Source organism: Dietzia sp. 2505 (genome assembly GCF_040546785.1).
Taxonomy (GTDB): Bacteria; Actinomycetota; Actinomycetes; order Mycobacteriales; family Mycobacteriaceae; genus Dietzia.
This window is the reverse complement of sequence record NZ_JBEPON010000007.1, coordinates 1-57310: the sequence shown is the minus strand read 5'-3', so window position 1 is coordinate 57310 and position 57310 is coordinate 1. Positions and strand designations below refer to the sequence as shown.

The following is a 57310-nucleotide window of genomic DNA, read 5'->3' as shown; positions in this document are numbered from 1 at the left end:
CGCCACGCGCAGGTCGGGGGCCACCGACTTGGACGACGTTCCCACGTACGCCACGTGATCGGCCGCGGCGGGCAGGGTGACGAGCGCCGGCAGCGGGGCGACGCCGTAGCGGAACTCGCCGTCGTAGTCGTCCTCGATCACCAGCGACCCCGTGCGCCGGGCCCAGTCGACCAGCGCCACCCGCCGGTCCACGCTCATGCGGTGCCCCAGCGGGAACTGATGCGCGGGGGTGGTGAAGACGATCGCCCGCTCAGAGCCCAGCCGCGCCGAGTCGAGGCCGCCGGGCTCCGCGGGGTGGAACCGCACCTCGAGGTTCTGTTCGCGGGCCATCAGCAGTGCCCCCCGGTAGCCGGGGTCCTCCGCGTGGAACGCGACCGGGCCGTGTGCCGCGGCGAACGCCGAACACAGGGCCGCGATCGCCGAGCGTGAGCTGTCGAACAGCAGCGGGTCCGCTGCGGCGATGCCCCGGTGCCGGCGCAGGTGGTCGGCCAGCGCGGCACGCAACGTGGGACTCGGCTCCTCCCACGGGTTGAGGCCCGCCAGCCCCTGCGCGGCCGCCGCCCGCACCGCGGAGCGCCAGGCCCGCTCGTCCACCAGCGCGACGTCCGGGATCCCGGGACGCAGATCGCGCGCCGACCTGCCCCGACGGGGCTCTGGAACCGGCGACGACCCCGTGGCGGAGGACCGCGGCGACAACGACCGTGACGTGGAGGATCGTGACGTGGAGGATCGTGACGACGACGAGGTGTCGCCCCCTCCGCGCGTCCGCGCCCCGGCGCGTGCCGCCTGACCCGCCCCGGCGGCGACCCGGGTGCCCGACCCCTGGACGGAGTCGACGAATCCGGCCGCCGAGAGTTCATCGAACGCCCGGACCACGGTGCCGCGGGAGAGCCCGGTCTGCTCGGCGAGCGCGCGCGTGGAGGGCAGCCTGTCGCCGTCGGCCAGCGAACCGTCGGAGATCAGGTCGATCATCGTGTCCACCAGATCCGCGGCGCCCGAGACCTCACCCAGGACCAGGGATCCGAGACGGGAGGTTTGGGCCATGCGCCCAGCCTAGGCCCGCGGGCCGGAAAGTGGTCCCTCGACTGTGCGAGAAGTGGACCTTCTCGCCGGTCCACTTTCACGGTGGGATGGTCCACATGCAGATCTACCGCCAATCCCGACGCCTCCGCGACGTGCGCTACGACGTCCGCGGTCCCATCCTCACCGAGGCCATGCGGCTCGAATCCGAGGGCCACGACATCCTGCGACTGAACCTGGGGAACATGCACCCGTTCGGTCTCGAGGCCCGGCCCGAGATCGTCGATGCCGTGGCCCGTGAACTCGGCACGGGCCAGGCCTACTCGGACTCGCGAGGCATCCCGCAGGCACGGGCGGCGGTGGCCGACCACTACCGGCGCTGGGGCGTGCCCGGGATCCGCGCCGAGGACGTGTTCCTCGGCAACGGGGTGAGCGAGCTCATCACGCTGGTCCTGCAGGCGATGGTCGATCCGGGCGACGAGATCCTGGTCCCGGCGCCGGACTACCCCACGTGGACCGGCGCGGTGAACCTCACCGGTGGCGTGCCCGTGCACTATCTGGCGGACGAAGCCGATGGCTGGAACCCGTCGCTGGCGGACATCGAGTCCAAGATCACCCCGCGGACGACCGCGCTGGTGGTGATCAACCCCAACAACCCGACCGGCGCCGTCTACAGTGCCGAGACCGTCCGGGGGATGGCCGACATCGCCCGTCGGCACGGGCTCGTCCTGCTCAGCGACGAGATCTACGAGAAGGTGATCTTCTCGGGCGCCCGCCACCACCACGCGGCGCTGGCCGCCGGGGACGACGTGCTCTGCCTGACCTTCGGCGGGCTGTCCAAGGCGTACCGGGTGTGCGGATACCGGGCCGGCTGGGTCGCCGCGACCGGGCCCCTCGATCGGGCGCAGGACCTGCTCGAAGGACTCACCCTGCTCGCCAACATGCGGGTGTGCCCCAACGTCCCGGGCCAGTACGCGATCCCGGTCGCGCTGGCCGAGGACTCACCGTGGGGCGCCGACGTGATCGACCCCGACGGCCGGATCGAGCGACAACTCGCACTGGCCACCGAGCGCCTGAACGCCATCCCGGGAGTGAGCTGCGTGGCGCCCCGCGGCGCGCTCTACTCCTTCCCCCGGCTGGACACCGAGAGGTTCGGCATCGGGAGCGACGAGGAACTGGTGCTGGATCTGTTGCGCTCCGAGCACGTCCTGGTGACCCACGGCACCGGCTTCAACTGGCCCGAGCCGGACCACTTCCGGATCGTGTGTCTGCCCGACGCCGCGGTGCTCGAGAGCGCGATCGGCAGGATCGCCGGGTACCTCGAGCGACGTGCCGGCCTCCACCGGGAATCCGGTGCGCCATCGCGGACCCCGCTGTCCGCGATCGGATAGCGGATCCCGCCCGGGCCCGGGCGCGACCTCGAGCGGGCCCGCCTCCCCCGCCCCTGCCCCCCGTCGCCCGTCGCCCGTCGCCCGTCGCCAAGAGCGTTCCGCACACATCGCCCGAGAAGGAGGTGCGCGGAACGCTCTTGACGATGACGGTGACGAACTGGTGACGCCGCGGGGCGGGGGTCAGCCCTCGAGAGCGGGCTTGATGTGCTCCCAGCCGTTGTCGAAGTTCTTGAGGAAGTTCGGCCAGTTGTGGAATCCGGTCTCGGCGTAGTCGACGCGGTGCTCGACACCGGCGCGGTCGAGAGCCCTCTCGAACGCCTTGGAGCCTTCGAGGACACCCATCTCGAGCAACTGACCCAGGACCATGTTCATGAAGTCCGCACCGCCGCCGTAGTTGGCGAAGTCGTCAGGTCCGGCGACGTTGCTGCCAGCCGAGAAGAACACGCGGGTGCCCTTGAGGTCCTCGGCGTGGGAGATCGTGTCGTTCTGCCATCTCTCGCCGCGGTGAGGACCCCACATGTTCTCGACGTCGCCGCCGCGGGTCTCCAGCGTGCCGCGGACGGTCTGGTAGCCCAACGCGTCCATGGTCGAGTAGTAGCCGCTGAAGGACATGACACCCTGGTAGATCTCCGGGTAGGTCGCCGCCAGGTGCATGGCCGCCTGGCCACCCATCGAGATGCCGCCGATCGCATTCCTGCCGTTGGTGTTCAACCGCTCCTCGACGATCCCGGGCAGCTCCTGGATGAGGAACGTCTCCCACTTGTTGAAGCCCAGGACGGGGTCGGCGTTCTCCCAGTCCGTGTAGTACGAGGCGTACGCGCCGGTCGGAACGAACACGTGGACGTTCTCGTCGCGCAGACGGGTGTCGATGCGCGCCTGATGATTCCAGCCCGAGTTGTACTCGGGGGCGTCGACGCCGTCGAGCATGTACAGGACCGGTGCCGGCCCGTCGGACACGCGCGAAGGCACGACCTCGAGGATGACCTCGCGTCGCATGGCCGCCGAGGTGACCTTCCAGTACTCGTAGTCGCCGGACGTCCGCTCGACCTCGATGAACTCCGACTCCGTGATGGTCGGGTCCACCGGTCGGGGCTCGTTCCTGAGCGGCTGCGACGAGCCCTCCCCGTCGAGCGGGATATCAGCGGACCCGACTGAGCCGAGCGACCCGGCCGCCGAACCGAGCGGCACCGACCCCACGGCCTCCATGATGGCGTCCAGATCCTCGAGTCCGAGCGCGGAGGGGTCGATGCTGCCGAGCTGCGCTCCGGCCGGGGCGACCGAGCCGAGGGTCAGGGCGAGGGCGAGCGCGCCGACGGTGGCGGTGACAGTGGCGAGTCGGGGGACCAGGACGGGCATGCAGCTCCAATGTTCTCAGCGGTGACTCGGGAACCTTAGCCACAACAACCTGATTCGTCCCACTCCGCACACCGGCTCACCGCACGGCCTCACTCGCCCCGCAGCGCCTCCTCGACGGCCTTGCGCAGGTCCTCGGGCTTGCGATTGGGGCCGAACCGACCGACCACGGTGCCGTCCCGCCCGATGAGGAACTTGGTGAAGTTCCACGAGATCCGACCGCCCAGCAGCCCGGATTCCTGCGACTTGAGCCAGCGGTACAGCGGGTGGGTGCCCGATCCGTTGACCTCGATCTTGGAGAACAGCGGGAACTCCACCCCGAAGTTGCGCTCGCAGAACGACCCGATCTCCTCGTCGGTGCCCGGCTCCTGGTGGGCGAACTGGTCACACGGGAAGCCCAGCACCACGAAGCCCTGGTCGCGGTACTCCTCGTACAGCTTCTGCAGCCCCTTGTACTGCGGGGTGAACCCACATTTGCTGGCGGTGTTGACCACCAGAACCACCTGACCGGCGTAGTCGGCCAGGTCCTTCTCGCTCCCGTCGAGCAAGCCTGCTCGGAAGTCCGTGAGGGTGAGATTGTCATCGGGCACGGCGCGTCTCCTCGTCGTCGTCATGACCGGCGGCCTACACCCGCCGTCCGTCTCGAGGCTTCCACACCCCGGGGCGCATACGCACCCGGCATCACCGGGCCGCGGACGCCTCGGGCATTCTCAGCGCCGACGCCGCACCGATCAACCCCAGTATCGCGAGGAAGACCAGCGCCCACTCGACCCCCGCCAGCGCGATGACCGAACTGATGCCGCCCACCACGAGCAGGATGATCCCCATGGCCGAGTTGGAGACCGCGACGTAGGTCGTCCGCAGGTCGCCCTCGGCCACGTCCACGACGTAGGTCTTGCGCCCCACGCGGACCCCGGAGTGCAACAGGGTGAGCAGGAAGTAGCCGCTCACGAAGAACACGGTCCCCACCGCGGACGAGCCGTCGACGCCGGGGAGCGAGACGGCCACGACGAAACCCAGCGCCACGATCGACGCCGCGGCGGCCGCCCACGCCATGAGCCGACGGCTGGACCGGTCGGCGAGCCGGCCGAAGATCCGCCCCCCGATGAGCGAGGCGATCCCGGAGGCGAGGATGAACCCGCCGAGCCCGGCCAGCGCACCGGTGCCCGCCGCGACGGACATGGACACGATGAACGGCGGACTCAGCGACGACACGAGGATCAGGCCACGCACGGTGACAAACCTGCGGAACGTCCGGTCCTCGCGGAACATCCGGGCCGCCTCGGCGAACCAGGATCCGCCGCCGTCGCCGTCCGGCTGAGCGGCGGCCCCGGCGGCGGCCTCCCCCGCCGGTTCGGTGACGCGCGCGTAGACCAGTGCCGAGAGCACCCACAGCACCGCGCCGCCGGCCAGCAGCAGGGCGAGGTCGCCGGGCCCCAGGTCGTCGCCGCCGAACGCACGGATCGCCAGCCCCAGCGTCACGGCCACGATCCCGGCCGCCGAGGTGGCGAGCCCGATGATCTGACCCCGCTCGCCGGAGGGGATGGTGCGACCCTGGACGTCCTTGGAGGCGATCGAGCACAGGCACCGCCCGAGGGAGAACACCACCAGCGCACCCAGGATCCCCACGCCCGCAGCCGTGCCGTGGCCGAGTGCGGCGATGCCTGCCATCACCGCCACCGCCGCGGCCTGCACCCCCGCCCCCGTGACGAAGACCCACTTGCGGTGGGCGACCCGCAGGACGAGCGGCGTGAGCAGAACCTGGGGCAGCATCGACCCCGATTCCCTGATGGGGACCAGTAGACCGACCAACGCCGCGGGCACCCCCAGGGCGTGGAACAGCCACGGCAGTACAGTGGACGCGTTGACCGTCTGGTCGCCCGAGGACTGGAGGGTGTTGGCCGCCACCAACCGCAGGCCGTTGCGGGGGACGTCGCGCTCCACCTGCTCCGGGAGGTCGTTCCCGCGGGAGTGCTCGCGGGTCACGAGGGCGGAGTAGACGGTCTCGGCGGCGGTCACGGTCTGGAGAGCCTAATCGCCGCCGGACCCTGCGGTCGGGGGGCCCGAGGACGGACGCTCTCCCGCCGTCCGGGATGGATGCTCGCGCATCGCCAAGAGCGTCCCGCACACATCGCCCGAGAGACGGGTGTGCGGAACGCTCTTATTGATGGCGCCGTCGGCGTGATGGCGCCGGCGGCGGCCGTCGCTCAGCCCAGCGGGCCACCACAGTTGGGCCAGGCGCCCGGCCCCTGCCCGGCGAGCACGCGCTCGCCGATGTCGATCTGCTGCTCACGGGTGGCCTGGTCGGCGGTCGGGGCGTACTCGCCGCCGCCGAATCCGTTCCACGTCTGGGCGGCGAACTGCAGGCCGCCGAAGTATCCGTTGCCGGTGTTGATGTGCCAGTCACCGCCGGACTCACACTGGGCCACCTGGTCCCAGGCGCTCGCGGGCGCCGCGGAGGCGGCGGGAGCCGCCAGCGAGGCTCCGCCGGCGGCGAGACCGCCTGCGAGCATCGCGCCGGTCAGGGTTCGGACGAGCTTCTTCTGCATCTGACGTGACCTCCTGAGGTCTCGGTTCGTGCATCGGGTGTCCAACATCGGCCGTCGACCATCGACGGGGACGGCCGACGACCCTACGAGCGGGGTACGGGGGCGGTGCAACCCCCGCGCGGCGCAACTACGCGATCCGGGCCGGGGTCGGGCGGCGGGATGCGAGACCCCCACGGGCGTCGTCGCTGCTCACGGGGACGGATCGGCGCGGCGTCGCGACCTCCGGCCTCTGCGGTGAGATGGCTCACCTCGTCGTCGTCCCTCGTCACGCGCCCGAGCCCTAGGCTCGGCATCATGACCGATCACATGGTCCGCGTCGACGGGCGGCGCATCGCCGTCCACGAGTGCGGGGACCCCGCCGGGCGGCCGGTGATCCATTTCCACGGGACCCCGGGCTCGCGTCTCGAGATGGACTTCGGCTCCGAGCTCGCCGAACGGGCGGGCATCCGGGTGATCGGCGTCGATCGCCCCGGCTACGGCCTGTCCGACGCCGGACCGATCAGCCCGGGCGGGGTCGCGCGGGACGTCCTGGCGGTCGCCGACGACCTGGGCGCGGCGCGGTTCGCCGTCTCGGCCTGGTCGGGCGGAGGGGCGTTCGCGCTGGCCACTGCCGCCGCCTCGCCCGATCGCGTCCTGCGGGTGGGGATCTCCGGCGGGTTGGCCCCGTTCGATCGGATGCCAGGTGCGCGCGAGGCGCTGACCGCAGGGGATCTCGAGGCACTCTCCCACCTGCCGCACGACCCCGCCCGCGCGGCCGAGCTGTTCCGGTCCGGCAACTCCGGGGTACTCGACGCGATGCTGTCGGTCAGGGACGACGAGACGGCGCCGTGGGTCGACTGGATGTGGGCGGACAGCGACGCGGCGGTGATCGCCGATCCGGCCGCCCGGCGGGCCCTGTTCGTGAACTTCCGCGAGGCGCTCCGGCAGGGGACGGGGGCCATCGCGTGGGACAACGTGGCCTTCGTCGGACCGTGGGGCTTCCGGGTCGAGGACGTCCGCGCGCCCGTGCACCTCTGGTACGGCGACGACGACGAGATGGCCCCACCGGTCAACGGGCGCTGGCTGGCCGAGCACCTGGGCGCGGCCGAGCTGACCCTATACCCGGGTGAGGGCCACCTGCTGCCGCTGGCCCATTGGGGCGAGATGCTGCGGGCGCTGACCACTACGGGGTGACCAGCTGACGGGGTCCGGCTCAGCCGGCCACCGCGGCGGCGAGGTTGGACAGCGAGTCCTCGAGCTGCTGCTCGGACACCAGCGGGAAGGACACCTTCTTGAGGATCTCCTTGTCGGTGACCTTGCCCCAGTCGTAGGTCAGGCGCACCAGCGTCGACTCGGGCCCACGGCTCTCGAGCTCCCAGACCCACTCCCAGCCGGGGGGCTCGGTGCCGGCGGGCGCGGTCTGCCACGCCAGGATCTTGTCCTTGCCGTACCCGGTGACGTGGTTCTCGGTGCGGTACTCGCCACCCATGTGGTCGCCCTCCATGTCCATGGAGAACACGTCGCCGACCTGCTGGATCCGGTCGGACTTGTAGTCCCCGCGGACGAAGCCCGAGCCGTCCAGCCTGGCGTGGTTCTCCGGGTTGGTGAGGATGTCGAAGATCTCGGCCGCCGAGTGGTCGATCACGCGCTCGACGGTGACGCTCGTAGATGTGGTCATGTCTCCCACCTTGCACGTCGGCGCCGTCCCGTGCATCCGGTCGCCGTGACCCGGGCCGGGTCGCCACCCCGGTGAACTGCGGCTACGGTCGTCAACATGGACCAGTCGACACCGAACCAGACCGAGGCGTCCCCGACCGAGGCGTCCCCGACCGAGGCCGACACGACCCGGGTCACGGGGTGGGCCATGCCCGTGATCACGCTCCTCGGGGTGGCGGCCGCCATCGTGGCCGCATTCGTCGGCAGCGGCGCCCTCGGTGGCACCCCGGTGGCCGAGGCCGCCGGCGGGGCGCTGTCCGCGGACGTCACGCCGGTGGCTCCCGCGGGTTCCGCGTTCGGCATCTGGAGCGTCATCTACCTGGGCCTGATCGCCTACGCACTCTGGCAGCTGAACGCCACCGCGCGCCGGTCTGCCCGGCAGCGGGCGCTGCGGCCGTGGGCGCTGGCCTCGGTCCTGCTCAACGCCGCCTGGATCTGGACCGTGCAGCTCGACCAGATCGCGTTCTCGGTGGTGGTGATCGTGGTCCTGCTCGGCGTGCTGGTCCGCATCATGTACCTCCTCGGCGCACCGCGGACCGGCGGCGTGGTGGAGCTGGTCGTCACCGACGGTACGTTCGGCCTCTACCTGGGCTGGGTGTCGGTGGCCACGCTCGCCAACACCTTCGCGTGGCTCGCGGCCGAGGGCGTCGACCCGGTGACCGAGATCCCGCTCGGGCTCGTCGGCATCGTCGCCGCGGCGGGGATCGGGCTGGCCACGGCCCTGCTCAGTCGCGGCCGGGTGGCGCCAGCCCTGGCGACCGCCTGGGGGCTGGCGTGGGTCGCTGTGGGTCGCACCGAGGGCCGGTTCGAGTCCGGGGCCCTGGTCTGGACCGCCGCCGTGGCCTCAGCCGTGGTGATGGTGGTGGCCGTCCTGAACTGGCTCCGGGTCCGCCGGGCGACGCTCCCCGGTCAGGACGCCAACCGCCCCGGCAGGTCCTGAGGCAGGGCTGGCCGGGAACCCACCTGGTCGACCAGCCGGTCGCCGAGGATCTCCAGCGGGGACCTGCCGTCGGGCCCGGGTTCGGAGTACTGCGCGGCGTACGCGCGGTCCTCGTACCTGACCAGCGCCGCGCGGGCCTCGTCCAGGCGGCGGCCGAACACCATCGGCCACTCGGCCGGGTGCTGGAGCACGTGCAGACGCATGGCCAGCTGGGTGCGGGATTCCGGGAGGCCTTCGAGGAGCCCGCGGTACACCTGATCCGGGGTCAGCGGGGAGTCACGGACCGCCGCCCGGAGGAGGCTGTCCCTCTCGATGCCGCTCAGCGGGTCGCCGGGAACGGAGACCCAGAAGGTCCGGTCCGGAACCGGGCCCACGCGTCTGCCCGCCACGCCCTGGCCGCCCGGGTCGCCGGTGCCCGGCAGCCACCGGTCGCGGGGGCGCAACGGGTCCGAGAGCAGGCCGACGGCCAGCACCCGGTCCAGTTGTTCGGGGTACGCGTCCAACCAGTCGTGGATCACGCGGCACCCGCAGCAACACCCCAGGAGGACGATCCCGTCGGACGGGTGGAGACCCACGAGCCGGGCCAGGTCCGCCACGCCGGCGGCCGAGGCGGCGTCCCAGCTCCGCGGACGGTGGAGGCGGGTCCGCTCGGGCTCCGGCCACTGCACCCGGACCGCGGCGCGGGCGCCGAGGCGGAAGGAGAGATCGTCGACGAAGGCGTCCATCACCCCGGAGGACCGGCGGTACGTCCCCTCGCCGTCGGCGATGAGAATCCTCATGATGGCCACCCCTCTGGCGGTCCGCGACCTCAGGCGGGTGGCCTGAGGCGGGACGTGCCTGTCCGCTGAACGTAGGACAACCATGTAGTCGTGTCAATAAGTTTTCATTGATAACTCGTGTCCGCCAAGGAGATTCGCCGCCCCGTCCGCCCCTGTCCCGCCCACCCTGCCCCGTCCACCTCAGCGCCCGTCGCTCGCCACGAGTACACGCGCCGCATCATCGGCCACCCGGAACGCGGAGGCCTCCCCGAGCACCGTCGCCGCGACCTGCGCACCCTCGTAGAGCTGATGGACGGCCGCCGCCACCACCCTGTCGCCCCCCACGAGCACCACGAGGAGCTCGCGCATCCACCGCTTCTCCTCCCTGATCGTCTCGGCGGCGGCAGACCGCCCCGCTCCCCCGACCTCGGCCCACGCGTTGACGAAGGCGCATCCGCGATGGTTCGACCTCACCCACTCCTCGGCCCGACGGAAGAATTCGGCGAGGCTCCACTCCGTCGCGTCGAGATGGTCGACGAGATACTGCTGCCACCGGCTGCCACGCCGACGCAGATACGCGTCGACGAGACCATCCTTGGACCCGAAGCGCTGATAGAGCGTGCGCTTGGTGGTCCGCGCCCGCTCGGCGATGAGCTCGACACCGACGGCCGTGATGCCCCTCGAGTAGAAGAGGTCGTCGGCAGCCTCGAGGATGCGTTCCCCCACCTCGGTCGTCGGGATGATCGGCCACGGTTCAGGGGCCACCCGGTCCTCCTCACAACGGTCCACTCCCCGGCGGTGCCCGATGGGTGCACTGACAGTATACCGATCGGTATGCTTTGCTCGGGCCGTGGACAGAACACTGGTGGCCGGGGCATTCGTACTGCTGTGGAGTTGCGGGTTCGTGGGTGTGGCGTGGGGCACCGCGGACACGGCTCCCGCGGGCCTGCTGGCGTGGCGGTACGTCATCACCGCCGGACTGCTGCTCTCGGCGGTCACGGTTATCGGGAGCCGGATCAGCCGCCGAGATCTCGGGCAGCAGTGCGTCCTCGGCCTCACCGCACACGTGATGTTCCTCGGTGGCCTGTTCGCCGCGGCCGCGGCCGGTGTGGACGCGGGGACGGCCGCACTGGTGTGCTCCGCCCAGCCGCTGCTCGTCGCGGCCGCCGGAGCCGTGTTCTGGGGCGACCGGCTGGCACCGCGGCAGTGGAGCGGGGTCGCGCTCGGACTCGGCGCGGTCGCCCTCTGCGTGGGAGGGGTCAGTGACCTCGGCCCGGCGATGACCCTACCGATGATCAGCCTCCTGGGCCTGACCTGCTCGGCGCTGCTCGAGCGCCGCTGGGCGCCACGGGTCCACCTCGTGACCGCCCTGACGGTCCAGGTGTGCGCGGCGGCGATCGTCTTCGTCACCGTCGCGGCGCTCACCACCGGCATCGCGGTCGACCCGACGGCCCGGCTGGTGGGTTCGCTCGCGTGGCTGGTGGTCCCGGCCGGGCTCGGGGGTTACGGGGCGTACATCCTCGCCCTGCGCACCCTCGGAGCCACGCGCACGAGCATGCTGCTCTACCTCACCCCTCCGGTATCGGCGATCTGGGCGTGGGCGATGCTCGGGGACCGGATCGGGGCCCCGCAGGTCATCGCGATGGGGCTGGGGATCGTGGCGGTCCTGCTCACGGCGAGCCCCGGCGACGGCGGCCGGCCGGTCGCCGACTCCCCGGCCAGCCCCGGCGTCGTCCCGGGCGGGGACACTCCGCGGCCCGACCGACCACGACCTCCCGCGCACTCCCATGCCGGCGGCGGGGCGGTCCCCGGACGCCTGCCCTAGGTTCCGCAGAACGTGACGTGGGGGGAGGAGTCCGGCGGGGCCGGGCTGGCGTACCGCTCCAGTCCGGGACGTTCGGTGTAGGGATCGGTGACGACGACGAGGAGGTCGTCGAACGGCCCGAGATCGCCCGCCGTGGCCGCGTCCAGGGCCTCCTCCACCAGGTGGTTGCGCGGGATGTACACGGGATTGGCTCCCGCCATCACCTCAACCGAGGGATCCAGTGCGCGCCACTTCGCCAGCCACCCGTCGGCCAGTTCCCCCACCAGCTCGCGTACCGGCGAGGTGTCGCCCGCCGCCGCGGGGATGAGCGCGCGGAAGAACGACGTGAAGTCGACGCGGGTCGCGGTGAGCAGCCGCGAGAGCTCCTCCAGCAGCGGCTCGACCGCCTCCGGCCCGGCCGCCTCGCCCGAGCCGGGCTCGCCCGGCCCCTCCGGATCGCCCGACCCGGCCGGTCGGCCCAGCGCAGCGGGAAGTCCCAGCTTGGTGCGCATCCCCGCGGTCCAGGCCTCCTGGTAGCGGGCGGGAAACGTCCCCAACGAGGCTGTCAGCGTCTCGACGGCCGCGTTCTCGTCGTCGTCGACCAACGGGATCAGGGTCTCGGCGAACCTCGCCAGGTTCCACTGCACGATGGGCGGCTGGTTGCCGTAGGCGTAGCGGCCCTGGGTGTCGATCGAGCTGAACACCGTGGCGGGGTCGAACTGCTCCATGAACGCACACGGTCCGTAGTCGATGGTCTCGCCGGAGATCGTGGTGTTGTCCGTGTTCATCACCCCGTGGATGAACCCCAGCAGCATCCACTGCGCCACCAGGGAGGCCTGGGCGTCGAGGACGGCCGTGAACAGCGCGAGATACGGGTTCTCCGCGTCGGCCGCCTGCGGGTAGTGGCGCGCGATGGCGTGATCGGCGAGCCTGCGCACCAACTCGACGTCTCCGGTGGAGCGGGCGAACTGGAAGGTGCCCACTCGCAGGTGGCTGGCCGCGACACGGGCGAGCACGGCCCCCGGCAACGGTTGCTCGCGGTGGACGGCCACTCCGGTTCCGACCACCGCCAGCGCCCGGGTGGTGGGCACCCCCAGCGCGTGCATCGCCTCGCTGATGAGGTACTCGCGGAGCATCGGCCCGACCGCCGCCAGTCCGTCGCCACCACGGGCGAACGGCGTACGGCCGGAGCCCTTGAGGTGGAGGTCGCGCCCGTCCGGCAGCTCACCCATCAGCAGGGCCCGCCCGTCGCCCAGTCGCGGGGAATAGCCACCGAACTGGTGGCCCGCGTACGCCTGCGCGACCGGGGTGGAGCCGTCGGGGACGTGGGTGCCGGTCAGCAGGGCCAGGCCCTCGTCCCCCCGCAGGTAGGCCGGGGCGACGCCCACCTCGACGGCCAGCGGCTCGTTGAGGGCGAGCAGGCGCGGCGTGGGTGCCTCGGCCGCCGTCCATCGCACCCCGAGATCGGGGAATTCGCGGGCGAAGGCATCGGTGAGCCGTACGCCGGACCGCTCCTGGGAAGTCATACCGTCAACGGTACGTCTCCGTGGCGGGGTGGTCCGGCCGCCCGCTCCGGCCCTCCGCGACGGCACCGAGACGCCCGAGATCCTCGCGCAGTGCCGCGATGTCCGCCGACAGGCGGCTGACCTGTGCCTGCGTGGCGGACTGGTTGAGCTCGTCCTGCTCGCTGACCCGGTCCACGATCCACGAGGCGAGCGTGGCCGTGACGACGCCCAGGAGGGCGATCCCGGCGAGCATCAATCCCGTCGCGATCACCCGGCCCGTCGGGGTCACCGGCGCGATATCCCCGTATCCGACCGTGGTGACGGTCACGACAGCCCACCACAACGCCTGACCGTAGGTCTCGATCGATGAGCCCGGAGCCCCGCGCTCGGCGTCCAGGATCGCGAGGGAGGACACGACCAGCAGGACCGATGTCGAGCCCGCGGCGTACGCGATCACCTGGCCGCGCACGGCCGTCCCCGCCGAGCGGTGCATGACGCTGAGCAGCATCACCAGCCGGAGCAGGCGCAGGGGCCTGAGCATCGGCAGCGCGATCACCACGACCTCGTACCAATGTGTGAACAACCACCGGCCCCGCTGTTTCGCCAGCGCCAGGCGCACCCCGAAGTCCACCGCGAAGAGCACCCAGGTCCCCACCATCACGACCTCGACGGCCACGCCCCCCGAGCCGGCCGGATCGAGCAGGACCGAGACCGCGTAGGCGACGAGGAAGGCCAACGCCGCCCCGATCATCGGCCATTCCGTCAGTTCCGCCCACCGTTTCTCCGTCACCGCTCGATGATGACCGATCCGCGGCGCCCGCGGCGAGCGAAGTGACGGCATGGTTACCGATCAGCGGTTCAGGTTCATTTCAGCGATAACACGGCGTACATTCCTCACAACCGGGGAGTCGTCACGTCGATCGGCAGATGTAGAGAGACGGGGCCGGCCTCCACGCCATGCGTCACCGACCGGAACCGAGGTTGCCCCATGACGGCCAATGCGGTGGGCTTCGCGCTACTCATACTCGGGTTGGCGCTGCTGATCGGAAAGATCATCCGCGTCAAGGTGGGGATAGTCCAGTCACTGTTCCTGCCCAGCTCGATCGTCGCCGGGGCGCTGCTCCTGCTGCTGGGTCCCGAGGTCCTGGGCCGGTTCGGGGGGCCGTGGGGAGAGAACGGCCTGTTCACCGAGCCCATGGTCGAGGTGTGGTCCTCGTTGCCGGGGCTGCTGATCAGCGTCATCTTCGCCACCATGTTCCTCGGGCAGAAGCTGCCGACCGCGAAACGGGCCGTGAAGCTCGTCGGCCCCCAGCTCTCGCTCGGTGTGTCCCTCGCCTCCGGGCAGTACGTCGTGGGCCTCCTGCTCGCCGCACTGATCCTCGTGCCGACCCTGGCGGCCGCGCCGATGACCGGAGCGCTCATCGAGATCGGGTTCGAGGGAGGTCACGGCACCGCCGCCGGTATGCGCCCGGTCTTCGACGAGCTGGGCTTCGGCGAGGGCGCCGACCTGGCCGTCGGACTGGCCACCGTGGGCATCGTGGGCGGGATCGTGATCGGCATCGCGCTGATCAACTGGGCGGTGCGCACCGGTAAGACGGAGATCATCACCGGAAGCGCCAAGATGTCCATCGAGGAGCAGAGGGGTCTCTTCAGCAAGGACGAGTACTACTCCGCCGGCAAGATGACGTCCCGTCCCTCCTCCGTCGAGCCGCTGTCGCTCCACATCGCGATCGTCACGGTGGCGATCCTCGTCGGCCTCGGGATCCTGGAGGGCCTGCGCTGGATCGAGCAGGCCACCTACGCGTCGGTCATGCTCGACGAGAACACCCCGTTGGAGATCTTCGCCTACGTCCCCCTGTTCCCCATCGCCCTCCTCGGCGGCGTGATCGTGCAGTACGTCGCCACCAAAGCCGGATTCGCCCACGTGATCGACGCCCAGATTATGCTGCGGATCCAGGGCTGGGCGCTCGACTTCCTCATCGTCGCCGCCATCGCCACGCTGTCCCTGCAGGCCATCGGCGAGAACATCGGCGTCTTCGCCATCCTCGCGGTGGCGGGGATCGTGTTCAACGTCGCCGTCTTCCTCCTGTTGGCCCCGCGGATCATCGGTCGCTACTGGTTCGAGCGCGGCATCGGTGACTTCGGACAGTCCATGGGCGTCACCGCGACTGGCCTCATCCTGATGCGCGTGGTCGACCCCCAGGCCGAGAGCCCCGCGTTCGAGGCGTTCGGTTACAAGCAGCTGGTCTTCGAGCCGTTCTTCGGCGGTGGACTCATCACCGCCATGGCCGTGCCGATCATCTTCCTCACCGGAGTGTGGCCGCTGTTCTTCGTGATGCTCGCGGTCTTCCTCGTGGCCGTGCTCTCCGGGTTGTTCTACTTCCGCCCCAGGGAGATGAGGGACCGCGCGGAGTGGGAGAAGGAGAAGGGGAGATCCGGCGCGGAGCAACCCGCGCGCGAGTAGGTTCTCGAGCCGTCGGCGCCACCAGCGCGAGCGGTGGTCGCCACTCGTCGGTGGCCCTAGGATCTGCGGCACCCGACCCGACGCGAGGAGGCTGAACCGTGCCGCCACCCTCGATTGACGCCAGCACCACCGATCGTCACGCGGACCGGCGACTCGTGCTGTCCGGCTTCCTCTTCGGTTGCGGGATCGCCGGGTCGGTGATCGATCTGTTCGTCTTTCATCTACTCCTGCAGTGGCACCACTTCTACGACCTCTCCACCCCGAACGTCGCGCTCCTGGCGGACGGGCTGTTCCACGGCGCGACCTGGCTCATCACCGTGTGGGGCCTGTTCATGTTGGGGGACGTCAGGCAGCGGATGGTCGTGCCGTGGTGGCGGTGGTCCGGCGCGGTGCTCACGGGCGTCGGCGTGTTCCAGCTGTTCGACGGGATCGTGTTCCACAAGGTCCTCCGGATCCACCAGATCCGCTACGGCGTGGACCTGATGGTCTACGACGTGGTGTGGATCGGCTCGGCTGTTCTCCTGCTGCTGATCGGGCGGCTGATCCTGTGGCGGACCCCGAGCCCACGGGAGCGGAAACCCGCATCCCCGCAGACCCGGGAGTGAGTCGAGTGCCCCACGACCACGCGCATCCCGAGCCCGCCGGACTGTGGATATCGGAGACTCTCGGTGTGCTTCTGCTCGCGGTGGTGCTCACCACCTACCTGGTCGGCGTCCGTCGGCACCGGGCCAGAGGTCCCTGGCCCCGGTATCGCACCGCGCTGTGGACCGCGGGCCTGATCTGCCTCGGTGTGGCGTGGATCGGCCCCCTGGCCTCGGCAGCGCACTCGGGGTTCACCGCCCACATGGGCGTCCACCTGCTCCTGGGGATGCTCGGGCCGCTCCTGCTGGTTCTCGCGGCCCCGGTAACGCTCGCCCTGCGGACCCTCTCGCCCCGGCACGCGCGGGTGGTCTCCGGAGTGCTCAGGTCCCCGCCTGTGCGGGTACTCACCCATCCCGTCGTCGCGGCCGTCCTCAACGCCGGGGGCCTGTGGGTGCTCTACACCACCGATCTCTTCGCGCTCATGCACTCCTCGCAGACCGTCCACGTCCTCGTCCACGCGCACGTGTTCCTGGCCGGCCTGGCGTTCACTGTGGCGATGATCGGACCGGACCCGAACCCGCACCGTGCGAGCTTCCGGGCCCGCGCGGTGGTGCTCGTGCTCTTCATCGCCGCCCACTCGGTCCTCGGCAGGTGGCTGTACGGCCATCCCCCGGTCGGTGTCGATCCGGCGGATGCCAGGGTCGGGGCCCAGCTCATGTTCTACGGCGGCGAGGTCATCGACCTCGCCCTCCTCGTCCTGCTCTTCACCGGGTGGTATCCGGGATCACGGGGGCGGGACCGGTACCTCCCCCGGAACCCCTCCCGTACCCCCCAGTCAGAACACCGCGCCTGACAGGTCGACGGTTCCCGATCACTCCGGCGATCGCCGGAGTGATCGAAGCGGGGCCGATGCCCGTCCCTGAGTGCGTCGTCGCTCCGTCTCTTCGCCCCTCGCGAGGCCGTGCGAGCCACTAAAGTTAAGGAAAAGCACACTTCCAGTCCCACTCCAGGAGGACCCGTGCGGAAGAAGTCGTGGAACGAACTGTCCGATGGTCAGAAGACCGCGATCCTGACCCTGATGTCCGTGCAGGTGTCGCTGGCGGTCACGGCGTGGACCGATCTGGCCTTCCGGCCCGCCGAGGAGGTACGCGGCAGCAAGGGCAGGTGGGCTGCCATCATCGCGGTCAACTTCATCGGCCCCGCCCTGTACTTCCTGAGGGGGCGGCGGAGATGACCTCCCTGCGACGGGCGGGGCTCGCCGCCGGTGTCATCCTCGTCGTCGTCCTGACCCTCGGCGCGTGCGCCGCAGGGCCCAACGTCGACGTCTCCCCGCAGGGGCTCGGCTTCTGGTGGGGACTGTGGCACGGGCTCATCCTTCCGGTGACCTTCATCATCTCCCTGTTCACCGACACCGTGACCATCTACGAGGTGGGCAACAACGGCAACTGGTACAACTTCGGATTCGTCCTGGGAATCGCGCTGTTCTCAGGCCCCGCGATGGCGGGCTCCCGCCGCCGCTGACAACCGGCACCTGCGGGGGAACCATCGCGGCCGCGCGACCGGATCCGGCGCGACATCCGAACTGCGGTCGACGGTGCGGTCGCGCATGACCTCGGCCAGTCGTCCCTCGTCCAGGCCCGACCACTCGACGTAGTCGTCCCACTCGCTTCCGCTCATGAGGCCGAGAGATCGAAGAGCAGGACGGCAACCCGTCCGAGCAGATCCACAGCCGCCGAACCAGTGGTGTGGACCTCGCCGATGACGATGGGTAGGGGAATGCTGAGCATGTTCTCTCCTCGTGGTGGATGGTCGGGGATCTCCGGGGGCGTGCGAGGGGCGTGGACCCGCTCACTCGTCCGAGGTGTGAAGGGTTCCGCTCCGGCGGCTTCGGATCAGGGCCAGGGCACCGCCGAGGATCATCACCGCAGCCGCACCGGCCAGCCATCGGACGTCCGCTCCGGTGTTCGCCAGCGCACCTCCTGAGGTCGCCGCCCGGGGTGCCGGGACGCCGGGTTCACCCGCGTGCCCGACCTTCGACGCCGTCCCCGGACCCGTGGGGTCGTTCGGGATCGACGGATCCGGTGGACTGGTCGGATCACCGGGGGTCCCGGGATCGGCCGGTTCACCCGGGGTTCCGGGATCGGCCGGCCCGCCGGGCGTCCCCGGGTCATCGGACCCCGGTTTCGGGCCGGTCACCGATCCGCCGTCGAACGGAGGCAGCGGGATCGGAAGCGGGAGGATGATCAGCCCGCGGGAACTCGTGCGGTTCTCCAGTCCCAGCGCCACGGGATCCCCGGCGTCTCCGGTGAAGACCACCGTCGCCCCGGCCGGCTCGTTCTCCAGGCCCGTGACATCGGCATTCCCGGACTCCACGTCCCAGCGGATCTCGTTCCAGGAGACGTTGGGGACATCGGTGGTGGCACCGGTCTCGACGAACTCGACCTCGGTGTCCCGCGGGAAGTAGACCTTCCCGCCGATCACGGTGGCCTCACAGGCTGCCGTGGGAACGGCCACCGCGCCGGGCACCACCTGCAGGACGCAGGATCGTTCCACCTCATCGGCGTCGGTCCAGGTGGCCGTCACCTGGAAGCTCGTGGATGGGTCGCGGGAGACCCGGGCGCCCTTCGGTCCGGTGACGGTCTTGATCACGTCGACCTCGGCGGTCGGGACCGGACGGTTGCGGATCTCGACGACGGCGTCGCCACCGGCGGCGATCTCCACGGTGTCCCGGTCTCCCGGTTCCCCGGCGTCCGCCGCGACGTAGTAGAACGGCCGGGCCCAGTCGATCCCGGGCAGAGCGTCGGGATCGATCTCCGAGAAGGTGATCACCGTCCCCCGCGGCAGGACCTCCCCGGACCGCCACGCCCAGTCGTTCGCGGCGTCGAGGGTGATGACCTCTCCCACGGCGGGGAAGTCCGTCCCCTGCGGAAGCGGCGGGTCGATCCCCTCGATGCGGACCCGGAACTCCGCCTCCGGCGGCAGGCCCGCCTCGGTGGCGACGACCGGGTCGGAACCGTCGAAGAGGTACTTCGCGAACTCGACCGAACCCGGCTGCCACAGCGCCTCGTTGGTCAGGGTGATCAGACGGCCCTCGTCCGGGTCGTCGGAGACGATTCCGGTGGCGGTGCCATCGGGATTACCCGCCAGCCACTGTTCGCCGGCCGGATCGGTACCCCAGGTGATCGATCTCCAGTCGACGCCGTCGATCTCCGGGCGCTCGAGCTCGCGGAAGGTCACCTCGGTGCCCACCGGGAGGTCGACCCCCAGCGGGGTGACCTCTCCGTCGCGGACCGTGAGCTGCGCGGTCCGGAAGACCGTGCCCTCGCGCCAGCGGGCCTCCACGCGGAACTCGGAGTCACCGACCGCCTCGGCCGCCTCCCCGCTGACCTGCTTGGTCAGGCGCAGGGTGCCGTCGTTGGTGTCGACGACGTTGCGCACCGTGGCCTCGCGGAGCTGTCGGCCCACCGTCACCACAGCCGAACCCGGGGAGTCGACCGTGACGTCGCCCCGGAACGCGGGCACGCTCCAGGCCAGACCGTTCCCGTTCGCGGGGACCGTCTCGGTCAGCGTGACCTCGGTGCCACCGGGCAGGTCCTCGCCCAGCTCGACGGGGGTGCCGTCGGCGGGCACGGTCAGGGTTTTCTCCTGTGGCGACCCCTGGGCATCGGTCCACCTGGCCACCACCTCGAATCCGGCCGGGACGGCGGCGTTGGACGCCTGGGGACCGGCGAGTTCCTTCCTCACTGACAGGGTGCCCTGGGTGATGGACGCGGTATTGGTCAGCGTCACGGCGTTCGCCGCGGCGTCGGCGCCGATCACCAGTCTCCGGGGTTCGAAGACGGGCGCCGACCAGGTGATCCGGTCAGTATCTGCGGGTGGCACCTCGGTGAAGGTCACGTGCGCGCCTATCGGGAGTCGCGTCAGTTCGTAGAATCCCCCGTCGGTCAGAGTGAAGGGCCGGATCTCCGCACCGGCGGGCCCGTCGCCATCGAGGTCCACCGCGGCGTGCACGACGTAGGACTCGGATCCGGTGAGTTCACCGACGGCGTCGCCCACGACGCGCTTGGTGACGGTGGCGGATCCGTAGTAGGCGCGGTTGACCAGCTCCACCGCCACATTGGTCCGGGGTTGCAGGGTGATCAACGCCTGGGTCCGGTCGTCGTTGAGCGTGACACCGGTGGCGGGAGAGAACCTCCCGGGACCGAAGTAGACGCCGCCGGTGGCAGCGGGCGGGATCTCGGTGAGGCGGATGGTCCACCCCGACCCGCGGCTGTTGCGCCCGGAGACCGGGTCGTCACCTGCCCGGACCTGCACGGTGTACGACGCCTCGGGAGTCCCGGTCGCGGGGTCGACGCCGGGCGCGAACTCCTCGACCCGGACGGAGTAGGTGGTGTCCTCGGGGACGTCCTCGGACCGGCGGTCCAGGGACTTGCTCAGCGAGAAGGACCCGCGGTTGACGCCCTGACCGGTCCCTCCCCCGCCCCAGGTCTGCCGGACGCTCTGGGTCAGCTCACGGCCGTAGTAGTCGATGGTGTTGGCGTACGTCGTGCCCCGGGCGTCGAGGCCACCGCTGGAGGTGCACAGGGTGTAGTCGACGCGATACCGGATCTCCCGGCTGTAGTCACCGGCCTCGACGTCTCGGGGCAGGGTGAGCGTGAGCTGGTTTCCGTCGCGGACCACTGTGGTGTCGGCGGTGAGGTCCCGCTCGGGGTTGACACCGGCCGCCCCGAGGAAGTCGCGGGCGATGACGCGGAGGCCGAGGTTCTGCTTGAGATCGTCACCCACCTGGCAGACGGTCAGGGACTCCGAGAAGGTGTCCGTGATCACGGCCGGCTCATCCACGTCCTCGAGGTGCCTACCGGGGATCTCGACAGCCCAGTCGATCGTCGTGCCGGCGGGCTGGATCTGCCCCGCGAGCTCGCGCGGAGTGGTGTTGAGAGTGCCGTTCTTGCTCGAGCTGAAGGACGGTCCCCGCACGGTGGCGCCCACGGGTGAGGTGTTGACCGTCGCGGTGTTGCCGAAGGCGGTGGTGTTGTCCGGGACCTGGCCGGTCGTGATGCAGGTGCTGTAGTTGACGTAGTAGTACTTCTCGGGATCGAAGGCCTCGATGTCCCTGGGCACGAAGGACAGCTCGAACCCGGTGGCCCCGGCCTCGGCATCGTGCGTCACGGTGAACTGGCCGGTCACGTTGGTGCGGGCGGGCGCCTGCCCGTTCGCGCCCGGCAGGTAGTCGCCCCGGGTGATGGTCGGCGCCAGTCCCTGGGCGCAGACGGCGTGGTCACCCTGGAGGCTCTCCAGGATTGTCACCTCATGGTCGGGGTTCGCCGCGATGAAGGAACCCGGGACCATGATGGTCCAGTTGAGGGTTCCGTAGCGACTGTTGCCACCCGGGAGGGAGCCGGACTTGGACGGGGAGACGGCGGGACGCCAGTCCTGGCCGACCCCGATCGCGCCGACGACGGTGCCACCGACGGTCACCGAATTGTCGTAGACGACCGGGGCGCCCCCGGCCTCGGGGATGTCCACCTGGCCGCTGGTGGTGCAGGTCGTGTACTGGATCCGGTACACCTGATCGGCGCGAAACGCACTGCCGTTGGTCACGTCGATGGTGACGGGGTTACCGGCGCCACCCGGTTGGGAGACGGTCACACCGTTGGCGACGGTGGTGAGGGCACCGGGGCGCCCGGACTGCAGTGTCGGGTTGAGGCGGCCCGCCTCGCACAGCTGCATGTTCGACGACAGGGTGTCGGGAAGGGTCACCTGACCCGTGCCGCCGGTGTCCAGGGCGCGCAGTTGACTGCCCGGGATGTCGATGGTCCAGCGCACGGCGGCCTTGTCCGGCTGGAGCGCCCCCGACTTCGTGGCCGGACCGAGGTCCTGGCCGTCGGAGATGCCACCGCCACCGGGAAGCCGGCCGTCCACGATGACCTGACCGTTGACCCGGAAGGGGAGCTCGGCGGCGGTGGTATAGGCCACGGCCCGCGAGAAGAGGGTGAATGTGCCCTTGACGTCCTCGGGCCGGTCGACCACGGCGTCGGTGAGCGTGCAGTTCATGGTGTTCTGGCTGACCACGCAGTTGCCCCAGACCGTGTCGTCCCCGAGGAGCTGAAGGGTCTGGCCGTCGGGGATCTCGAGCTCGGCGGGGAACGCCACACTGAACTCGTCGCCGGGTAGCGGGGCCCTGTCGCCGGTGGTGGCGTCCCAGGTGCCCGACACCGAGACGCTGTCGCCCACCTTGAGCTGCTGGCCCGGGCCGCCGCCCTCGACACGGATCTCGGTGATCGCCACCGTGATCCCGGCGTTGATGGCGTAGGGAGAGACCACCTGGTCGGACGCACGACGCGGCACGACGGGGACGTCCGAGGTACCCGGCGCGGACGGGGAGAGGTCTACGGGGCCGGCACCCGGGATCGCGGTCACGGGCGTCGGCGTGGTGGCCCGGGCCGTCACGGCGTCGGTGCCCGGCGCCGCCGTGCGGGGCGCCGCCGACGCCGCCTCCGACCTGGCGGTCGTGGTGGCCGGCGTCGCGCGTGCCTCCGGTTCCTCGGCCGCCGCCAGCGGGGCGAGAGCCAGGGTGGACAGGACGAGGGCGATCACAGCGCACAGCACCGCCAGGGTGGCCCAGGGGGCCACCCCTACTCCGATGCGACGCGGGTGCCTCAGGCGCCTCATGGGTGGTCCTTCCGAAGACGGATCCCGCCGACCCATCGGCCTCCTCACACGCAGGGCAGGACGGAGATCTCTTCAAGGGGAGATCTCCGCCTGGGCGGGTGGGGACTCGGAGCTCTGAACAGGCCCGGTCGACGACGACGGTGATCACAATTGCGAACACGATCAACATGGACGGTAGTCCATAATGTTGACGATCCCTCGTCACGACGACCTTTTCACCCGGGTGAAAGCACGGGTGAAACCACAGGTGAGAGGGCTACGCCACAGGTTTCGATCGTCCCGACGTCGGCCACATGAGCCAGCTGGACGATCATCCTGCTCTTCGGTCGTCGAGGCATCTGAGCGGGGATTATATCACCCCGTGTGATCCAGGTCACCCCACCTGCGGGCGCGCCGGGGCGCGGGAGAGGCCGATGGGCCCCCGGGACGCCCGGAACCTTCAGAGCAGGCCGAGCCGCCGTGCCTCGTCCACCGCCGCGCCGCGGGACCGGACGCCCAGCTTGCGGTAGACCGCCCGCAGCTGCGTCTTGACGGTGTTGACGCTGACGAAGTGCTGCCGGGCGATGGCGGTGATGGAGTCACCGGTCTCGAGACTCGTCAGGATGGCCCGTTCGCGCTCGGTGAGTTCGGGTGACTCGCGCGCCGGGGCCGGAGAACCGGCCACGCGCACGGCCGACGGTATCTCGGGCCCGAGGGTCGCCAAGGTGGCCAGGGTCCCGCGCGGGAGCGTCGTGAAGGGACGGATCACTCCCGTGAGCCTGGACGTGGTGATCGCACCGTCCAGGTACTCCACCGCCTCCTCCCGCGCGGAGGCGGCGACCGAGGCGGCGGCTCCGATCAGGGACAGCTCCACGGAATCCCTCGCCGTGCACCGGAGGTCCCCATGGTGAGCTCGGACGACCTCCAACGCCCCCATGTGGTCACCTTCATGGAGTCGGGTCCGGCCGCGAGCCGGAGCGGTGAGAGGGTGCGTCGACCCCGCCAGGAGCTCGGCGGCCTCTCCCGGGTGCCCCATCGCCAGGTGCAGGTCGGCCCGGACCGCGTCGAGCAGTGGCCCCACCACGGCGCCGTTGTCGCAGAGCCCCGGGAACCTCCTCATGTGGTGCTCCACGTAACGCAGCCCGTCAGCCGGGGTGCCGGTGGCCAGAGCAATCTGGCCGTACACGTAGAGGGCGAGACCCCACAGTTCCTCCTGGTCGGCCGGGGCCCCCAGGTCGGTCACCAGGCCGATGGCCGGCTCGATGTCCAGACGGTCGAGCCGCGCCAGCGCCGCACCGATCATCCCGGCCGGTCGCACGACGAACTCCGAGTCCGGCGGCAGCTGCGGGTGGCGCCGCTCCTCGTCCCACCAGGACTCCGCCTCGCGGACGTGGCCGAGGAGGGCGTTCACCAACGTCAGCTTCCCGGCGGCGTCACGCTCGATGAAGCTGCCGGCACCGATTCGGTGTGCCCGGCGGAACAGCTGGTGGGCGTCGTCGAACCGGCCCACCAGGAGCAGACTCAGGCCCAGGTGGAGGAAGACGAACGCGGGTCCGTCCCGCTCCGTCTGCGTCGACGAGTCCAGATCCGGGACCGGGACGCGGTTCAGCGCATCGTGCTCCGACACGGCATCGGCGAACCGGCCCTCGATACGGAGTGAGATCATCCGCATCAGCCGCTCGGCGTCGTCGGACACCTCGGGTGACGCGTCGATGGCGGGCGCAGGGGCCGGGGTGTCCTTGGGCGCGGAGAACTGGTTGTGCATCCTGCGCAAGGTGCCGAACAGCGGCTCGCTCTCCAGGACGTCGGCCGGAATGCGCCGGAGGTCCCCGTCCATCTGGAGGAAGTTCGACGTGTAGAGGGTGGTCCAGTGTGCCCGGAGGATTTCCAACACGAGGTCCCAGCGCTCGGCGTCGATGGCGAGGACGAACGCGGCGTGGGGCCGCCCGTGCCGGAGCCAGTGGTCGATCACCGCGAGCCGCGCGCCGAGGAGGAGCTCCGGCTCCTCGGCTCGCGCGATACGGAGGATCGAACCCCGCACCGGGCCCGGATACCTCCAGGTGGGCTCCGCCTCCCCGGGCTCGCGGACGAGGAGCCCGTGCCGCTCCGCCGCGGCCAGGAGATCGTGCGCCGTGGTCTCGCGCCCACCGGATCCACCCACCGCGACGGCGGCCGCGGAGGAGGTCAGAGGTGACACGACCGCAGATCTGTAGAGGTCTGGGCGGAGTCCCACCAGCTCGGGGCTCCCGTCCAGGATGCGCAGGACGACGTGGTCGATCTCGCCACGGATGCGGTCGGCCGGGTCACCACGCGAGGTGGAGGACGACCGCAATGCCTCGACACCGACCTCCACCAGGCCGGCGATACGGCCGGTCTCGGCCGCGATTGAGGAGAGCGGTACCTGGTTGAGGGTGGACACCCCCGCCCGTTCCACCACCTCGGCGAGTTCACCATCGGTGAGCATCAGATCCTCCGGGCCGACGGAGATCGTTCCCCCCGGAACCCCGGCGGTGCGGCTCCAGTCCATCGCGACCCGGGTGGTGGCGACGATGCGGAACCCGCCGGTCGGTGCCCGCCGGATCAACTCGCGGAGACGATCCTCCGGGTCGACCGCCAGGTGGAGATCGTCGAGCATCAGGGTGAGCGGACCTTCCCACCGCCGGAGCATGTCCGCGAGCTGCTCGTAGGCATCCTGGGGCCCGTAGGCATCCTGCGGCGACCCTGTCGCAGCACCGGTGCCCTCACCCTGCGTGCGCAGGCGCCACACCGACTCCGCGACCTCCCGCCAGTAACCGTTCCCCACCAGCTCGGGATCGGGATCGATCACTCCGGCCGAGGTTTCGACACCGGGGGAGTTGCCGGACAGCCACTGACGCAGCAGGGTCGTCTTGCCGGACATCCGCGGCCCGTGCGCCACCACCAGTCGCGCGGGACCGGAGAGCGTGGCCGTCAGACGGACGCGCGGGGGAATTCCGGTGACCGTGAGGGTTCGCGAGGACGGGCCGGTCGCCCCCAAGGGCACAGCGGACTCATGGCCATCCCGAGAACGCGACCGGGGCTGACGGGGTACGACACCACCGGGGCAGGGGCTACTCGGGACCATGCTCGCACCAGCCTCCTCACGCCCGGCCTTTCAACCGGCCCCACCGCTTTTCGGTCGAGTACTCCTCCCACGTTACGGTTTTCGCCCGCTCACCTGCAGCAGCGCTCAGGCGGTGGTGCGCACGAGCAGATGCCACCCCAGCCAGATCCAGAAGGCAAGTAGGGCCCACCGGAGCAGCCAGAACCGGCACACGAACCGGACGAGGTCGACGAAGGTGGGCAGGAGGGGAGACCTGATCGTCACCACGGCCCAGACGAGCACGGCCGCCCAGACCACCGCCCAGATGACGAGGTTGGCCGAACGGTCGGCGGGCAACAGCGTCACCGTGTCACCAGAGTCCATCCCAGCCACGCCCAGACGGAGAACGCCACCGCGCGAACCGGGTAGAACGACAGCGGCTCCTCGAACAAGGAGCTGAGTGTGGGGTAGATCGAGCGTGGCTCGGCGAAGAAGTGGCCCAGTTGGATCGTCGCGACGACGGCGAGCAGAACCATCCACACGATGATCGGCACGGGTCCGCCCACGGCGATGCCGCTCCGGGTGCGGGGAGAGTGGGCGCGGTGCCAACCGCGCCGCATCGCCAGGACGAGCACGGCGACGACCGGGGCGGCCACGGCCACACGCACGGGCCATGTCATGGGGTCGCCCACCGCGGCGACGGCCCCGTAGGCGGCGAGGCCGATCAGCGCGAGCATCCGGTGACGAGCCGGCCCGTGCGCCTCGCGCGTGCGGGACCCGGTGCCGATCATGCCCGCGAGGGTAACAAGACGCCCGGGCCGCCCAGGGCCACGCGGCCCCGGCTGGCCACGAAGCCGAGCGTTTGCTTCCTGCCCGGCTGAGCCTCGCGCATACTTGATCAGTTCGCCGTCGGCGGCGCTTCAGCGGCGCCGGCGGTCTCAGCACGCGCGCCGCCCACGGGAGCACCATGAGCACCGACCAGGTATCCGAGAACAAAGACAGCACCGGCGACCCCGGCGAGCCGTCCCCGCTCGCCACCATGGCCGGTGCGGTCGCACGCGCCGCCCGTCGCCTCCCGGTCACCGTGGTCGTGCTGGCGGCGCTGCTCGTGACCGGGGTGGTGTTCGAGACGCTGTGGCGCTCCGCCCCTGACGCCCCGTGGTTCGAGGGCGTGGCCTACGGAGTCCCCGCGCTCGAGGGCGGCCGCTGGTGGACCGTGTTCGCCGGCCCGTGGTTCGGGATGACCCCTCTCCAGCACGTGTCGCTTCTCGTGCTGGTCGCGGTCGGGATCGGGGTGGGCGAGTGGCGACTGGGGTCCGCGCGGACCGCGTTGGTCGCGATCGGTGGCCAGCTGATCGGCGTGCTCGGGGCGTTCCTCGTGCTCGTCCCCGGCGACGCGGTGGGCTGGGAGTGGGCCACCGAGTTGTCCGTGGTGCTGGACGTGGGGTGCTCGACCGCGGTGATCGCCGTGCTGGCCGCCACCACCGCCACGCTGGTGTCGCCGTGGCGGCTGCGCGCACGGGCGCTGCTCTACGGGTATGTGATCGTGTCGTTCCTCTTCCTCGGGCGCCTGGCCGACCTCACCCATCTCATCGCCTTCGCGGTGTTCCTGGTGGTGGGCGAACGGTTCTTCTCCCTCACCGAGCGGGGACTGCGGCCCCGCACGCGGCGCGAGACCAGGCTGGTCGTCTCCGCCGGGATGTGGTTCCTGGCAGCCGTGCACGTGGTGGTCTACTTCGTCCCCGCGGAGGGCCCCCTCGGCCCGACCGAGGCCGACGACGTGAACCTGGCCGGCATGCTCCTGTCGGTGCTGGTCGCCGCGGTGACCGCCGAGCTGCTCCGCCGCGGCTACCGGGTGGCGTGGCTCGTCGCCCTCGTGTACGCGCTCCTCACGGCGGTGGCCACCTTCGTCGTGACCGTGCTGGTCGTGACCGCGGACTTCGAGAGCCTCGGTGCCGTCACCGCGGGTACGGGCCTGCTGTGGGCGGGTGAGGCCGTCCTGCTGGTGACCGGTCGGGGCGCGTTCGGGGTGAGGATCCGGCGGCGGGTCACCGGCTCCTCGGTCCATTCGGACGACGTGATCGACCGCGTCCGCGCGCTGATCCGGCGGCACGGCGGCAGCACCATGTCGTGGATGATCACGTGGCAGCCGATGAACTACTTCTTCGGGCCCGGCGGCGAGCCCGGCACGGATCCCAGCGGGGATCCCGGGGCAGATCCCACCGCCGACGACACGGGCGCTCCGGCGGCCGGCGTGGTGGGCTACCGCCTGCACGTCGGCACCGTCATCGCGCTCGCGGATCCGGTGGCCGCTCCCGCCGACCGCGCCCGGCTGCTGGCCGAGTTCGTGGACTTCGCCGAGGCGCAGGCCGCGGTGCCGTGCCTGTTCTCCGTGTCGGCCGAGACCGCCGACACCATGCGCGCGCACGGCTGGCGGGCGCTGCAGATCGCCGAGGACACCATCATGGACCTGCCCGACCTGGCGTTCGGCGGCAAGAAGTGGCAGAAGATCCGTAGCGCCATGAACAAGGCGGAGAAGAACGGCACGAGCTTCGTCTCAGGCCTGCTGCGAGAGCAGCCGTCCGCCATCCTGGGGCAGGTCCGCCAGATCTCCGAGCAGTGGGTCGGGGACAAGGAACTACCCGAGATGGGCTTCACCCTGGGCACGGTCGAGGAGTCGCTCGACGACGACGTCCGCATCGCCCTGGCCGTGGACTCCGACGGGGTGGTGCAGGCCGCGCTCTCCTGGCTGCCCGTCTACCGCGGCGGCGCGGAGGGCGGCGTGCGCGGCTGGACCCTGGACGTGATGCGCAAGCGCAACGGGCCCGGCGCGAACAACATGATCGAGTTCCTCATCGCCCGGTCCGCGCTCGAGTTCAAGGACGAGGGGGCCGACTTCGTCTCGTTGTCCGGTGCCCCGTTGGCGCGGAGTGGCGACGACGACGAGGTGGCCACACTCGACCGGGGTCTGGACCTGCTCGGCCAGGCGCTCGAGCCGTACTACGGGTTCCGCTCGCTCCACCAGTTCAAGGCCAAGTTCAACCCGCGGATCGAGCCCGTGTACCTGTGCTTCCGCGACGAGGCCGACCTGCCGCGGATCGGGGTGGCGATCGGCCGGGCGTACCTGCCGGGTGCGACGACCCGCCAGCTCGCCGCGCTCGCCCGGTCGGGAAAGCCGGAGACGGTCGACGCCTGAGGCATCACCGGGGGAGGCTGAGGGTGGGCCGGGTGCGCAGCCGCAGCTCAGGCGCTCCCGGCCATGACAGCGGCGCGGGCCTCGCGCGCGGTGTCGCAGTCCAAGGCCAGCGCCGCCAACTCGCGGCACCGCTCGAGCGTCACCTCACCCAGCGCCGCGCCGACGAACGGCAGTGCCGCCGTGGCCACCGAGAGCGAGCTGACCCCCAGGCCCAGCAGCACGCAGGCGAGCTGCGGATCCGCGGCCGCCTCGCCGCACACACCGACCGGAACCGTCCGGCCGCCCGGCGCCCGGGACGCCGCCTCCGCGACCGACCGGATCAGCCGGAGCACCGCGGGCTGCCACGGGTCGGTGAGCGCGGCCAGATCGGACGACATCCGGTCGGCGGCCATCACGTACTGGGTGAGGTCGTTGGTCCCGATCGACAGGAAGTCCACGTGGGGCAGGAAGCGGTCCACCGCCACGGCCACGGCGGGCACCTCCACCATGATCCCCGGGGTCAGTCCGCGGTCCCGGCAGCGGGCGGCGAAGTCCCGGGCCTCGTCGACCGTGGAGATCATGGGCGCCATCACCCACGGGGAGGAGTGCTGGCCGCCGACCCGCCGGCCGGCCTCGGCCAGGGCGTCCAGCTGTCGGTCGAGCAGTCCCCGGTCGATCAGGTCCACCCTGATGCCGCGCACCCCGAGCGCCGGGTTGTCCTCCTCGGTCATCCCTGCGAACGCCAGCGGCTTGTCCGATCCCGCGTCCAGCGTGCGGGTGACCACCTTCGCGGCGGGGAAGGCGCCGAGGACCCGGGCGTACAGCTCGGCCTGCTCCTCGACGGTCGGCTCGGTGGGGCGATCGAGGAACGCCAGTTCGGTGCGGAACAACCCGATACCTCCGGCCGGCCCCGCCGCCGCGGTCTCGGCACCGGTGGCGTCCTGGACGTTGGCCAGCAGGCTCACCTCGTGACCGTCGGCCAGGACGGCGGGGCCTGTCCATCCGGCGGCCACGTCCCGCAACCGCCGGTCCGCGGCGGCGGCGTCGCGCGCGGATCCCTCGTCGGGATCGACGGACACCGTCCCGGCTCCGGCGTCGACCAGGACCAGCGCCCCGTCGGCCACCGCGGTGAGCCCCGCCGCCGCCACCACGCAGGGGATCCCCAGCTGGCGGGCGATGATCGCGGTGTGGGAGGTGGGGCCTCCGTGTTCGATGACGATCCCCAGGACCATGGTCGGGTCGAGGCCCGCGGTGTCGGCGGGGGCGAGGTCGTCCGCCAGCAGCACGCCCGGCCGGTCGAACTCGGGGATCCCGGGCTCGGGCAGTCCACGGAGCTCGGCCACCACGCGGGCGCAGATGTCCCGTAGGTCCGTGATGCGCTCGGCCTGACGGCCACCGACCTTCGTGAACATGGCGACGAACGTCTCCGTGGCCGCCATCGTGGCCGCCTCCACGCCCAGGCCCTTCTTCAGCTCCTTGACCACGGCCTTGGCCCAGCCGCGGTCGCGCGCGAGCACCGCGTTGGCGGACAGCACCTCGGCGCTCACCCCGGTGGCCAGCGCCGCCCGCTGGTCCAGGCGCCCCGCCACGGTGGTGGCCGCGGTGACGAAGCGCTCCCGGTCGAGCTCGAGCTGCTCCTCCCCCGGCGGCGGGCCGGCGGGTGCACCGTCGGGTGTGGACTCCGTCGCGGCGACCTGCTCGGCCCGCCCCACCCACCGAGCGACCCCGTAGGCGAGGCCGGCCACCACGCCGGTTCCTCGGATGGTCGGCTCGGCCTGCGTTACCTGCGACATGGGGGGCTCCTTAACGGATCGGGCTCGTCGGCCCGGTGGTGCAGTGTGAATTGTGACGAGAATAACTAATTTCGCTTGACTTTCCAACCGTATCGGGCAGAATCCAACATATTCGGTCACTTGGAGAAAGGTCGGGCCCCCGATGTACGGCAGTGAACGGCGACGACACATCACGGAGGTGCTGGCCGCATCCGGCCGCGTCACCGTGGCCGATCTCGCCTCCGGTCTGGACGTCAGCGCGGAGACCATCCGTCGGGACCTGTCGCTGCTCGAGACCGAGGGGATCCTCGAGCGCACGCACGGTGGAGCCGTCCCCGCCGTGCCGGGCGGGCGGGTCGAACGGACCCTGGCCGCCCGCCGCGCCGAGAACGTGACCGCCAAGTCCGCGATCGCCCGCGCCGCGCTCGCGCTGCTCCCGGCCCCGGGCGGCAGCGTGCTGCTCGACGCGGGGTCCACGACCGCCTGCCTGGCCGAGTCGCTGGCGGATCCACTCGGCGAGGGGCACGGACTGTCGCTCATCACCAACTCGGTCCCCGTCGCGGACGCCCTCCACCGCGCCGGGGCCACCCGGCTCCACCTCCTCGGCGGCGCCGTGCGCGGCCTGACCGGTGCCTGCGTGGGCGCGCCGGTGCTGCGGGCACTGGACACCATCCGCGTGGACGTCGCCTTCCTCGGCACCAACGGCCTGAACGTCGAGCGGGGCCTGACCACCCAGGATCCCGACGAGGCCGCCGTCAAGACGGCCATGTGCTGCGCGGCGCGGCGGGTGGTGGTGCTCGCGGACTCGAGCAAGTTCGGTCACGAGTTCCTGGTCTCCTTCGCGGACCTGGACCGGGTCGACGTCCTGGTCACCGACTCCCCGCCCACCGGCGCCCTCGCCGCCGCCCTCCGCGACCGTGGGATCGAGGTCGTGCTGCCATGATCGTCACCCTCACCATGAACCCGTCGGTGGACCGCTCGGCCACGCTGGCCGCCCCGCTGACGCTCGGCGGGGTCAACCGCATCGCCGAGTCGCACGACTCCCCCGGCGGCAAGGGCGTCAACGTGGCCCGGGTCCTGGCCGCGGGCGGGATCGAGGCCACGGCCGTGTTCCCCGCCCCGCGCCACGACCCGTTCGTCACCATGTGCGCGGAATCGGGTGTGCCCGCCACCGTGGTCCCCGCCGAGGGCCCGGTCCGGGTGAACCTCACGCTCGCCGACCCCGACGGCACCACCACCAAGATCAACGCCCCGGGCCCCGTCGCCACCGCCGAGATGCTCGATCGGGTCCGCGCGGACGTGTCCGGGCTCGCGGGTCGCGCCACCTGGGTGGTCCTGAGCGGCTCGCTGCCGCGGGGGGTGCCCGCCGGGTTCTACGCGGACCTGGTCACGGAACTGCGCGGAACGGGGGCCCGCATCGCCGTCGACACCTCCGACGCGCCGCTCGCCGCGCTCGCGGCGCGGTTCCCCTCCGCCGCTCCCGACCTGGTCAAACCCAACGGCGAGGAGTTGGGCCAGCTGGCCGGGGTCGACGGCGTGGAGTTGGAGCGCCGCGCCGCGGACGGGGACCTGGCACCGGTCGTGGAGACCGCCCGGACGTTGCGCGCCACGGGAGTGGGGGCCGTCCTGGTCACCCTGGGTGGCGCCGGAGCGGTCCTGGTCGACGGCGGTGATGACGATGACGACCAGGCGTGGTTCGCGACCACCCCGCCCGTCCGCGTGCGATCCACGGTCGGCGCCGGCGACTCCGCGCTCGCCGGTTACCTCCTGGCCGACTCCCGGGGAGCCCCACCCGAGGAGCGACTCGCGTGGGCCGTCTGCCACGGCAGCGTGGCAGCCTCCCTCGCCGGCACCGGACTACCCCTCGGACTCGATCCGGACTCGTTCCGGGCCACCGTCCGTCGACTCGACTGATCCCGACCACACCACCGAATACCCCCCGATCCAGAGACCCTTGAGAAAACACGGAGGAAGGCCATGAGCCAACCGATCATCGAGACCGCCACCGTGCGGCTCGACGCCGATCTCGGCAGCACCAAGGACGAGGTGATCCGGTCCCTGGCCGGGGCGCTCGTCGACGCGGGCCGCGCCGACGACCTCGACGCGCTGGTGTCCGACCTGATGGCCCGTGAGGGCAAGGCGGCGACCGGCATGAAGGGCGGGATCGCGATCCCGCACTGCAAGTCCGAGGCCGTGGCCGAGCCCAGCCTGGGCTTCGCCCGCCTCGACCCGCCTGTGGACTTCGGGGCCAAGGACGGCCCGGCCGACCTGGTGCTCATGATCGGGGCCCCGGCCGGCGGCGGCAAGGAGCACCTGAAGATCCTGGCCACCCTCGCCCGCAACCTGGTGCGCTCGGAGTTCGTGGACGCGCTCCGTGCGGCCGCGACCCCCGAGGACGCCGTCGCGGTGATCCAGGGGGTGCTCACCCCGGCGCCGGACGCCTCGTCGTCGTCGGCCCCGGGCTCCACGTCCGCCGCGTCCACCGCGACGACCGCCGCGGCCACATCCACCGCCGCCGCGACCACCACCACCACGGCGAGCGGCACGGGCGGCGGACAACCCCTCCGCCTGGTCGCGGTGACCGCGTGCCCGACCGGCATCGCCCACACCTACATGGCCGCCGACTCCCTGGACCAGGAGGCCGCCAGGCGTGGAGTGGAACTGCAGGTGGAGACGCAGGGTTCGGCCGGGGCCACCCCGTTGGACCCCGCCGTGATCGAGGCCGCCGACGCGGTCATCTTCGCCACCGACGTCGGCGTGCGCGACCGCGGCCGGTTCGCGGGCAAGCCCGTCGTGGAATACGGCGTCAAGAAGGCGATCGACTCCCCAGCGCGGGTGCTCGACGAGGCGCTGGCCGCTGCCGGCGACCCCGACGCCAAGCGCGTCTCTGCGGCGTCCGGATCCGGCGACTCCTCCACCGGCGGGTCCGGCTCGGACGAACACTGGGCCCGCGGACTGCAGCGCGCGGTGATGACCGGGGTGTCGTACATGATCCCGTTCGTCGCCGCCGGCGGCCTGCTGCTGGCGCTGGGGTTCCTGTTCGCCGGATACGACGTGGCGTTCGTCTGGCAGGAGGTGGCCACCGGGTTCACGCTGACCGACCTGCCCGGTCAGGTCTGGTACCTCGACGGTGAAATCGTGTCCGCCGGGACCGCCGGAGCCGAGATGCTCACCCACGCGGGCCTGCGGTTGTACATCGGCGCCGTGCTGTTCGCGATCGGCCAGGCCGCGATGGGCTTCATGATCGCGGTCCTGTCCGGGTACATCGCCTACGGCCTGGCCGACCGCCCGGGCATCGCGCCGGGCTTCGTGGGCGGCGCCCTCTCGGCCACCCTCGGCGCCGGGTTCATCGGCGCGCTCGTCACCGGCATCCTCGCCGGCTACCTGGTGCGCTGGATGACCACCTGGAAGACCCCGCGCTGGCTGTCCGGCCTCATGCCGGTGGTGCTGATCCCGCTGCTCGGATCGCTCGCGATCGGCCTGCTGATGTTCCTGCTGCTCGGCCGGCCGCTGGCCTCGCTGACCTCCGCCATGGAGTCGTGGCTGGGCGGGATGAGCGGGTCATCGGTGATCCTGCTGGGCATCATCCTGGGGCTCATGATGTGCTTCGACCTCGGCGGACCGGTCAACAAGGCCGCGTACACCTTCGCCACCGCCGGCCTGGTCGCCGACAACCCGGCCTCACTCCGGATCATGGCGGCCGTGATGGCCGCCGGTATGGTGCCGCCGCTGGCCATGGGCCTGGCGACGGTCGTCCGCAAGCGACTGTTCACCGAGGTCGAGCAGGAGAACGGCCGGGCCGCGTTCCTGCTGGGTGCCAGCTTCATCACCGAGGGCGCGATCCCGTTCGCCGCGGCCGACCCCGTCCGCGTGATCCCGTCCATGATGGCCGGTGGCGCCGTCACCGGAGCGCTCATCATGGCATTCTCGGTGGAGTCCTACGCACCGCACGGAGGCCTGTTCGTGGTGTTCGCCATCAACCCGGTGTGGGGCTACCTGGTGGCCATCCTCGCGGGGATGCTGGTCTCGACCACCGCCGTGGTCCTGGCCAAGAGCGCCCGCCGCGATCCCGCGCCCGTCGCGGCCCCGGCGCCCGCCACCGTGGCCGCCTGACCCTGTTCGCCAGACCACAAGTCACGAGGAGAGACCATGCCCAACACGACCGTCATCGTGGGATCCGCCGAGGGCCTGCACGCCCGCCCGGCGGGGATCATCGCCGAGGCCGCCGAGAAGTACGACACGGACATCGAGATCACGTACGACGGCGAGGAGGCCGACGCCGCCTCGGCCATGCTCATCATGGCGCTCGGTGCCGAGAAGGGGGCCGAGGTCACGGTGAGCGGGGACGACGCCACGGCAGTGGCCGAGATCGCCGCCCTCATCGAACAGGACCTCGACGCGGGATGACCGTCCTCGTCGTGGGATCGGGCGGGTACCTGGGATCGCGTCTCGTACCCGCGCTGCTGGCCCGGGGGCACCGCGTCCGGGCCGGCGCCACCGATTCCCGGCGGGCCCCGACCCACGGGTGGGGCGACCGCGTGGAGACGGTCCGCTGCGACGTCCTCGATCCCGGGTGCCTCCCGGACGCCCTGACCGGGGTGGACTCGGTCGTCTACCTGGTCCACCGGATGGGGTACGGGCCGGGCTTCCGGGCCGAGGACGCGGCGGGCGCGTCCGCGATGCGCGACGCCATGGCCGCGGCCGGCATCCAGCGGTGCGTGTACGTCTCCGGGCTCGCCCCCTCCGCAGGACCCGGGGAGCCGCTCTCCCGGCACATGTCCTCCCGACTCGAGGTCGAACAGCTGCTCTCGGACGGACCCACGCCGGTGTTCACCCTGCGGGCCGGGATCGTCCTCGGCTCCGGTTCCGTGGGCTTCGAGATGATGCGCACCCTGTGTGAGCGGTTGCCGGTCCAACCGGTCCCCCGGTGGATGCGCGGCAGCCGCGTCGAACCGGTCGCCGAACGCGACGTCGTCGAGGCCTTGTGTCATGCCCTCGAGGTGGCTCCCCGCACCGGGCACGGCGACCTCGGCTGCGGGGAGGCGCTGACCTACCCCGCGCTGCTGCGCAGGTTCTCCCGGGTCGCCGGACTCCCGACGATCCGCGTCCCGGTGTTCGGGGTGCCGTGGGATCTGGTCGCGGCGGGCCTGTCCCCCCTCATGGACGTGGACGCCGGGACCGTCGCCGGGCTGATCGAGAGCCTCCGACACGAGATGGTGACCTCCGGACCGGCGACCGACATGCTTCCCCCGGGGTGGGAGATGACCGGGATCGACGAGGCCATCCGGCGCGCGCTCGGGGACTGACGGTGTGGCCCTCACCCCGCCGGGTCCCGCCACACCGGGTCATTCCACACCGCGGCGCGAGCACGCCCGGTGAGGGACAATCGACCGATGCCCCCGAATCTCCCGTTCACCGCCGCGAACTTCATCCGCGCCGCCCTGGACCGCCACGTGCCGAGCGGCACCACGGACGATATCGGGGAGAAGCTCCTCGACGCGGCGGTGCGGCAGTTCGAGCTCTTCGGCGTGACCCGGTCGACGATGGGGGACATCACGCAACGGTCGGGCCTGTCGCGGATGACCCTCTACCGCCGGTTCGCCAACAAGCAGGAGCTCATCAACGCCGTCCTGCTCCGGGAGTCCGGACGCATCCTGGCCGGGTTGAAGCAGGAGATCGACCGGTACGACGACGTGGAGTCCAAGCTGACCGAGGGATTCCTCTACACGGTCGAGACCCTGCGCGCGCACGGCCTGCTCAACCGGCTCCTGGAGAGCGAGCCCGAGGTCGCCGTCCCCTATCTCACGGTCCGCGGCGAGCCCCTGGTCAGCAGCAGTGCAGAGTTCCTCGCCTCGGAGATGGCCACGAGTCTCGACGACTCCCGGTCGCACGAGGAACTCCTGGTGGCCGCCGAGGTGGCCGTCCGCCTGGTGATCTCGTTCGTCCTCACCCCCTCCACCGTCATCGACCTCGACGACCCCGACGTGGCACGCGATTTCGCCAGGAAGCACCTCGGCCCGCAGCTCAGCGGTGGGCGAGGCCTCTCCGGCGGGTCGTAGGTCCCGACGCAGCTCGGACTCCGAGGGGCATCAGGCCCCGACGCCCCCCGGGCGTCGGGGCCCAGGCGTTGACACGGGGGACTGCGCTGCCTAGCCTCAGTTACAAAGAGACCGCAGATGTCACTCTGTACTTCCTCCTCTGTACGCCGAGGCTCTCTCCGGCCCACGCGGTCGGAAACGAAAGGGATCGCCATGACCGCACCCACGCCCACCACCGCCCCCTCGAGCCCGACCCCGAGCAGCTCCCGCGAGGAGTACGACGCCGCCCTGCTCCGCCTGTCCGAGGCCTCGGTCCGACGCCACTTCGACGCGTTCGTCGACGTCCCCTGGGACCACCCCGACTTCCGCGTGGACCGCACCGACGAGCGCTGGGTCCTGCCCGCGGCCGTGGACCCGCTGGGCGCCCACCCCTGGTACCAGGCGTTGCCCGTCGAGACCCAGATCGAGATCGGGCTGTGGCGCCAGGCCAACATCATGAAGGTCGGCCTGCAGTTCGAGAACATCCTGATCCGCGGGATCATGCAGTACATCTCCAACCTCGACAACGGGTCGGCCGAGTTCCGGTACCTCACCCACGAGGCGACCGAGGAGTGCCACCACACCCAGATGTTCCAGCAGGGCGTCAACATCATCGGCGCCGACGTGCCCGGGTTGCCCCGCTGGATGCGCCGGGTCTCGCCGATCATCCCGTGGTTCGCCTCCCTGGCCCCGGTGGGCTTCTTCATCGGCGTCCTCGCGGGCGAGGAGCCGATCGACCACACCCAGAAGCAGATCCTGCGCGGCGCCGACGAGCTCCCGCCCGTGCTGAGCCGCATCATGGAGATCCACGTGGCCGAGGAGGCGCGGCACATCTCCTTCGCGCACACCTACGTGGCCCGCCACGCGCCCCGGATGAGCCGGGGTCAGATCTTCGCGGTCTCCTTGGCCTTCCCCGTGATCATGCGGGTGCTGTGCGATGCCATCCTCAAGCCGACCAAGGAGTTCCGCGAGGAGTTCGATGTTCCCCGCGAGGTCATCGACGAGCTGTACTGGGACAGCCCGAAGTCCCGCGAGTTCCTGTCCGACCTCTTCTCCGACGTGCGCATGCTCGCCGAGCAGTCCGGCCTGATGAACCCCCTCGCCCGGCGGGTCTGGCGGGCCCTGAAGATCGACGGCCGCGCCTCCCGTTACCGCAGTGAGCCGCCCGTCTCGTACGCCACCAGCGCCTGATGCCCCACGTCGTCACGCAGGCCTGCTGCGCCGACGCGTCCTGCGTCCACGCGTGCCCGGTCAACTGCATCCACCCGACGCCGGACGAGCCGGACTTCGCCACCGCCGAGATGCTGTACATCGATCCGGACGTCTGCGTGGACTGCGGGGCGTGCGTGGGCGCCTGCCCGGTCGGGGCGATCGTCCCCGACGACCGCCTTGCCCCGGGCGAGCAGGTCTTCCTCGACCTCAACGCCGTGTTGAGCACGCCGTCGCGCCCGTACCCGCCCCAGGCGCCGGTCCCCCCGATCCGCCGTCTGGAGCGGGACTGCGGCCCCGCCGGGGAGCCGCTGCGGGTGGCGATCGTCGGAGCCGGCCCCGCCGCCCTGTACACCGCCGACGAGCTGCTCAGGCAGCCGGGCGTCGAGGTGACCGTCTTCGATCGCCTGCCCGTCCCCCACGGCCTGGCCCGGCACGGCGTGGCCCCCGACCACCCGAGGACGCGGTCGGTCACCGACCTGTTCGCGCTCATCGAGGCCCAGGCCGGGTTCACCTACCGGCTGGGGGTGGAGATCGGCCGGGATGTCACCGTCGACGAGCTCTCCGCCGCCCACGACGCCGTGGTCTACGCGACCGGGGCCAGCACCGACCGCCCCCTCGAGATCCCGGGCACCGGGCTCGCCGGGAGCATGTCCGCGACGCAGGTGGTGTCCTGGTACAACGGCCACCCCGACCACGTCGACGCCCGGGTCCCGCTGGACCACGAGCGGGCCGTCATCGTGGGTAACGGCAACGTGGCCCTGGACGTCGCCAGGATCCTCGCGACCCCCTCGGAGGCCCTCGTCGGGACCGACATCTCACCTGTCGCCCTGGCGGCCCTGCGGGACAGCCGCATCCGCGAGATCGTCGTGCTGGGTCGTCGCGGCCCCGCCCAGGCCGCGTTCACCCTTCCCGAGCTGGTCGGACTGGCCTCGCGTGACGACATCGACCTGCGCGTCGACGCCCCGGACGGGATCGACCCGGCGGCAGAGACCGATCCTCAGAGATCCCTCATGCTCGAGTGTCTGGCGGAGGTGGCCGCCCGCGCGCCCCGGACGGGCAGTCCGCGGATCGTCCTGCGTTTCCAGACCGCACCCGTGGAGGTCGTCGGTGCAGAACGCGTCGAGGGACTGCGGATCGCGGCGACGGAGTTGTCCAACCTGGACGGCGCCGTGCGCGCGGTCCCCCGCCCGGGAACCGAGGAGGTCCTGCCCGCGGGACTGGTCCTGCGTTCGGTCGGGTACCGCGGGGTCCCTGTGCCGGGCGTGCCGTTCGACCCCGCCACCGGGACGATCCCCCACCGCGACAGCCGGGTCCTCGACCGCCCCGGCGGTGCCGAGGTCCCCGGCGCCTACGTGGTCGGGTGGATCAAACGTGGTCCCCGCGGGTTCATCGGGTCCAACAAGACCTGCGCCCGTGAGACGGTCGACGCGTTGCTCGCCGACGCCAACGCGGGGCTGCTCGGCCCCGCCGGGGATCTCGATCGCGCGGGGTTTCCCGATCGCACTGGGTTGCCGGATCGCGCAGGGCGGCCCGAACGCGCGGGGAGTCGGTGGTCGCTCGTCCCGCAGCGTCGGTGACCGGGACTCCGGGCGCGCCGAGCTACTCGATCGTCAGCGTGTCGCTGGCGTCCACCTCGACCGCCCGCGAGGTGTCCTTGAGCGCCACCCCGGACGCGCCGAGCGCCCTGGCCCCCGCGATGAGCCGGGCGACGATGTGGGCGGACCGGGCGTAGCCCAGCCCGTCCGGTGGGTGGATGTTGGAGATGCAGTTGCGACCCGAGTCAGGGGTGCCCGGCGCGGGTAGGTGGGTCAGGTAGATCCCCAGGCTGTCCGCGACCGACAGTCCCGGCCGCTCGCCGATGATCACCACGACGGTGCGCACCCCCATCGCCTGCGCGAGGTGATCACCCAGCGCCACCCGCGCCTCGGTGGCGATCACCGGCGGCGCGATCGAATACAGCTCGGATAACTCGGACACCAGCGCGCCGAGGAGGCCGGCGCCGTGGTCCATCAGAGCCCGGGGGGACAGGCCGTCCGCCAGCACGAGGCCCACGTCGAACTCCCCCGCGGGGATCGAGGACAGGTCCTCGGGCACCCTGCCCAGGTCCGGCCGCCGGAGGTACTCCGCCCGCGAGGAGGCCTGCGAGGAGACCACCGCGGGCACCCCGATGCCGATCTCCTCCACCTGCGCGGCGAGGGCCTCGACGTCCAGCGGCATGTGCACCGCGTCGCGGGCGGCGGCGTGGGCGGACCGGAACTCCAGGACGCGGCGGGTGGGAAGCGAGTCGCCGGTGCGCCCCAGCCCGATGCGCGCCTGGGTGCTGCGACGGAGCTCGTCCCAGAAGGACGGTTCGATCCCGCTCATCGCGTCCCCGTCAGGGCTCGGAGCGGAGACCCCGTCGCGTCGACGTCCAGGATCCGGCCGTGTGCGTCGACCATGCCCAGGCGGTCGAGCCAGGCCGCGAACTCGGGAGCCGGGGTCAGTCCCAGCACCTGCCTGACGTACAGCACATCGTGGAAGCTTAGGCTCTGGTAGCCGAGCATCACGTCGTCGGCACCGGGGACCGCGATGACGAACGCGGTGCCCGCCGCCCCGAGCAGCGTGAGCAGCGTGTCCATGTCGTCCTGGTCGGCCTCGGCGTGGTTGGTGTAGCAGACGTCCACACCCATCGGCAGCCCGAGGAGCTTGGCGCAGAAGTGGTCCTCGAGCCCGGCGCGGATGATCTGTTTGCCGTCGTAGAGGTACTCGGGACCGATGAACCCGACGACGGTGTTGACCAGCAGCGGTTCGAGGTCGCGGCAGACCGCGTAGGCCCTGGCCTCGAGGGTCTGCTGGTCCACGGGCAGGCCGCCCGTCCCCAGGTGGGCTCCCGCGCTCAACGCGGAGCCCTGCCCGGTCTCCAGGTACATCACGTTGTCGCCCACGGTGCCGCGGTGCAGCGAGCGGCCCGCCTCGTTGGCCTCGCGCAGCAGCGTCATGTCAACACCGAAACCGGAGTTGGCGCCCTCGGTGCCGGCGACGGACTGGAACACCAGGTCCACCGGCGCCCCCTTCTCGATCAGTTCCAACGTCGTGGTGACGTGCGACAGGACGCAGGACTGCGTGGGGATCTCGAAGCGTTGACGGATCTCGTCGAGCAGGTGCAGCAGGTCCGAGGTGGCGTGCGGGGAGTCCGTCGCCGGGTTGACGCCGATCACCGCGTCGCCGGAGCCCAGGAGCAGACCGTCGAGGGTGGCCGCGGCGATGCCCCGCGGATCGTCGGTCGGATGATTGGGCTGCAGGCGCGTCGCGAGCGTGCCGGGCACCCCCACGGTGGTCCGGAACGCGGATGTCACGCGGACCGCGCGGGCCACCGAGATCAGGTCCTGGTTGCGCATCAGCTTGCTCACCGCCGCCACCATCTCCGGGGTCAGACCCGCGGCGACGGAGGCCAGCGTCGTGGCCGCCCCGGGTGCGGCCACGACCTCGAGGAGCCAGTCGCGCAGGCCCCCCACGGTGAGGTGGGCCAGTGGGGCGAAGGCGGCGCGATCGTGGGAGTCGACGATGAGCCGGGTGACCTCGTCGGTCTCGTACGGCACCAGCAGGTCCTCGAGGAAGGTCTCGAGCAGGACGTCGGCGAGTGCCCACTGCGCGGCGGCGCGCTCGGCGTCGGACGACGCCGCGCACCCGGCCAGTTCGTCCCCCGATCGCTGGGGCGACGCCCTGGCCATCAGCTCGACGAGGCCGTCGAACTGGTAGGTCGATCCCGAGACCTGCTGGGTGTACGTGGTCATTCGAGCTCTGCTTCCGCTCTGGCCAGTGCGGCGAACTCCTCGTCCGGGGAGTTGGCGACGAGGTGATGCCGACTGTAGATACCGAAGTACAGCATGAACGCCCCGAACACCACCAGGCACCAGAGCGCGGCCGTGCTGTTGACCAGGAAGGTGGCCACCACGGCGAGTGCGGCGATGACGAGGGCGAAACCGGTGGTCACGACTCCACCGGGGGTCCGGTACGGGCGCTCCATCTCCGGCTCCCTGCGACGCAGCACGATGTGGCTGACCATCATCAGGACGTAGCTGAGCGCGGCGCCGAACACCGCCATGTTGAGCAGCATGTCGCCCTGGCCGGTGAGGGAGAGCAGGAACCCGATGACCCCCGGGACGATGAGGGCCAGGGTCGGCGCCTTGCGCGTGTTGGTGACGGACAGCATCGTGGGCAGGTAGCCGGCGCGGGAGAGCGCGAACAACTGCCGCGAGTAGGCGTACATGATGGAGAAGAAGCTGGCGACCAACCCGGCGAGCCCGATGTAGTTGACGATCCTCGCGGCCGGACCGTCCCCGAGGGCCTCGACCAGTGGGTTGCCCGAGGACTGGATGGCATCCGCGCCCCCGGCGCCGGTGGCCAGGACCAGCACGGTGGTCGCGGTGACGAGCAGGACTGCCATCGCCGCGATGATGCCGCGGGGGACGTTCCTGGACGGGTCCTTGGCCTCCTCGGCGGCCAGTGGCACACCCTCGATGGCGAGGAAGAACCAGATGGCGAACGGGACGGCGGCCCAGATCCCGATGAACCCGAACGGCAGGAAGTCCGAGGCACCGGCGGCGTCGGTGGGAGCGATGTTGGTGAGGTTGGCGACCTCGAACTGGCTCGCCGCCGCCACCGCGAAGATGACGAGTCCGACGAGCGCGATCGCGGTGATGACGAACATGACCTTGAGCGCCTCCCCCGCCCCGGACAGGTGGATCCCGATGAAGATCGCGTACACGGCGAGGTAGATCCACCACCCGTCGGTGATCCCGAACAGGGTGAGGGATTCCACGTACGCGCCGATGAACGTCGCGATGGCCGCGGGCGCGATGGCGTACTCGATGAGGATGGCCGTTCCTGTGGCGAAGCCACCCCACGGACCCAGCGCGCGGCGGGCGAAGGTGTACCCGCCGCCCGCGGCCGGCAGCGCCGAGGACATCTCGGCCATGCCGAGCACCATGGCCAGGTACATGCCGGCGATGATCACGGCCGCGATGAGCAGGCCACCGAACCCGCCCTGTTCCAGACCGAAGTTCCAGCCGGAGTAGTCGCCCGAGATCACGTAGCTGACGCCGAGACCCGCGAGCAGCACCCACCCCGCGGTGCCCTTCTTGAGCTGGCGCCTGGCCAGGTAGTCACTGCCCTCGATGTGGAACTGCGTGCCGTCGTGATGGCTACCGATCGATTCTGTGGCGGACATGCGCGGCCTTCCTCGAAGCGAGATCGACGGATGTCGCGCGGGGTGCGCGAACCGGATCACCGTAGGTCCGCGGTGTAAGCACAGGGTCGACGCCGTGTGACGGCCCGGTTACGACGGGCGGGACGCGCCGGAGGCGGCGAATCCCGCCTCCGTCACAGTCGCAGGACCCGCCCACACACGACCAGGTGCACCTCGTCGCACGCCTCGGCGACGCCCTGGTTGACCGCACCCAGGAGGTCGCGGAACACCCCGCCGGAGCGATGGGACGGCACGACCCCGTAGCCGACCTCGTTGGTCACCAGCACCACCTCGTCGTCGTGCTCCCGCAACGACTCCCGGACCGCCGCGACGTTCTGGTCCATCACGTCGTGCGCGGCGTCCACCGGCGAATCCCACAGCTCCGCGCGTTCCAGGATCGCGGTGACCCAGGTCCCCAGGCAGTCGACGAGCACCGGCCCGGCTGCGGCGGCGATCGCCGACGCGAGGTCCACGGTCTCCACCGTGTCCCATCCGGTGGGCCGGTGGGCGCGGTGGCGGGCGACCCGGTGGTCCCAGTCGGGATCGCTGCCGTCCGCCACCGGCCCGGGTGCGACGACGGTGACGCGGTCGCGGCCCTCCAGCAGGCCGGTGGCGTGCCTCGACTTGCCGGAGCGCACGCCCCCCGTGACCAGGACTCTCATCACCCCAGCGTAGGACCCGGTGGAGGCGGTCGGGCGGAACGCTGTCCACGCCGGGCCGGACTTCTCTACTATCAACAGTTGTCAAGTGATGGCGTCGCCGGCCCGGGCCCGGCGGGTCGCCCTCGCCGGAGGAGAAGAGGTCCCACGAGATGACGTCATCGGTCGCCACCACGCGCGAGGCGCTGTTCCGCCCCCTGCAGGTCAGGTCCATGCAGCTGGCCAACCGCCTGGTCATGTCGCCCATGACGCGGATGGGTTGCCCGGACGCCCTGCCCGACGAGGTGAACCGCGACTACTACGCCTCCCGCGCCGCCGGCGGGACCGCGCTGATCGTCACGGAGGGGATCGGCGTGGACCACCCGACCTCGGTGGACCACGCCTGGATCCCGCGCCTCGACTCACCCGAGTCCGTGGCCGCCTGGCGGGAGGTCACCGACGCGGTCCACTCGGCCGGGGGACGAATCCTCGCGCAGCTGTGGCACGTCGGGCCGCTCTGGGGCGCCAACGCCCGTTTCGACCGGGCGAATCGCGACCGGCTCATGGAGATGCATCCGATGCGACCGTCCGGTCTGTGGGGCACCCCGGGCGTCACCACCTACTCCGAGCGGAGCGTCGCCCGGTGGTCACCCGAGGTCGCGCCCATGACCGAGGACGACGTCGCCGCGGTGATCGACGCGTTCTCCCGCTCCGCCCGGCTGGCGATGGCGGCCGGCTTCGACGGCGTGACCCTCCACGGCGGACACGGGTACCTCCTCGACTCGTTCGTCTGGGCCGACACCAACCGGCGGACCGACACCTGGGGCGGCGACCTGGCCGCGCGCAGCCGGTTCCCCGCCGCGGTGGTCGCCGGGGTCCGCGAGGCGATCGGCCCCGACGCCCCGCTGTTCTACCGCTTCTCCCAGCACACCCAGCAGGACTACACCGCCCGCAAGGCCACCACGCCCGACGAGCTGGGCGTGTACCTGGGCGCCCTCGCCGACGCGGGGGTGGACCTGCTCGACGCCTCCACCAGGCGGTTCAACGACCCGGCGTTCCCCGACCTGACGGGCGACGACGGCGAGGTGTCCCTGGCCGGATGGGCCCGCCGACTCACCGGTCTGCCGTCAGGCGCGGTGGGCGGGGTGGGGATCGGGGCCTCGCTCCGCGAGCAGAAGTCCGGCGCACCCGCCCACACCGCGGACAACATCGATGCGATGGTGGACTGCCTCGAGGCCGGGGAGTTCGACCTCATCTCGGTGGGCCGGCTCCACCTGGCGGATCCGGCGATCGCGACCGTCCTGCGCACCGGCGACCCGCTACCGGAGTTCGTCCGCGAGGTCCACGAGATGCCGCTGCGCAGCCCCGAGGGCTGACACACTCACCAACGCCGTGGTGCTCACGACACCGGTGGGCCGCCCGGTTCCGTGCCGCCGCCCAGCCGTTCGATCCCGTCGTGCATCAGCTCCACGGCGGTGCCGAAGACGACGCCGGGATCGATCCCGCGATAGTCGTCCAGGAGCGCCGTGGTGAGCGGATAGTCCCCGGCGGGCAGCCGCTCGATCTCCGCCGCGGTGGCCTCGTCCACGGGTGCGACCATCCCGAGAGCCTCCGCCGTGGCCAGCCCGAGGACGGTCGCGAACCAACCCACCGTCACCGTCACCACCTGAGGCCGGGGCACCCCGGCGCCCAGCATCGCCGCGTGTACGACCTCGGTCGTGGCGTAGTCGGCCGACCCGGTGTGGGTGAACCGCTGTAGCAACGGGAACGTCCGGGGATAGCCCCTGGCCAGAGCTCGGTACTGATCCGCCAGGTGACGCAGGGTCGGTCGCCAGGGCGCCCCGGGCGGGGCGGGCCGCACCTGACCGTCCAGCCACGACGCCATGGCCCGGGCCAGGCCCTGCTTGGACCCGAAGTGATAGGCCACCGACATCGCGTCGCATCCCGCCGCGCGACCCACACCGCGCATGCTGAACGACTCCTGCCCGCCCTCCTCCAGCACGGCGACGGCCGCCTCGACGATCCGGGCGGGGGACAACCCCCTGGGCCCTCGTCCGGCGTGGTGCTCGACCATCAGTCCCCCCACTTTCGGGCCGACGGACCCGACACGCTTTTTCTACACTGTAGAATAAGGCGCGATCGAGGAGGAAGACATGGTGGAAGTCAGACCGGCTGCGGCCTCCGATGCACCGGCCATCGGGGAGATGCTCGGGGAGGCGTTCGGCGAGGATCCTGCGTGGGCGCTGCTCTACCCCGACGGGGCCTCCAGGCCGACGCACCTGGCCGCCCACTACCGCCACTTCGTACGTCGACACCCGGACCGGGTCGACGTGGCCGTGGAGGACGGGCAGACACTGGGGGCGCTGCTCTGGGAGCCGCCCCACCGCGGCGCGGGACGATGGGCGCGGTGGGGAGAGAAGGCCGCCGCGGTTCTCCGGCTGCTGATCTCACCCACCGCACGCCGTGGCGCGGCCCACACCCGCGCGGTCGACGCACATCGACCGTCGGAACCGCACTGGTACTTCCACGACATCGCCGCCGGGCCCCGGGCCCGCGGGAAGGGCATCGGATCGGCCCTCCTGCGCCACCGCCTGGACATCATCGACCGGGGTGGGCCGGAGCCGGTGTTCCTCGAGGCGACCACCCCGGGGAGCCGCCGCCTGTACGAACGCTTCGGCTTCCTCCCCGTGGGCACGGTGCCCACGGGGCCGGGCCAGGAATCCACGGCGATGATCCGACCCGCAGGAGCCCAGAATGAGTGAGCCACGCCTGGCCTCACCGGACGATCTCGCCCCCGCCGCCGAGACCCTGGCCCAGGCGTTCGCCCACTACCCCTGGACCCGCCACGTCATCCCGGAGGAGGGGTACGCCGAGCGCCTGCTCACGCTGCAGCAGCTCTATCTCGAGCACGCCCACCGGCACGGGATCGTCGCGGTCACCGGGGACCGCGACGGCGTGATCGCGCTCCTGCCCCCGGACGCGCCGGACCCCGACGACGCCTCCGTCGAGCAGATCGTGGCCCTGCACGGTGATCGCATCGGGAGGCTGGGTGACGGATCGCCGCCGCACGACGGGTGGACCCTGGAGACCGTCGGCGTCCGCCCCGCCGCGCAGGGCCGACGGCTCGGTAGCGCCCTGCTCGTGTTCGCCCTCGCCGAGGTGGCACGTCGAGGCGCCCGCGCCGTTCGGCTGGAGACCTCGGACGAGCGGAACGTGCGACTGTACGAGCGGCACGGGTTCCACGTGACCGGACGCCGCGACCACTCGGACGGGCCGCCCGTCTGGGACATGCAGGTCGACGACGTGGACGCACTCACCCGCACCACCTGACCGCTCGCCACCGCCGCCGGGGAGGTCGCCGGGGTGAGGGAGCGGTGACGTAAGTTCTACGTCGTGACCGGCTACTGCGACCCGATGGCGCAGTGGCGCGCGGTCGCGGTGGTGCTCGCGTCCGTGCTCACCGCCACGGTCGCGCACACGGCCGCCGGGGGCTCGACGCCCGGACCGGGTGGATGGGCCGTCGTGTTCCTGTGCCTGATCCCGGTCGCCGTGCTCGCCCGCGGCCGAGCCGGTCGAGGTGCGCCGGGTCTGGCTGCGGCGGGGCTCCTGGGTCAGGCGGTCGGTCACGTCGCCCTCTCGGTCGCCACGCTCGCCCCCACTGCCGGGCACCTCAGAAGCGGCCACCACTCGCCCGCCTCCGGCCAGTTCTCGACGGCCGCCGCCGGGCACGGGCTCGGCCATGGTCACGGGGCCCTCCCCCTGCCCCCCGGCACCGGCTGGGGCCTGACCACCCAGGCACTGGCCCACACCGCGCACCTGGACCCGGCGATGCTGTTCGCCCACCTCGTCGGGGCCGTACTGACCGCGGTACTGGTGGCCGCTGCCGCCGAGGGGCTGCGCAGGGTCGCGGCGCGACTGGTTCTGCTTGTCCGCGCCCTCCTCGCTGCGAGTACCCCGTTCCCGGGCACCCCGGCGGCCGCGCGGGACAGCGCCCCGGCACCGGTCCTGCTCCTCACCGCGCGGACGCTGCGCGGACCCCCGCTTCCGGCCTGATCCACCACACCCCTCCCCCCGGGCCGACGCCCGGGGCCCGGGGGTGTGCGTCCTTCTCTCATCTCGAACGGCCCCCGGCGGTCGCGCTCGCGCGCGCACCGACGGCTCCGGGCCGTGGATCAGGAGTGCCCTCCCCATGACCACCACGACCACACGATCCCGCGCAGGCGACCTCCGCAGAAGCGACTCCCGTCCCCCGGGCGTCGGCGGCCCCCTACGTCAACTCGTTCTCCGCCTGCACTTCTACGTCGGCGTGCTCGTCGGCCCGTTCCTGCTCGTCGCCGCGGTGTCGGGCTTCTTCTACGCACTGGCACCGACGATCGAGCGGGTGGTCTACGCCGACCAGTTGACCGCCGCCTCGGCAGCGCAGAACGTCCCGCTGACACAGCAGGTCACCACCGCCCGCACCGCGCATCCCGAACTCCCGGTGTCGAGGATCGTGCCCGGGAGCGATGGCTCCACCACCCGGGTGCTGCTCTCGGACGGGTCGCTGCCGTCGGACTCGCACTCCCGCGTGGTCTTTGTGGACCCTTCCGACGGTGCGATCCGCGGTGACACCGTCCAGTACGGCTCCGGGCAGGCCCTGCCGCTGCGCACCTGGCTGTCCGGGGTGCACCGCAATCTGCACCTCGGCGAGGCGGGCCGTCTGTACTCCGAGCTCGCCGCCAGCTGGCTCGCCCCACTGGCGCTGGCCGGGCTGTTCCTGTGGTGGGGCCGCACCCGCCGCGCCGGCACTTCGGCGCGCAAGTCGACGGTGCTCCGGCCGGCGTCGCGGGGGTCGACGCTGCTGAAGTCGGCGTTGCTGAGGTCGGCGTTGCTGAGGTCGGCGCCCGGGCTCACGGGCCGGGCGCGCCAACGCTCCCGCCACGCCGTCCTGGGGACCTGGGCGCTGGTGGGCATGCTCGTCCTGTCGGCGACCGGCCTGACCTGGTCGGCCCACGCCGGACAGCGGGTCTCCGACCTACGGTCCGCCATGGGCTGGACCACGCCGACGCTGTCAGCTCAGTCCCCCGAGAGCTCCCGGAGCGGGTCGGCCTCAGACCGGGCCGCAGGGGGCCACGACGGTCACGAGGGTCACGGCTCCCACGACGGTGCACACGGGACCGCCGCCGCCTGGACCGCCGACGACGCCGGGGTCGCCCTGACCGGCGCACGCACCGCAGGACTGACGGAGCCGGTGCAGCTCGTCCCGCCCACCGGTGACGCCGACCTCTGGCGGGTGCAGGAGGTCCGGCGCTCCTGGACCCCCGGGCCCGACGCGGCCAGCATCGATGCCGCGACGGGCGAGGTGGTGCAGGAACTGCGGTTCTCCGACTACCCTGTCGCCGCCCGACTCACCGACTGGGGGATCCGCCTCCACATGGGGTTCCTGTTCGGGCTGGCCAACCAGCTCCTGCTGGCCGCGGTGGCGGCGGCCCTCGTCGTCGTCATCGTCCGGGGTTACGTCCTGTGGTGGACGCGGCGCCCGACCCGCACCGGCGGTCTGGCCCGGCCCCCCGCACGCGGTGCCGTGCTCGAACTGCTGCGCCGCCGCCCGGTGGTCACCCTCGTCGGCGTGACCGTGGTCGCGGCGATCGGGTGGGCCGTCCCGCTCCTGGGGATCTCGCTGGCGGCCTTCCTCGTCCTGGACGCGATCCTGGGACTCGCGGCACGACGCGTACGCGGCTGACATCCGGCCGAAGGCTGGGGTTACCCCCACTCCCATGGCGTCCAGGAGCGCGGGCGTTCTCCCGGAGTGGGGGCGGACGCCTCCGTCATCGAGGCCCTCCGACAGCTCGGCCCGCAGGCCTTCGCCTCCGCCGTCGTGGGCGTGGGGACCTCGATCGGTGCGGAGGACGTGATCATCGTCTCCGGTCACGTCCGCGACCTCGAGCGGTTCGCCGATCACTCCGACCGGAAGCGATAGCACCGGCGACCCGCTGCACCAGCCACAATGCGCCGCCCAGGAGCAGCAGCGCCCCGGCCAGCCGGTAGTCCGCATCCGCCCGCCCGGACAGCGGTGAGACGAGGAAGGCGCAGCTCAGCAGACCCAGGACCGGGACCACGGTGGGCGCCCGGAAGTGCGCGTGTCCGACCGGCTGACGGCGCAGGACGAGGACCGCGAGGTTGGTGACAGTGAACACCGCCAGCAGGAGCAGCGACGTGGTCCCGCCGAGGGCGGCGAGGTCGGCGAACGCCACGAGCCCGGCCGCGAGCACGGTGGTGAACAGGATCGCCACCCACGGCGTCCGCCTGCCGGGCAGGACACGGCCGAGTGCCCGCGGCACCACCTTCTCGTGGGCCATCCCGTACACCAGCCGGGACGCCATGAGCATGTTGATCAGAGCCGAGTTGGCCACGGCGGCCATGGTGATGAACGCGAAGATCCAGATCGGGAACGCCGGGGCGCCCGTCGCCACCACTGTGAGCAGCGGGGTCTCCCCCTCGCCGAGTTCCTCCGGGCTCACCAGGGCCACCGCGGAGATCGCGACGAGGACGTAGACCAGGCCCGTCAACGCCAGGCCCGCGAACATGACCTTGGGGAAGATCCGCACCGGGTCCTTGGTCTCCTCCGCCATGTTGACCGAGTCCTCGAACCCGACCATGGCGAAGAAGGCCAGGCCGGTGGCGGCCGTGACCGACCGGACCGGACTCTCGCCCGAGGCGGTGTCGAACTCCGTGACGCGGGAGAGGTCTCCCTGGCCGTGTCCGACCGCCCACGCCCCGATCGCGATGACGATCAGCAGGCCGGTGAGTTCGATGGTCGTGAGCACCACGTTGAGGCGGACCGATTCGGAGACGCCGCGGAGGTTGACGGCCGCGACCGCGGTGATGAAGGCCAGGGCGATCCCGATCAGTGGCCAGGTCCGCGACATCAGGTCGAGCCCGACCGCCTCGTTGAGGTTCCCGGCGAAGGCCAGTGCGGCCGACGACGCCGAGGTCAGCCCCGAGGCCATGACGGCGAACGCCACGAGGAAGGTCAGGATCTGGACCCGGAACGCGCGGTGCGCGTACACGGCGGCGCCGCCGGCCTTGGGGTATTTGGTGACCAGCTCCAGGTAGCTGGTGGCGGTGAGGAGCGCGACGGCGAACGCGATGAGGAACGCCAGCCACGCCGCGCCTCCGACTTCCTCCGCGACCTTGCCCGTGAGGGCGTAGATCCCGGTACCGAGGATGTCACCCACGATGAACAGCAGGAGCAGACCCGGCCCGATCACCCGCTTGAGGGCCGGCGTCCGGAGTGCGCGCGTCGGCGAGGCCAGGCCGGGGTCTCCCGCGTCCCGACCCGGGGTGGGCGGAGTATCGGCCATGGACACCTCCCGCACGTCGGACCGACCACCGATCCGGTCAGCATTCCACCGAAAGAGCGCGTCGGGAGCGGCTCCGGGAATCGTCGGGGATCGCCGGTCCGGCGAACCGCCGTCGGCACTCCGGTCCTCGTGATTCACTTCCTGAACCGCATGGCGCGGAGCCTTCTCGCGGCTCGTGCCGAATCCGGAAGGAGAGACCGATGCGCAGCATTGACGCCGCCGGCCCCCGCCCTCCGCGGAACACACCCGACCACATCACCCGCCGGGTACCCACCGCGCGTCCCGACGAACTCGTCGCCGAGGTCCTCGCGGACATGCGCGGTCGAGAATTCGATAGCGCGGCCACGGTGGCCGTCCTGGAGGACGGCCAACTCGTGGGTCTGGTCTCCATCGATCGGATCCTCACTGCCGAACCCGACACGCCGATCCACCGACTGGTCGACTCTGCGCCGCCCACGGTGTCGCCCGCGACGGACCGGGAGAAAGCGGCGTGGAAGGCGGTCGAGAGCCGGACACACGCCGTCGCGGTCGCCGATCGAGGGCGGTTCATCGGCCTCATCCCCGCCGAGGCTCTCGTGTCGATCCTCTCCGCGGAACACGACGAGGACATGGTCCGACTCGGCGGGTTCCTGAACACCGAGTGCTCTGCGCAGACGACCACGGTGGAGCCGATCCGTCGGCGCCTCTGGCATCGGCTCCCGTGGCTCGTCATGGGCCTGATCGGCGCTCTGCTCGCAGCCGGTGTGGTGGGGACCTTCGAAGCCTCCCTGTCCGAGACCGTGCTCATCGCCTTCTTCGTCCCGGGGGTCGTGTATCTGGCCGACGCTGTCGGGACCCAGACGGAGGCTCTGGTCATCCGAGGACTCGCCGTGGGGGTGAGCATCCGACGGATCGCCCTGCGTGAGGTGTTCACCGGCCTGATTCTGGGCGTCATCCTCGGCCTCGCGGCCCTGGTACTCGTCGGGACGATCTGGCACGACTGGGACGTGGCCCTCGCGGTGGGGATCTCCATCTTCGCGGCGTCGTCCATCGCCACGGTGATCGCGCTCGTTCTGCCGTGGATCATCGACCGGATGGGGAAGGACCCCGCCTTCGGTTCCGGGCCGCTCGCCACGGTGATCCAGGACCTGCTCACCGTGGCGATCTACCTGGGCGCCGCGACCCTCCTCACCAGGTGACGCGCCCGCGAGACCTCACGCTGGATTCGATCGGGGTGAGAAGAACGCTCGTCTTGGTTGGGCTCCGGGACTAGGTTCTTGACATGACAGTCACCGACGAGCTGCTCGAGGCCGCCAGGGCCTACCAGTCCGACTTCGACAAGGGCGACCTGCCCATGCCGCCCGGCCGGAAGATCGCCGTGGTGGCGTGCATGGACGCCCGCCTCAACCCGTACGGTCTGCTGGGGCTCACCGAGGGTGATGCACATGTGATCCGCAACGCCGGAGGCGTGGTGACCGACGACGTCCTGCGGTCCCTCACGATCAGCCAGCGCCTGCTCGGCACCGAGGAGATCGTGCTGATCCACCACACGGACTGCGGCATGCTCACCTTCCGGGACGACGACTTCAAAGACCAGATCCAGGCCGACACTGGTCTGCGTCCACGGTGGGCCGCGGAGGCGTTCGGCGAGGTGGAGGCGGACGTCCGCCAGTCGCTGGCGCGGGTCGAGGCAGACCCGTTCCTCCTGCACGGCACCGCGGTCCGCGGCTTCGTCTACGACGTGGCGACCGGGGACCTGAATGAGGTGGCTCGCGGGTAGGTCCGCTGCGCGGTAGTGGTGCCCGGACCCGGGGTGAGCTATGGACGACGGCTGCGCGTTTCGGGTGCCACTCTGGGCGAGGAGTGCATCGCTTTCTCCCGCCGTGTTGCACAGGCCCGCTCCCCTTGGACGCCGCTAACTTATGTTATGACAAGCTAACAATGTCGAGTTGCAGATTTCGCAATTTCGACCGGCCGCCGAGTTGCCCGCGGCTCGTTCGAGTTCGGGCCGCACGTGCCCTGTGTATAGGCGGGCATCGAGTCGCTGATTCCCAGCCCGTTTGACGTCGAACTCAGGCCACTGACGGGATGGTGACTACTACTCTTACCTACGACCCTGCGTCGGGATTCGCGTGTCCCGCGGCACATTCGCAAAATCCGCGAAGCGCTAGTCGATGGACTGAAACGCGTAGCCGGACCTGCACGAACGGGCTCACCGGAACGCCAACCCGAACTCTGCTGAACAGCATCGATTACGAGCGGCCAACCCGATTTCCCATCAGGTGGTCCAACTCAGGTCAGACTGGGACGTGACGGAACCGTAGCGGCCCCCCGCGGCGTTGCGTTGCACCCGGGAAGGAGGCCCGGTCCGCCGATGAAGCACCTTAGGCAGTTCGCCCACGAGTTCCAAAAGGCGCTGTGGAGCCTGCTGCCCATTGTGACGATCGTGGTGGTGTTCCAGCTCGGGGTGTTCCGCCGGCTGCCGGAAGACCCCGTCGGACTGATCGCCGGATTGTTGATCGTCGGTGTCGGCATCGCACTGTTCCTGCATGGGTTGGATCTGAGCGTGTTCCCGGTGGGCAAGAACCTGGCCAACCAGTTCGCCAGACGCGGTGCCCTGAGCCTGTTGCTACCCTTCGTCTTCGCCATCGGGTTCGCCGCTGTGGTCGCCGAACCAGCCCTGATCGCCGTCGCCGAGCAGGCCCAGCAGGCTAGTGCGGGACGGATCGACCGCCTGGCTCTGCGCCTAGTGGTGGCCACCTCTGTGGGGCTGGCGCTGGTGGTCGGCGTGATGCGCATCCTGTGGGGCTGGGCAATCTACAAGCTGGTAATCGCCGGTTACGTGCTGGTACTGGTCACCACGTTCGCGGCCCCGGAGGAGATCATCGGGCTGGCCTACGACTCCGGGGGCGTGACCACCAATATCGTGATGGTCCCGTTGATCACCGCCATCGGCATCGGGCTGGCCAACTCGCTGCAGGGCCGCAGCGCGCTGCGCGACGGATTCGGTCTGGTGGCCCTTTGCTACCTGGCCCCGATGATCGGGGTGCAGCTCTACGGGATCTGGGTCTACACCTTCGGTTTTGCCACTGACGTGACCGCCGCCGGGGCCGAGGAGTCGGTCCCCGGGTTCCTGGGCCAGGTCCTCGGCCTGGCCGAATTAATCCGTGACATCGCGCCCATGGTGGTTGTCGTGCTGGTCTTCCAGTACTTCGTGCTGCGCCACCCGCTGACGCACCGGCTGCGGGTCACCGTGGGCGTCGTGATGGTCCTGGGAGGCCTCTACGCTTTCTCGGTGGGTCTGAAGCTCAGTCTCTTCCCGATCGGCACGCTTATGGCCGAGCAGCTCATCGAGCGCGGAGTCCCGGTGCTCATCCTGCTCTTCGCCCTGCTCATCGGCTTCGCCACCGCCATGGCCGAACCGGCCCTGCTGGCCATCGGCGAGCAGGCCGAGGCCACCTCCCGCAAGCTCAGCGCCACGGCCATCCGCCTCACGGCCGCCTCCGGTTTCGCCATCGGACTGACCCTCGGGGTGGCCCGGATCCTCACCGGCGCCCCGCTCCACTACACCATTATGGCCGCCTACGCCCTGGTCATCGTGCTGGTCGCCCTGGCCCCGAAGTACATCACCGCCCTGGCCTTCGACCTCGGCGCGGTCACGGCCTCGGTGGTTACCGTGCCTCTGGTCACCGCCATCGGACTGGCCCTGGCCAACTCCATCGAAGGACGCGATGTGCTGTTGGACGGCTTCGGGTTGGTCGCCTCCGCCTCGATTTTCCCCATCATTTCTGTGCTGGTGTACGCCATGATCCTGGATAAAGTCCCCCGTCAACATAAGGAGTCCCCATGAAGTTCACCGTCGTCGTCGCAATTGTTCCCTACGATCTGGAGGACACCGCCATCGACCACGCCCAGCGCGCCGGCGCCACCGGGGTCACCATCCTCACCGGCAAGGGACTCAGTGCCCAACCCCGCAGAACCTTCTTCGGTCTGACCTATGAAGGGACCCAATCGGTGCTGCTGATGGTCGTCGGCGCGCACCTGGCCACCCCCGTGCTAAAGGCGGTGGGCGCGCTGCTGGTCCAGGACAAGGACTCCCGCGGGCTTGCCTTCTCTGTGCCCATTGAGCACCTCACCGGCATCGACCTGGCCCAAGTCACCCGGTTTGAGGAGCACCTGCGTCGCGAGGAGGGCTGAGTCCCGGGCAGCTCGGCCACCAACCCCGGGAGTTCATCGAGCAGCAGTCCCGCGGAGACCGGGCGAGCTCCTTGGGACAATGGTCTGGTGCATGCCATCAACCTCTTCATACTTCTTGCCGCTCTCGTGACCCTCATAGCTATCGGAGGGATACGTGTGGGGGCTAGGTTGGGGTTGCCCGCTCTACTGTTCTTCCTGATCTTCGGCATGGTCCTCGGCGAATCAGGGTTCGGACTCCAATTCGATGACGCCACCCTCGCCCAAGGCCTGGGCTACGGCGCCCTCGCCCTGATCCTGGCCGAAGGTGGGCTCACCACAAAGTGGAGGGAGATTCGTCCGTCCATCGGTTTTGCCGCTCTCCTGGCGACAGTCGGAGTTGTCATCACAATTGGATTGATGACCGTGATCGGCCACTATGCGCTTGGTCTGCCGATCCTTCTGGCGCTCTTATTCGGAGCAATCAACGCCGGCACCGATGCTGCCGCAGTCTTCTCTGTGCTGCGCGGCATCTCCTTGCCCGCCCGGGTCAGGTCCGTGCTGGAGGGCGAATCAGGACTCAACGACGCCCCCACAGTGTTGATCGTGACAGCAGCCACCTCCGTCGCGATCGGGGTTCAGCCCTCCGGAGGGATACCCGTCGTGGCGGTGATGATTGTCGTCCAGCTCATCGGCGGCATCGCTCTCGGTGCCGCCCTGGGCGGGGTGGGAGTCTTTGTGCTGCGCCGGTTCGCTCTGCCGGCCGCCGGGCTTTACCCGCTGGCAGCGTTGGCCTGGGCGTTGCTCGCCTACGGAGTAGCGACGCAGGTCAGCGTCTCAGGCTTCGCTGCCGTCTATATCTGTGCCATGGTCCTGGGCAACGGGAGGCTACCTCACCGGCAGGCCACTCAGGCTTTCGCTGAAGGGACCGGGTGGATTGCCCAGATCGGGCTGTTTGTCATGCTTGGCATGCTGGCCAGTCCAGGCAGAATCACCTGGGAGACCGCAGCGCTAGGACTGCTCGCCGGGTTGTTCTTGACCTTCTTGGTGCGTCCCCTCGCTGTGGCCGTGTGCGCGGTGTGGTTCAAAGTCCCGTGGCGGGAACAGGCGTTCCTCTCCTGGGCGGGCCTGCGTGGGGCCGTGCCCATCATTCTGGCCACAGTTCCCATGGCGGCGCAGATGGAAGACGCCGACATGCTCTTCGACGTGGTGTTGGTCTTCGTGGTGGCCTATACCGCGATCCAAGCACCTTCACTGCCCTGGGTCGCTCGACGCCTCGGACTGACCCAGGCCGCTCCATGCACCGCTATTCAGATCGAGCCCGCTCCCATGGACGAGGATCGGGCGGATCTGGTCAGGGTCACCATCACCGAACACTCGGTGCTCACCAGATCTCCTCTGTTCGAGGTCGACCTGCCCTCGAGGACCCAGGTTTCCCTCGTGATGCGTGGGGAAAGCTCCTTCGTCCCCACAACAGAGACACGACTTCAACGCCATGACCAACTGCTGGTAGTCATTCCTGCCGAGGACGAAGAACGAGTGCAGGAGTATTTCCGCGGACTCTCAGCAGACCCGCAATAACCTCCCGGAACAATCTGCCGTACACCCACAACGTTCCGAGGCGCCTGTCGCGCTAGACGATCCTCTACTGCGACACACCTAGGCACGGTCTAATCAACGCTCTACCCCGGTCAAGGCGTCTCGCGTACATGTCGCACCACCGAGTCGCGTGAAGCACGACCAAGTGCGACGAATGGACGCGGCGAGCACTCCGCCTACTCACTCGACGCATCTGATCGCGGGACGACACTGACACATCCCCGGGCTAGCGGATCCCTCCAGCATGGGGACTGCTGCACCCATAGGTGACATCTGATCTGCGTCGATATGTGTCGACGCTGGAAGGATGTGCACCATGCCGAAGGCGTTTCCTAAGGAGTT

At 70.8% G+C, this 57310-nt stretch carries 50 protein-coding genes (1 of these 50 cut by a window edge); 28 read left to right on the top strand and 22 right to left on the bottom strand.

Annotation, left to right across the window (positions count from 1 at the left end; translation table 11 throughout):
- On the bottom strand, positions 1-1044 hold the 5' portion of the coding sequence (locus ABIE38_RS13615) for an aminotransferase-like domain-containing protein (RefSeq protein ID WP_354057137.1). It extends 435 nt beyond the left edge of the window; the window shows 1044 of its 1479 coding nt (coding positions 1-1044); it begins with the start codon at positions 1042-1044; its stop codon lies off the left edge, out of view.
- A gap of 95 nt (positions 1045-1139) precedes the next feature.
- Between ABIE38_RS13615 and ABIE38_RS13610 the strand changes: the two genes are divergently transcribed.
- Complete coding sequence (locus ABIE38_RS13610) at positions 1140-2411, top strand: pyridoxal phosphate-dependent aminotransferase (protein ID WP_354057135.1); 1272 nt, start codon at positions 1140-1142, stop codon at positions 2409-2411.
- A 180-nt stretch (positions 2412-2591) separates the two neighbouring features.
- On the opposite strand, the gene ABIE38_RS13605 is transcribed toward ABIE38_RS13610, so the two are convergent.
- The 4 genes from ABIE38_RS13605 to ABIE38_RS13590 all read right to left on the bottom strand — a co-directional run bounded on the left by ABIE38_RS13605 (position 2592) and on the right by ABIE38_RS13590 (position 6277).
- Positions 2592-3767: an alpha/beta hydrolase gene (locus ABIE38_RS13605; RefSeq protein ID WP_354057134.1), complete on the bottom strand. Its 1176-nt coding sequence runs from the start codon at positions 3765-3767 to the stop codon at positions 2592-2594.
- Positions 3768-3856: 89 nt separating this feature from the next.
- Entirely contained in the window at positions 3857-4378 is a 522-nt protein-coding gene (locus ABIE38_RS13600; protein WP_354057132.1) for a glutathione peroxidase, read from the bottom strand.
- A 67-nt stretch (positions 4379-4445) separates the two neighbouring features.
- Positions 4446-5783: an MFS transporter gene (locus tag ABIE38_RS13595; RefSeq protein WP_354057130.1), complete on the bottom strand. Its 1338-nt coding sequence runs from the start codon at positions 5781-5783 to the stop codon at positions 4446-4448.
- Between the two features lie 188 nt (positions 5784-5971).
- Entirely contained in the window at positions 5972-6277 is a 306-nt protein-coding gene (locus ABIE38_RS13590) for a transglycosylase family protein (RefSeq protein WP_354057446.1), read from the bottom strand.
- 330 nt (positions 6278-6607) lie between these two features.
- Here ABIE38_RS13590 and ABIE38_RS13585 point away from each other — a divergent pair, with 330 nt between their 5' ends.
- The gene (locus ABIE38_RS13585; RefSeq protein ID WP_354057128.1) at positions 6608-7486 is read left to right on the top strand and encodes an alpha/beta fold hydrolase; all 879 of its coding nucleotides are present in this window, start codon (positions 6608-6610) and stop codon (positions 7484-7486) included.
- 19 nt (positions 7487-7505) lie between these two features.
- Here the strand turns inward: ABIE38_RS13585 and ABIE38_RS13580 are convergent, their stop codons facing one another.
- Complete coding sequence (locus ABIE38_RS13580) at positions 7506-7970, bottom strand: SRPBCC domain-containing protein (RefSeq protein ID WP_354057126.1); 465 nt, start codon at positions 7968-7970, stop codon at positions 7506-7508.
- A 96-nt stretch (positions 7971-8066) separates the two neighbouring features.
- On the opposite strand from ABIE38_RS13580, the gene ABIE38_RS13575 reads away from it, so the two are divergent.
- Positions 8067-8948, top strand: coding sequence for a TspO-related membrane protein (locus ABIE38_RS13575; protein WP_354057124.1), 882 nt, complete (start codon positions 8067-8069; stop codon positions 8946-8948).
- Here the strand turns inward: ABIE38_RS13575 and ABIE38_RS13570 are convergent.
- Together ABIE38_RS13570 and ABIE38_RS13565 are read right to left on the bottom strand one after the other, a co-directional pair.
- Positions 8918-9727 carry a hypothetical protein gene (locus ABIE38_RS13570; RefSeq protein ID WP_354057122.1) on the bottom strand — a complete coding sequence of 270 codons (810 nt, stop codon included), beginning with the start codon at positions 9725-9727 and terminating at the stop codon, positions 8918-8920. The genes ABIE38_RS13575 and ABIE38_RS13570 overlap by 31 nt on opposite strands.
- A gap of 180 nt (positions 9728-9907) precedes the next feature.
- Positions 9908-10471 carry a TetR/AcrR family transcriptional regulator gene (locus ABIE38_RS13565; protein ID WP_354057120.1) on the bottom strand — a complete coding sequence of 188 codons (564 nt, stop codon included), beginning with the start codon at positions 10469-10471 and terminating at the stop codon, positions 9908-9910.
- An 85-nt stretch (positions 10472-10556) separates the two neighbouring features.
- Between ABIE38_RS13565 and ABIE38_RS13560 the strand changes: the two genes are divergently transcribed.
- On the top strand, positions 10557-11531 hold the full coding sequence (locus ABIE38_RS13560) for a DMT family transporter (protein WP_354057118.1): 975 nt from the start codon (positions 10557-10559) through the stop codon (positions 11529-11531).
- Here ABIE38_RS13560 and ABIE38_RS13555 read toward each other — a convergent pair.
- Together ABIE38_RS13555 and ABIE38_RS13550 are read right to left on the bottom strand one after the other, a co-directional pair.
- Positions 11528-13036 carry a protein adenylyltransferase SelO gene (locus ABIE38_RS13555; protein WP_354057116.1) on the bottom strand — a complete coding sequence of 503 codons (1509 nt, stop codon included), beginning with the start codon at positions 13034-13036 and terminating at the stop codon, positions 11528-11530. The genes ABIE38_RS13560 and ABIE38_RS13555 overlap by 4 nt on opposite strands.
- A gap of 4 nt (positions 13037-13040) precedes the next feature.
- Positions 13041-13805, bottom strand: a complete 765-nt coding sequence (locus ABIE38_RS13550; RefSeq protein WP_354057114.1) for a potassium channel family protein — start codon at positions 13803-13805, stop codon at positions 13041-13043.
- A gap of 198 nt (positions 13806-14003) precedes the next feature.
- Between ABIE38_RS13550 and ABIE38_RS13545 the strand changes: the two genes are divergently transcribed.
- From ABIE38_RS13545 to ABIE38_RS13525, 5 genes are all read left to right on the top strand, one after another.
- Positions 14004-15479, top strand: a complete 1476-nt coding sequence (locus ABIE38_RS13545; RefSeq protein ID WP_354057112.1) for a sodium/glutamate symporter — start codon at positions 14004-14006, stop codon at positions 15477-15479.
- Positions 15480-15577: 98 nt separating this feature from the next.
- Positions 15578-16084, top strand: a complete 507-nt coding sequence (locus tag ABIE38_RS13540; protein WP_354057110.1) for a DUF2243 domain-containing protein — start codon at positions 15578-15580, stop codon at positions 16082-16084.
- A gap of 5 nt (positions 16085-16089) precedes the next feature.
- Positions 16090-16914, top strand: a complete 825-nt coding sequence (locus tag ABIE38_RS13535; RefSeq protein ID WP_354057107.1) for a cytochrome c oxidase assembly protein — start codon at positions 16090-16092, stop codon at positions 16912-16914.
- 165 nt (positions 16915-17079) lie between these two features.
- Positions 17080-17295 (top strand): PLDc N-terminal domain-containing protein, encoded by a 216-nt coding sequence (locus tag ABIE38_RS13530; protein ID WP_354057106.1) that lies wholly within the window; start codon positions 17080-17082, stop codon positions 17293-17295.
- Positions 17292-17582, top strand: a complete 291-nt coding sequence (locus ABIE38_RS13525; protein ID WP_354057104.1) for a hypothetical protein — start codon at positions 17292-17294, stop codon at positions 17580-17582. Before ABIE38_RS13530 ends, ABIE38_RS13525 begins: the two co-directional genes overlap by 4 nt.
- On the opposite strand, the gene ABIE38_RS13520 is transcribed toward ABIE38_RS13525, so the two are convergent.
- The 5 genes from ABIE38_RS13520 to ABIE38_RS13500 all read right to left on the bottom strand — a co-directional run bounded on the left by ABIE38_RS13520 (position 17547) and on the right by ABIE38_RS13500 (position 26564).
- The gene (locus tag ABIE38_RS13520; RefSeq protein WP_354057102.1) at positions 17547-17738 is read right to left on the bottom strand and encodes a hypothetical protein; all 192 of its coding nucleotides are present in this window, start codon (positions 17736-17738) and stop codon (positions 17547-17549) included. The two genes, ABIE38_RS13525 and ABIE38_RS13520, sit on opposite strands and share 36 nt — an antisense overlap.
- A gap of 171 nt (positions 17739-17909) precedes the next feature.
- Positions 17910-22733, bottom strand: a complete 4824-nt coding sequence (locus tag ABIE38_RS13515) for a DUF5979 domain-containing protein (protein ID WP_354057100.1) — start codon at positions 22731-22733, stop codon at positions 17910-17912.
- Positions 22734-23172: 439 nt separating this feature from the next.
- Positions 23173-25734: a LuxR C-terminal-related transcriptional regulator gene (locus tag ABIE38_RS13510; protein WP_354057098.1), complete on the bottom strand. Its 2562-nt coding sequence runs from the start codon at positions 25732-25734 to the stop codon at positions 23173-23175.
- A 186-nt stretch (positions 25735-25920) separates the two neighbouring features.
- The gene (locus ABIE38_RS13505) at positions 25921-26139 is read right to left on the bottom strand and encodes a hypothetical protein (protein ID WP_354057096.1); all 219 of its coding nucleotides are present in this window, start codon (positions 26137-26139) and stop codon (positions 25921-25923) included.
- Positions 26136-26564 carry a hypothetical protein gene (locus ABIE38_RS13500; protein WP_354057094.1) on the bottom strand — a complete coding sequence of 143 codons (429 nt, stop codon included), beginning with the start codon at positions 26562-26564 and terminating at the stop codon, positions 26136-26138. The genes ABIE38_RS13505 and ABIE38_RS13500 overlap by 4 nt, the downstream gene beginning before the upstream one ends.
- Positions 26565-26740: 176 nt before the next feature.
- Here ABIE38_RS13500 and ABIE38_RS13495 point away from each other — a divergent pair, with 176 nt between their 5' ends.
- Positions 26741-28969 (top strand): bifunctional lysylphosphatidylglycerol flippase/synthetase MprF, encoded by a 2229-nt coding sequence (locus ABIE38_RS13495; protein WP_354057092.1) that lies wholly within the window; start codon positions 26741-26743, stop codon positions 28967-28969.
- 47 nt (positions 28970-29016) lie between these two features.
- Here the strand turns inward: ABIE38_RS13495 and ABIE38_RS13490 are convergent, their stop codons facing one another.
- Positions 29017-30741, bottom strand: coding sequence for a putative PEP-binding protein (locus tag ABIE38_RS13490; protein WP_354057090.1), 1725 nt, complete (start codon positions 30739-30741; stop codon positions 29017-29019).
- Positions 30742-30883: 142 nt separating this feature from the next.
- Here ABIE38_RS13490 and ABIE38_RS13485 point away from each other — a divergent pair, with 142 nt between their 5' ends.
- The 8 genes from ABIE38_RS13485 (at position 30884) to ABIE38_RS13450 (ending at position 39586) form a co-directional block, all read left to right on the top strand.
- Entirely contained in the window at positions 30884-31663 is a 780-nt protein-coding gene (locus ABIE38_RS13485; protein ID WP_354057088.1) for a DeoR/GlpR family DNA-binding transcription regulator, read from the top strand.
- Positions 31660-32634, top strand: a complete 975-nt coding sequence (locus ABIE38_RS13480) for a 1-phosphofructokinase family hexose kinase (RefSeq protein ID WP_354057086.1) — start codon at positions 31660-31662, stop codon at positions 32632-32634. Before ABIE38_RS13485 ends, ABIE38_RS13480 begins: the two co-directional genes overlap by 4 nt.
- A gap of 63 nt (positions 32635-32697) precedes the next feature.
- The gene (locus ABIE38_RS13475) at positions 32698-34833 is read left to right on the top strand and encodes a PTS fructose transporter subunit IIABC (protein WP_354057085.1); all 2136 of its coding nucleotides are present in this window, start codon (positions 32698-32700) and stop codon (positions 34831-34833) included.
- A 36-nt stretch (positions 34834-34869) separates the two neighbouring features.
- Positions 34870-35127 carry an HPr family phosphocarrier protein gene (locus ABIE38_RS13470; protein WP_179523815.1) on the top strand — a complete coding sequence of 86 codons (258 nt, stop codon included), beginning with the start codon at positions 34870-34872 and terminating at the stop codon, positions 35125-35127.
- Entirely contained in the window at positions 35124-36026 is a 903-nt protein-coding gene (locus ABIE38_RS13465) for an NAD(P)H-binding protein (RefSeq protein WP_354057083.1), read from the top strand. Before ABIE38_RS13470 ends, ABIE38_RS13465 begins: the two co-directional genes overlap by 4 nt.
- Positions 36027-36113: 87 nt before the next feature.
- The gene (locus tag ABIE38_RS13460) at positions 36114-36779 is read left to right on the top strand and encodes a TetR/AcrR family transcriptional regulator (protein ID WP_354057082.1); all 666 of its coding nucleotides are present in this window, start codon (positions 36114-36116) and stop codon (positions 36777-36779) included.
- 192 nt (positions 36780-36971) lie between these two features.
- Positions 36972-37988, top strand: coding sequence for an AurF N-oxygenase family protein (locus ABIE38_RS13455; RefSeq protein ID WP_354057080.1), 1017 nt, complete (start codon positions 36972-36974; stop codon positions 37986-37988).
- On the top strand, positions 37988-39586 hold the full coding sequence (locus tag ABIE38_RS13450; protein WP_354057078.1) for an FAD-dependent oxidoreductase: 1599 nt from the start codon (positions 37988-37990) through the stop codon (positions 39584-39586). Before ABIE38_RS13455 ends, ABIE38_RS13450 begins: the two co-directional genes overlap by 1 nt.
- Positions 39587-39608: 22 nt before the next feature.
- Here the strand turns inward: ABIE38_RS13450 and eutC are convergent, their stop codons facing one another.
- The 4 genes from eutC to ABIE38_RS13430 all read right to left on the bottom strand — a co-directional run bounded on the left by eutC (position 39609) and on the right by ABIE38_RS13430 (position 43898).
- The gene (gene eutC / locus ABIE38_RS13445) at positions 39609-40373 is read right to left on the bottom strand and encodes an ethanolamine ammonia-lyase subunit EutC (RefSeq protein ID WP_354057076.1); all 765 of its coding nucleotides are present in this window, start codon (positions 40371-40373) and stop codon (positions 39609-39611) included.
- A complete protein-coding gene (locus ABIE38_RS13440) occupies positions 40370-41782 on the bottom strand; it encodes an ethanolamine ammonia-lyase subunit EutB (RefSeq protein ID WP_354057074.1) in 1413 nt (470 codons plus the stop codon). The genes eutC and ABIE38_RS13440 overlap by 4 nt, the downstream gene beginning before the upstream one ends.
- On the bottom strand, positions 41779-43218 hold the full coding sequence (gene eat, locus ABIE38_RS13435) for an ethanolamine permease (protein ID WP_354057073.1): 1440 nt from the start codon (positions 43216-43218) through the stop codon (positions 41779-41781). The genes ABIE38_RS13440 and eat overlap by 4 nt, the downstream gene beginning before the upstream one ends.
- A gap of 152 nt (positions 43219-43370) precedes the next feature.
- Positions 43371-43898 (bottom strand): bifunctional adenosylcobinamide kinase/adenosylcobinamide-phosphate guanylyltransferase, encoded by a 528-nt coding sequence (locus tag ABIE38_RS13430; protein ID WP_354057071.1) that lies wholly within the window; start codon positions 43896-43898, stop codon positions 43371-43373.
- Between the two features lie 149 nt (positions 43899-44047).
- Between ABIE38_RS13430 and ABIE38_RS13425 the strand changes: the two genes are divergently transcribed.
- The gene (locus ABIE38_RS13425; RefSeq protein ID WP_354057070.1) at positions 44048-45250 is read left to right on the top strand and encodes an oxidoreductase; all 1203 of its coding nucleotides are present in this window, start codon (positions 44048-44050) and stop codon (positions 45248-45250) included.
- Positions 45251-45273: 23 nt separating this feature from the next.
- Here the strand turns inward: ABIE38_RS13425 and ABIE38_RS13420 are convergent, their stop codons facing one another.
- Positions 45274-45948: a TetR/AcrR family transcriptional regulator gene (locus ABIE38_RS13420; protein WP_354057068.1), complete on the bottom strand. Its 675-nt coding sequence runs from the start codon at positions 45946-45948 to the stop codon at positions 45274-45276.
- A gap of 79 nt (positions 45949-46027) precedes the next feature.
- Here ABIE38_RS13420 and ABIE38_RS13415 point away from each other — a divergent pair, with 79 nt between their 5' ends.
- From ABIE38_RS13415 to ABIE38_RS13400, 4 genes are all read left to right on the top strand, one after another.
- A complete protein-coding gene (locus ABIE38_RS13415) occupies positions 46028-46636 on the top strand; it encodes a GNAT family N-acetyltransferase (protein WP_354057066.1) in 609 nt (202 codons plus the stop codon).
- Entirely contained in the window at positions 46629-47204 is a 576-nt protein-coding gene (locus tag ABIE38_RS13410; protein ID WP_354057064.1) for a GNAT family N-acetyltransferase, read from the top strand. The genes ABIE38_RS13415 and ABIE38_RS13410 overlap by 8 nt, the downstream gene beginning before the upstream one ends.
- Before the next feature lie 63 nt (positions 47205-47267).
- Positions 47268-47927 (top strand): hypothetical protein, encoded by a 660-nt coding sequence (locus tag ABIE38_RS13405; RefSeq protein ID WP_354057062.1) that lies wholly within the window; start codon positions 47268-47270, stop codon positions 47925-47927.
- 136 nt (positions 47928-48063) lie between these two features.
- On the top strand, positions 48064-49596 hold the full coding sequence (locus tag ABIE38_RS13400) for a PepSY-associated TM helix domain-containing protein (RefSeq protein WP_354057060.1): 1533 nt from the start codon (positions 48064-48066) through the stop codon (positions 49594-49596).
- 172 nt (positions 49597-49768) lie between these two features.
- Here the strand turns inward: ABIE38_RS13400 and ABIE38_RS13395 are convergent, their stop codons facing one another.
- The gene (locus ABIE38_RS13395; protein ID WP_354057058.1) at positions 49769-51217 is read right to left on the bottom strand and encodes an APC family permease; all 1449 of its coding nucleotides are present in this window, start codon (positions 51215-51217) and stop codon (positions 49769-49771) included.
- Positions 51218-51417: 200 nt separating this feature from the next.
- On the opposite strand from ABIE38_RS13395, the gene ABIE38_RS13390 reads away from it, so the two are divergent.
- From ABIE38_RS13390 to ABIE38_RS13370, 5 genes are all read left to right on the top strand, one after another.
- A complete protein-coding gene (locus ABIE38_RS13390) occupies positions 51418-52395 on the top strand; it encodes a magnesium transporter (protein WP_354057056.1) in 978 nt (325 codons plus the stop codon).
- An 83-nt stretch (positions 52396-52478) separates the two neighbouring features.
- The gene (locus ABIE38_RS13385; RefSeq protein WP_354057054.1) at positions 52479-52976 is read left to right on the top strand and encodes a beta-class carbonic anhydrase; all 498 of its coding nucleotides are present in this window, start codon (positions 52479-52481) and stop codon (positions 52974-52976) included.
- Positions 52977-53570: 594 nt separating this feature from the next.
- Entirely contained in the window at positions 53571-55046 is a 1476-nt protein-coding gene (locus tag ABIE38_RS13380; RefSeq protein ID WP_354057052.1) for a DUF1538 domain-containing protein, read from the top strand.
- Positions 55043-55393 carry a transcriptional regulator gene (locus ABIE38_RS13375; RefSeq protein WP_354057050.1) on the top strand — a complete coding sequence of 117 codons (351 nt, stop codon included), beginning with the start codon at positions 55043-55045 and terminating at the stop codon, positions 55391-55393. The genes ABIE38_RS13380 and ABIE38_RS13375 overlap by 4 nt, the downstream gene beginning before the upstream one ends.
- 87 nt (positions 55394-55480) lie before the next feature.
- Positions 55481-56950, top strand: a complete 1470-nt coding sequence (locus ABIE38_RS13370) for a potassium/proton antiporter (protein ID WP_354057048.1) — start codon at positions 55481-55483, stop codon at positions 56948-56950.
- The last annotated feature ends 360 nt before the right edge of the window (positions 56951-57310 follow it).

Bases quoted from the DNA above. Each gene is read 5' to 3' on its own strand.
- ABIE38_RS13555 (WP_354057116.1), bottom strand. From the start codon at position 13,036: ATGACTTCCCAGGAGCGGTCCGGCGTACGGCTCACCGATGCCTTCGCC.
- ABIE38_RS13520 (WP_354057102.1), bottom strand. From the start codon at position 17,738: ATGAGCGGAAGCGAGTGGGACGACTACGTCGAGTGGTCGGGCCTGGAC.
- ABIE38_RS13460 (WP_354057082.1), top strand. From the start codon at position 36,114: ATGCCCCCGAATCTCCCGTTCACCGCCGCGAACTTCATCCGCGCCGCC.
- ABIE38_RS13375 (WP_354057050.1), top strand. From the start codon at position 55,043: ATGAAGTTCACCGTCGTCGTCGCAATTGTTCCCTACGATCTGGAGGAC.
- ABIE38_RS13600 (WP_354057132.1), bottom strand. From the start codon at position 4,378: ATGACGACGACGAGGAGACGCGCCGTGCCCGATGACAATCTCACCCTC.
- ABIE38_RS13430 (WP_354057071.1), bottom strand. From the start codon at position 43,898: ATGAGAGTCCTGGTCACGGGGGGCGTGCGCTCCGGCAAGTCGAGGCAC.
- ABIE38_RS13590 (WP_354057446.1), bottom strand. From the start codon at position 6,277: ATGCTCGCAGGCGGTCTCGCCGCCGGCGGAGCCTCGCTGGCGGCTCCC.
- ABIE38_RS13395 (WP_354057058.1), bottom strand. From the start codon at position 51,217: ATGGCCGATACTCCGCCCACCCCGGGTCGGGACGCGGGAGACCCCGGC.
- ABIE38_RS13500 (WP_354057094.1), bottom strand. From the start codon at position 26,564: ATGATCGGCACCGGGTCCCGCACGCGCGAGGCGCACGGGCCGGCTCGT.
- ABIE38_RS13410 (WP_354057064.1), top strand. From the start codon at position 46,629: ATGAGTGAGCCACGCCTGGCCTCACCGGACGATCTCGCCCCCGCCGCC.
- ABIE38_RS13425 (WP_354057070.1), top strand. From the start codon at position 44,048: ATGACGTCATCGGTCGCCACCACGCGCGAGGCGCTGTTCCGCCCCCTG.
- ABIE38_RS13450 (WP_354057078.1), top strand. From the start codon at position 37,988: ATGCCCCACGTCGTCACGCAGGCCTGCTGCGCCGACGCGTCCTGCGTC.
- ABIE38_RS13490 (WP_354057090.1), bottom strand. From the start codon at position 30,741: ATGTCGCAGGTAACGCAGGCCGAGCCGACCATCCGAGGAACCGGCGTG.
- ABIE38_RS13575 (WP_354057124.1), top strand. From the start codon at position 8,067: ATGGACCAGTCGACACCGAACCAGACCGAGGCGTCCCCGACCGAGGCG.
- ABIE38_RS13495 (WP_354057092.1), top strand. From the start codon at position 26,741: ATGAGCACCGACCAGGTATCCGAGAACAAAGACAGCACCGGCGACCCC.
- ABIE38_RS13480 (WP_354057086.1), top strand. From the start codon at position 31,660: ATGATCGTCACCCTCACCATGAACCCGTCGGTGGACCGCTCGGCCACG.
- ABIE38_RS13400 (WP_354057060.1), top strand. From the start codon at position 48,064: ATGACCACCACGACCACACGATCCCGCGCAGGCGACCTCCGCAGAAGC.
- eutC (WP_354057076.1), bottom strand. From the start codon at position 40,373: ATGAGCGGGATCGAACCGTCCTTCTGGGACGAGCTCCGTCGCAGCACC.
- ABIE38_RS13470 (WP_179523815.1), top strand. From the start codon at position 34,870: ATGCCCAACACGACCGTCATCGTGGGATCCGCCGAGGGCCTGCACGCC.
- ABIE38_RS13610 (WP_354057135.1), top strand. From the start codon at position 1,140: ATGCAGATCTACCGCCAATCCCGACGCCTCCGCGACGTGCGCTACGAC.
- ABIE38_RS13515 (WP_354057100.1), bottom strand. From the start codon at position 22,733: ATGAGGCGCCTGAGGCACCCGCGTCGCATCGGAGTAGGGGTGGCCCCC.
- ABIE38_RS13415 (WP_354057066.1), top strand. From the start codon at position 46,028: ATGGTGGAAGTCAGACCGGCTGCGGCCTCCGATGCACCGGCCATCGGG.
- ABIE38_RS13545 (WP_354057112.1), top strand. From the start codon at position 14,004: ATGACGGCCAATGCGGTGGGCTTCGCGCTACTCATACTCGGGTTGGCG.
- ABIE38_RS13390 (WP_354057056.1), top strand. From the start codon at position 51,418: ATGCGCAGCATTGACGCCGCCGGCCCCCGCCCTCCGCGGAACACACCC.
- eat (WP_354057073.1), bottom strand. From the start codon at position 43,218: ATGTCCGCCACAGAATCGATCGGTAGCCATCACGACGGCACGCAGTTC.
- ABIE38_RS13380 (WP_354057052.1), top strand. From the start codon at position 53,571: ATGAAGCACCTTAGGCAGTTCGCCCACGAGTTCCAAAAGGCGCTGTGG.
- ABIE38_RS13385 (WP_354057054.1), top strand. From the start codon at position 52,479: ATGACAGTCACCGACGAGCTGCTCGAGGCCGCCAGGGCCTACCAGTCC.
- ABIE38_RS13585 (WP_354057128.1), top strand. From the start codon at position 6,608: ATGACCGATCACATGGTCCGCGTCGACGGGCGGCGCATCGCCGTCCAC.
- ABIE38_RS13420 (WP_354057068.1), bottom strand. From the start codon at position 45,948: ATGGTCGAGCACCACGCCGGACGAGGGCCCAGGGGGTTGTCCCCCGCC.
- ABIE38_RS13605 (WP_354057134.1), bottom strand. From the start codon at position 3,767: ATGCCCGTCCTGGTCCCCCGACTCGCCACTGTCACCGCCACCGTCGGC.
- ABIE38_RS13485 (WP_354057088.1), top strand. From the start codon at position 30,884: ATGTACGGCAGTGAACGGCGACGACACATCACGGAGGTGCTGGCCGCA.
- ABIE38_RS13525 (WP_354057104.1), top strand. From the start codon at position 17,292: ATGACCTCCCTGCGACGGGCGGGGCTCGCCGCCGGTGTCATCCTCGTC.
- ABIE38_RS13455 (WP_354057080.1), top strand. From the start codon at position 36,972: ATGACCGCACCCACGCCCACCACCGCCCCCTCGAGCCCGACCCCGAGC.
- ABIE38_RS13440 (WP_354057074.1), bottom strand. From the start codon at position 41,782: ATGACCACGTACACCCAGCAGGTCTCGGGATCGACCTACCAGTTCGAC.
- ABIE38_RS13570 (WP_354057122.1), bottom strand. From the start codon at position 9,727: ATGAGGATTCTCATCGCCGACGGCGAGGGGACGTACCGCCGGTCCTCC.
- ABIE38_RS13580 (WP_354057126.1), bottom strand. From the start codon at position 7,970: ATGACCACATCTACGAGCGTCACCGTCGAGCGCGTGATCGACCACTCG.
- ABIE38_RS13475 (WP_354057085.1), top strand. From the start codon at position 32,698: ATGAGCCAACCGATCATCGAGACCGCCACCGTGCGGCTCGACGCCGAT.
- ABIE38_RS13465 (WP_354057083.1), top strand. From the start codon at position 35,124: ATGACCGTCCTCGTCGTGGGATCGGGCGGGTACCTGGGATCGCGTCTC.